At 60.8% G+C, this 57671-nt stretch carries 47 protein-coding genes (1 of these 47 running past the window's edge); 13 read left to right on the top strand and 34 right to left on the bottom strand.

What is annotated here, in order from left to right; all coding sequences use genetic code 11:
* The 4 genes from DKW72_RS09485 to DKW72_RS09470 all read right to left on the bottom strand — a co-directional run.
* Window positions 1-315, bottom strand: the start of a protein-coding gene (locus DKW72_RS09485; RefSeq protein ID WP_111642121.1) for an aspartate aminotransferase family protein. It extends 939 nt beyond the left edge of the window; only the first 315 of its 1254 coding nucleotides appear in the window; its start codon is at window positions 313-315; its stop codon lies off the left edge, out of view.
* Window positions 316-353: 38 nt separating this feature from the next.
* On the bottom strand, window positions 354-1490 hold the full coding sequence (locus tag DKW72_RS09480) for an isocitrate/isopropylmalate dehydrogenase family protein (RefSeq protein ID WP_111642120.1): 1137 nt from the start codon (window positions 1488-1490) through the stop codon (window positions 354-356).
* A gap of 3 nt (window positions 1491-1493) precedes the next feature.
* On the bottom strand, window positions 1494-2954 hold the full coding sequence (locus DKW72_RS09475) for an NAD-dependent succinate-semialdehyde dehydrogenase (RefSeq protein WP_111642119.1): 1461 nt from the start codon (window positions 2952-2954) through the stop codon (window positions 1494-1496).
* A gap of 88 nt (window positions 2955-3042) precedes the next feature.
* Window positions 3043-3864 carry a hypothetical protein gene (locus DKW72_RS09470; RefSeq protein ID WP_111642118.1) on the bottom strand — a complete coding sequence of 274 codons (822 nt, stop codon included), beginning with the start codon at window positions 3862-3864 and terminating at the stop codon, window positions 3043-3045.
* 175 nt (window positions 3865-4039) lie between these two features.
* On the opposite strand from DKW72_RS09470, the gene DKW72_RS09465 reads away from it, so the two are divergent.
* Window positions 4040-5308, top strand: a complete 1269-nt coding sequence (locus DKW72_RS09465) for a DUF418 domain-containing protein (RefSeq protein WP_111642117.1) — start codon at window positions 4040-4042, stop codon at window positions 5306-5308.
* Here DKW72_RS09465 and DKW72_RS09460 read toward each other — a convergent pair.
* Together DKW72_RS09460 and DKW72_RS09455 are read right to left on the bottom strand one after the other, a co-directional pair.
* Entirely contained in the window at window positions 5271-7130 is a 1860-nt protein-coding gene (locus DKW72_RS09460; RefSeq protein WP_157960449.1) for an Lnb N-terminal periplasmic domain-containing protein, read from the bottom strand. The genes DKW72_RS09465 and DKW72_RS09460 overlap by 38 nt on opposite strands.
* 70 nt (window positions 7131-7200) lie before the next feature.
* Window positions 7201-7665: a DUF3015 family protein gene (locus DKW72_RS09455; RefSeq protein WP_198411294.1), complete on the bottom strand. Its 465-nt coding sequence runs from the start codon at window positions 7663-7665 to the stop codon at window positions 7201-7203.
* A 227-nt stretch (window positions 7666-7892) separates the two neighbouring features.
* Between DKW72_RS09455 and DKW72_RS09450 the strand changes: the two genes are divergently transcribed.
* On the top strand, window positions 7893-8246 hold the full coding sequence (locus tag DKW72_RS09450; RefSeq protein ID WP_111642115.1) for a hypothetical protein: 354 nt from the start codon (window positions 7893-7895) through the stop codon (window positions 8244-8246).
* 12 nt (window positions 8247-8258) lie between these two features.
* On the opposite strand, the gene DKW72_RS09445 is transcribed toward DKW72_RS09450, so the two are convergent.
* The 23 genes from DKW72_RS09445 to DKW72_RS09335 form a co-directional block, all read right to left on the bottom strand.
* Window positions 8259-10142, bottom strand: coding sequence for a serine hydrolase domain-containing protein (locus tag DKW72_RS09445; RefSeq protein WP_111642114.1), 1884 nt, complete (start codon window positions 10140-10142; stop codon window positions 8259-8261).
* A gap of 3 nt (window positions 10143-10145) precedes the next feature.
* Complete coding sequence (locus tag DKW72_RS09440; RefSeq protein ID WP_157960448.1) at window positions 10146-13184, bottom strand: S8 family serine peptidase; 3039 nt, start codon at window positions 13182-13184, stop codon at window positions 10146-10148.
* Window positions 13185-13276: 92 nt separating this feature from the next.
* Window positions 13277-14743, bottom strand: coding sequence for a 4-hydroxy-3-polyprenylbenzoate decarboxylase (ubiD, locus tag DKW72_RS09435; protein WP_111642112.1), 1467 nt, complete (start codon window positions 14741-14743; stop codon window positions 13277-13279).
* Between the two features lie 49 nt (window positions 14744-14792).
* Window positions 14793-16052 (bottom strand): transcription termination factor Rho, encoded by a 1260-nt coding sequence (gene rho, locus DKW72_RS09430; RefSeq protein ID WP_111642111.1) that lies wholly within the window; start codon window positions 16050-16052, stop codon window positions 14793-14795.
* A 386-nt stretch (window positions 16053-16438) separates the two neighbouring features.
* Window positions 16439-16768: a thioredoxin TrxA gene (gene trxA / locus DKW72_RS09425; protein WP_111642110.1), complete on the bottom strand. Its 330-nt coding sequence runs from the start codon at window positions 16766-16768 to the stop codon at window positions 16439-16441.
* Window positions 16769-16926: 158 nt separating this feature from the next.
* Window positions 16927-19302, bottom strand: a complete 2376-nt coding sequence (locus DKW72_RS09420; protein WP_111642109.1) for an ATP-binding protein — start codon at window positions 19300-19302, stop codon at window positions 16927-16929.
* Between the two features lie 81 nt (window positions 19303-19383).
* On the bottom strand, window positions 19384-20562 hold the full coding sequence (hemW, locus tag DKW72_RS09415) for a radical SAM family heme chaperone HemW (RefSeq protein ID WP_111642108.1): 1179 nt from the start codon (window positions 20560-20562) through the stop codon (window positions 19384-19386).
* Complete coding sequence (rdgB, locus tag DKW72_RS09410) at window positions 20559-21140, bottom strand: RdgB/HAM1 family non-canonical purine NTP pyrophosphatase (protein ID WP_198411310.1); 582 nt, start codon at window positions 21138-21140, stop codon at window positions 20559-20561. Before rdgB ends, hemW begins: the two co-directional genes overlap by 4 nt.
* 53 nt (window positions 21141-21193) lie before the next feature.
* A complete protein-coding gene (locus tag DKW72_RS09405; protein WP_111642106.1) occupies window positions 21194-21652 on the bottom strand; it encodes a DUF4426 domain-containing protein in 459 nt (152 codons plus the stop codon).
* Window positions 21653-21801: 149 nt separating this feature from the next.
* Window positions 21802-22218, bottom strand: a complete 417-nt coding sequence (locus tag DKW72_RS09400; protein ID WP_111642105.1) for a DUF4168 domain-containing protein — start codon at window positions 22216-22218, stop codon at window positions 21802-21804.
* 203 nt (window positions 22219-22421) lie between these two features.
* Window positions 22422-23813 (bottom strand): sigma-54-dependent transcriptional regulator, encoded by a 1392-nt coding sequence (locus tag DKW72_RS09395; protein ID WP_111642104.1) that lies wholly within the window; start codon window positions 23811-23813, stop codon window positions 22422-22424.
* A gap of 2 nt (window positions 23814-23815) precedes the next feature.
* Window positions 23816-25297, bottom strand: coding sequence for a sensor histidine kinase (locus DKW72_RS09390; protein WP_111642103.1), 1482 nt, complete (start codon window positions 25295-25297; stop codon window positions 23816-23818).
* A 110-nt stretch (window positions 25298-25407) separates the two neighbouring features.
* The gene (locus DKW72_RS09385; RefSeq protein WP_111642102.1) at window positions 25408-26985 is read right to left on the bottom strand and encodes a chitobiase/beta-hexosaminidase C-terminal domain-containing protein; all 1578 of its coding nucleotides are present in this window, start codon (window positions 26983-26985) and stop codon (window positions 25408-25410) included.
* 10 nt (window positions 26986-26995) lie between these two features.
* Window positions 26996-28423 carry an OprO/OprP family phosphate-selective porin gene (locus DKW72_RS09380; RefSeq protein ID WP_198411293.1) on the bottom strand — a complete coding sequence of 476 codons (1428 nt, stop codon included), beginning with the start codon at window positions 28421-28423 and terminating at the stop codon, window positions 26996-26998.
* A gap of 202 nt (window positions 28424-28625) precedes the next feature.
* Window positions 28626-30281: an ABC transporter permease gene (locus tag DKW72_RS09375; RefSeq protein ID WP_111642100.1), complete on the bottom strand. Its 1656-nt coding sequence runs from the start codon at window positions 30279-30281 to the stop codon at window positions 28626-28628.
* Window positions 30278-31297 carry an extracellular solute-binding protein gene (locus tag DKW72_RS09370; RefSeq protein WP_111642099.1) on the bottom strand — a complete coding sequence of 340 codons (1020 nt, stop codon included), beginning with the start codon at window positions 31295-31297 and terminating at the stop codon, window positions 30278-30280. The genes DKW72_RS09375 and DKW72_RS09370 overlap by 4 nt, the downstream gene beginning before the upstream one ends.
* The gene (locus tag DKW72_RS09365; RefSeq protein ID WP_198411292.1) at window positions 31294-32367 is read right to left on the bottom strand and encodes an ABC transporter ATP-binding protein; all 1074 of its coding nucleotides are present in this window, start codon (window positions 32365-32367) and stop codon (window positions 31294-31296) included. Before DKW72_RS09365 ends, DKW72_RS09370 begins: the two co-directional genes overlap by 4 nt.
* Window positions 32368-32470: 103 nt before the next feature.
* Window positions 32471-33070 (bottom strand): methionine biosynthesis protein MetW, encoded by a 600-nt coding sequence (metW, locus tag DKW72_RS09360; RefSeq protein ID WP_111642097.1) that lies wholly within the window; start codon window positions 33068-33070, stop codon window positions 32471-32473.
* 3 nt (window positions 33071-33073) lie between these two features.
* Window positions 33074-34219, bottom strand: a complete 1146-nt coding sequence (gene metX / locus DKW72_RS09355) for a homoserine O-succinyltransferase MetX (protein ID WP_111642096.1) — start codon at window positions 34217-34219, stop codon at window positions 33074-33076.
* A 123-nt stretch (window positions 34220-34342) separates the two neighbouring features.
* Window positions 34343-36325, bottom strand: a complete 1983-nt coding sequence (locus DKW72_RS09350) for a dynamin family protein (RefSeq protein WP_111642095.1) — start codon at window positions 36323-36325, stop codon at window positions 34343-34345.
* A gap of 142 nt (window positions 36326-36467) precedes the next feature.
* Window positions 36468-37058: a YggT family protein gene (locus tag DKW72_RS09345; RefSeq protein WP_111642094.1), complete on the bottom strand. Its 591-nt coding sequence runs from the start codon at window positions 37056-37058 to the stop codon at window positions 36468-36470.
* A gap of 15 nt (window positions 37059-37073) precedes the next feature.
* Complete coding sequence (gene proC, locus DKW72_RS09340; RefSeq protein WP_111642093.1) at window positions 37074-37892, bottom strand: pyrroline-5-carboxylate reductase; 819 nt, start codon at window positions 37890-37892, stop codon at window positions 37074-37076.
* A 12-nt stretch (window positions 37893-37904) separates the two neighbouring features.
* Window positions 37905-38609 (bottom strand): YggS family pyridoxal phosphate-dependent enzyme, encoded by a 705-nt coding sequence (locus DKW72_RS09335; RefSeq protein WP_111642092.1) that lies wholly within the window; start codon window positions 38607-38609, stop codon window positions 37905-37907.
* 81 nt (window positions 38610-38690) lie between these two features.
* Between DKW72_RS09335 and DKW72_RS09330 the strand changes: the two genes are divergently transcribed.
* Entirely contained in the window at window positions 38691-39725 is a 1035-nt protein-coding gene (locus tag DKW72_RS09330) for a type IV pilus twitching motility protein PilT (RefSeq protein ID WP_111642091.1), read from the top strand.
* Between the two features lie 50 nt (window positions 39726-39775).
* Window positions 39776-40912, top strand: coding sequence for a PilT/PilU family type 4a pilus ATPase (locus DKW72_RS09325; protein WP_111642090.1), 1137 nt, complete (start codon window positions 39776-39778; stop codon window positions 40910-40912).
* A gap of 302 nt (window positions 40913-41214) precedes the next feature.
* On the opposite strand, the gene ruvX is transcribed toward DKW72_RS09325, so the two are convergent.
* The 4 genes from ruvX to gshB form a co-directional block, all read right to left on the bottom strand.
* Window positions 41215-41619 carry a Holliday junction resolvase RuvX gene (ruvX, locus tag DKW72_RS09320; protein ID WP_111642344.1) on the bottom strand — a complete coding sequence of 135 codons (405 nt, stop codon included), beginning with the start codon at window positions 41617-41619 and terminating at the stop codon, window positions 41215-41217.
* An 18-nt stretch (window positions 41620-41637) separates the two neighbouring features.
* On the bottom strand, window positions 41638-42237 hold the full coding sequence (locus DKW72_RS09315) for a YqgE/AlgH family protein (protein ID WP_111642089.1): 600 nt from the start codon (window positions 42235-42237) through the stop codon (window positions 41638-41640).
* Window positions 42238-42306: 69 nt separating this feature from the next.
* On the bottom strand, window positions 42307-43209 hold the full coding sequence (locus DKW72_RS09310) for a TonB family protein (protein ID WP_111642088.1): 903 nt from the start codon (window positions 43207-43209) through the stop codon (window positions 42307-42309).
* 8 nt (window positions 43210-43217) lie between these two features.
* The gene (gene gshB / locus DKW72_RS09305) at window positions 43218-44183 is read right to left on the bottom strand and encodes a glutathione synthase (RefSeq protein WP_111642343.1); all 966 of its coding nucleotides are present in this window, start codon (window positions 44181-44183) and stop codon (window positions 43218-43220) included.
* 340 nt (window positions 44184-44523) lie between these two features.
* Between gshB and pilG the strand changes: the two genes are divergently transcribed.
* The 9 genes from pilG (at window position 44524) to DKW72_RS09260 (ending at window position 57195) form a co-directional block, all read left to right on the top strand.
* Window positions 44524-44919: a twitching motility response regulator PilG gene (gene pilG / locus DKW72_RS09300; protein WP_111642087.1), complete on the top strand. Its 396-nt coding sequence runs from the start codon at window positions 44524-44526 to the stop codon at window positions 44917-44919.
* A gap of 144 nt (window positions 44920-45063) precedes the next feature.
* A complete protein-coding gene (gene pilH / locus DKW72_RS09295) occupies window positions 45064-45426 on the top strand; it encodes a twitching motility response regulator PilH (RefSeq protein WP_111642086.1) in 363 nt (120 codons plus the stop codon).
* A gap of 65 nt (window positions 45427-45491) precedes the next feature.
* On the top strand, window positions 45492-46034 hold the full coding sequence (locus DKW72_RS09290; protein ID WP_111642085.1) for a chemotaxis protein CheW: 543 nt from the start codon (window positions 45492-45494) through the stop codon (window positions 46032-46034).
* A gap of 98 nt (window positions 46035-46132) precedes the next feature.
* A complete protein-coding gene (locus tag DKW72_RS09285) occupies window positions 46133-48361 on the top strand; it encodes a methyl-accepting chemotaxis protein (RefSeq protein WP_111642084.1) in 2229 nt (742 codons plus the stop codon).
* Window positions 48362-48377: 16 nt separating this feature from the next.
* Entirely contained in the window at window positions 48378-49241 is an 864-nt protein-coding gene (locus DKW72_RS09280) for a CheR family methyltransferase (protein ID WP_111642083.1), read from the top strand.
* A 12-nt stretch (window positions 49242-49253) separates the two neighbouring features.
* The gene (locus tag DKW72_RS09275) at window positions 49254-55211 is read left to right on the top strand and encodes an Hpt domain-containing protein (protein WP_111642082.1); all 5958 of its coding nucleotides are present in this window, start codon (window positions 49254-49256) and stop codon (window positions 55209-55211) included.
* Between the two features lie 16 nt (window positions 55212-55227).
* Window positions 55228-56157 (top strand): chemotaxis protein CheB, encoded by a 930-nt coding sequence (locus DKW72_RS09270; protein ID WP_157960447.1) that lies wholly within the window; start codon window positions 55228-55230, stop codon window positions 56155-56157.
* Between the two features lie 3 nt (window positions 56158-56160).
* Complete coding sequence (locus tag DKW72_RS09265) at window positions 56161-56658, top strand: chemotaxis protein CheW (RefSeq protein WP_111642080.1); 498 nt, start codon at window positions 56161-56163, stop codon at window positions 56656-56658.
* 15 nt (window positions 56659-56673) lie between these two features.
* Complete coding sequence (locus tag DKW72_RS09260) at window positions 56674-57195, top strand: hypothetical protein (protein ID WP_111642079.1); 522 nt, start codon at window positions 56674-56676, stop codon at window positions 57193-57195.
* 68 nt (window positions 57196-57263) lie between these two features.
* Here DKW72_RS09260 and DKW72_RS09255 read toward each other — a convergent pair.
* Window positions 57264-57671: hypothetical protein (locus DKW72_RS09255; protein ID WP_157960446.1), on the bottom strand; the 408-nt coding region annotated here is incomplete at its 5' end.

The following is a 57671-nucleotide window of genomic DNA, read 5'->3' as shown; positions in this document are numbered from 1 at the left end:
CGTCTCCACCGCCTCGGAGCCGGAGTTGCTGAACGCCACCGAGTCGATCGACCCGGGCATGATTTCTGCCAGGCGGTCGGTGAGCGCGAGCATGTTCGGGTGAGTGACGGTGGTGTATTGGGCGTGAATGATTTTGCCGATCTGCTCGCGCGCGGCCTCTACCACCTTGGGGTGACAGTGGCCGGTACTGGTGACGCCAATGCCGGAGGTAAAATCCAGGTAGGCCTGGCCGTCGGTGTTGTACAGCCAGCAGCCTGCGCCGTGGTCGGCGCACACGCCGCTGGATTGTTTCAACAGTGGTGAGAGGTGGCTCATGGTCGTATTCCTCTAACAGTGTGACTGTCGGGAGAGGTCTAGAGCGCGCGCATAACCCCTTCCGCAATAGCCTGAGTGCCCGGGTTGTGTTCCTTTGACTCGGTCAGTTGCCGGGCGACCGCTTGACGCAAGCGCTCGGCCGACGCCGTGAATCCCAGCCATTGCAGCATCATGGCGCTGGTGAGCAACATGGCGCTGGGATTGGCCAGGCCTTTGCCGGCGATATCCGGTGCGCTGCCGTGGGTGGGCTCAAAGAGCGCCGGCAGCGCCTGACTGTCCGGATTGATGTTGCATGAGGGCGCCAGGCCCAGACCACCCGAGAGCACGGCGGCCAGGTCGGTCAGAATGTCGCCGTGTAAGTTGCTCGCCACCACCACATCAAAATCCCAGGGGCTTTGCACAAACTTCATGCAGGCGGCGTCCACCAGTTCGTGGCGCTGGCCGATGTTCGGAAAGTCCTTGGCAACTTCGGCAAAGACTTCGCTGTAGAGTTCACCCCAAGCCGGCTGGGCATTGCGTTTGGTGATCACGCACACCTGGGCTTTGGCCTGATCGCGTTGGGTGCAGGTGTAGTCGCGGGTGCGCTTTTCGTCAGCACGAGCACGTAAGCGTTCTTCGGCGCGCACAAAAGCGTGGCGAATCAGGCGTTCGGTGGCGGTACGGGTGAAGACTTCCAGTTGGGTGGCCACTTCCAGGGATGTGCCCCGGTGCAGGCGGCCGCCCTGATTGACGTACTCGCCCTCGCTGTTTTCACGGATGACGAGCATATCGACATCCTTGGCGCGCGCGTCGGCCAAGTAACAGGGTGCGCCGGGGAGGAGGCGCGCGGGGCGTTCGCAGGCCCACAGCTGCAGGCCTTTACGAAATTCCAGCAGTGGCGCGAGGGAGATGCTGTCGGGCAGGGTGTAACGTTTGGGGTCATTGAGCGGGCCGGGATCACCCAGCGCGCCCAATAACAGGGCATCATAGGCCTGTACCCGGGTCATAGCATCCTCGGGCATCATCTGCCCGTGGTCCCGGTGCCAGGCCGTGCTGGGCCAGTCGAGCCAGTCCCAGTCCAGGGGCAGGTTATCCTGCTCGCGCAGGGCGTCGAGCACCGCTTGCGTGGCGCTCATGACCTCGGTGCCGATGCCGTCGCCGGGCATCAGGGCGATGCGCTTGCGGGCTTCGGCCATGGGTTATTCCCCCCCCATGCACAGATACTTGAGTTCTGTGTACTCCTCCATACCGTGGCGTGACCCTTCGCGCCCCAGTCCCGATGCCTTGACGCCACCGAAGGGCGCGGCCGGGTTGGAAAAGGCGCCTTCGTTGATGCTGACGATGCCGGTTTCGAGCGCATCGGCCACACGCCAGATGCGGTGAATGTCCCGGGCGTAAAAGTAGGACGCCAGCCCGTAGGGGGTATCGTTCGCCAGGGCGATGGCTTCTTCTTCCGTGTCAAACGGAATGACTGCGGCGAGCGGGCCAAAGGTTTCTTCTTTGCATACGGTACTGTCGTGGCTGACGTCGGTGATCAGCACCGGCTGGACGTAATTGCCTTTGGCGTCGTTCGGGCTTTCGCCCCAGACATGGCGTGCGCCTTTGTCCAATGCATCCTTGTAGTGGGTCTGCACTTTTTCTACCGCCGCCTTATTGATCAGGCAGGATTGGTTGGCCTTTTCGTCAAAGCCGTCACCGACAACCAGCTCGCTCATGGCCTTGCTCAGGGCCTCGACGAAGGCGTCGTGAATGCCGCGTTGCACCAGAAAACGGTTGGCACAGACGCAGGTCTGGCCGGTGTTGCGAAACTTGGAGGCGATGGCGCCTTCCACGGCTTTGTCCACGTCGGCGTCGTCGAACACGATAAAGGGCGCATTGCCCCCCAGCTCGAGCGAGACCTTCTGGATATTCTGCGCGCACTGGGCCATCAGTTTGCGACCCACGGCGGTGGAGCCGGTAAAACTGAGCTTGCGCACCACCGGGCTGGCGGTGAGGGTTTCGCCAATCATGGGGGCATCGCCAGTGACCACATTGAGAACGCCGGCCGGAATGCCTGCCTCTTCGGCGAGCTGAGCCAGCGCCAGGGCGGTAAAGGGGGTGGCCTCGGCGGGCTTGATAATCATTGAGCAACCCGCGGCCAGGGCCGCGCCCGCCTTACGGGTGATCATGGCGGCGGGAAAATTCCACGGGGTAATCGCGACGGTGACGCCCACCGGATTACGGGTGACCACAATATGCTGGCCGCGCTTGGCGGCGGGAATGGTCTCACCGTAATTGCGCCGGGCTTCTTCGGCAAACCAGCGGATAAAGGCGCCGGCGTAATCGACCTCGCCCCGGGATTCCGCCAGCGGCTTACCCTGTTCGAGGGTCATCAGGGTGGCGATGTCCTCTTTGTGTTCCTGCATCAAATCCAGCCAGCGCAGCATCAGGTCGGCGCGCTCCTGGGCGGTCATTTGCCGCCATTCATTGAAGCCGGCTTGGGCGCTGTCGATGGCCTGTTGAATGTCAGCCTGGGACAACGACGGCACGCGGCCGATAATGTCGCCGGTGGCCGGGTTGTCGACGTCGATGGTGGCGCCATTGTCAGCGGTAATCCATTGACCGCCAACGTAGCAGGCCTCCCGGAACAGCCGGGGAGCCTTGAGTGTAACTGCGGGCATAGCCTCTCCTCGTAAAAAAACAGGTGTCTCAATCTGTATCGTCTTTATATGGTATTCAGAGTAGCCAGTATTGGTGCTCGACGCAATTTTAGTGTGCGGAATCTGCGTCGATTTTTACCGGCGTGAGCTGACCGTCCTGGGCGCGCCAAACGCCTGTGCGCGTACCGACGTAAAGGGTCACATCGTAGCTCAGGCTCAGGAAGCTGTGCAGGGCCGTGGGGGTGTCATCAACAATGTGGGTCACATAGAGTACCTCGTGGTTGTTATCCAGTGGTAACTCCAGGCAACTGCGGGTCAGGGGCTCGGCGGCCACCAGGTAGTCGTCGGCCTTGTCAATGACCACACGATGGAAGCCGCCCACCAACATAACGTTGTCTTCCAGGGTCGCGGGCATTGTGTACACCAACCAATGGCCTTCGTCTTCAAGCACGACGGTGTTGTAACGTTCGGCGCAGTAATAGGTGAGGCTGTTGAGCGCTTGGGTGCGCGCTGAGTACATGCCGGTGAGGCGCTCGGTGGATTGGTTCGAGGGCGTGTAGCGCGGTTCGCCATAGGGGAAACCCACGGCGTGATAGCTGCGTATACCGTCGGGGCCGGGGCCCAGGAAATAGACGATCGGGAAGTCGTACTCGCCCCGGGTTTCCACTACCCAGCCGTCCACCCGCTCGTCGAAAGGCAGCACGCGCTCCTCGAACAGGATTTGTGTGGCTATCGCCGCCATTTCGTCTTTTTCGAACAGCACCAGGCCAAGGTCAGCTTGCTCGCGCACATAGGCCCTGTGCGCGTCGGTGATGGCCACAGGCTCCGGCGGTGGTTCCGGCTGTGCCGCTGTATCCGTTGTCGGTGTCTGGGCGCAGCCGATCAGTGTCGCCGTCAGTATCCAGATGAGCAGGAGGTTTCCAGGGCGCATGGATTTATTGTCTCCCGAGCATGCGAGTTTCCAGATTGAGGGTTATTTGGAGCTCCGGCTCCATTAACTGTTGCTGGGGGCTTCTTGTCAAGGCGCAGTATCGTTGCATTAGCAAACCCGGACATTGCCTGTTAGCCTTGTCGGCAGGAGTTATCATCATCAGCAGGAGGCACCTATGAACCCCACCCCCCCGTTTCAACCGACGTCCCCCTCTCGGCGTATGCTGCATCTCGATGTGCTGCGCGGTTTTGCGCTGCTCGGCATTTTGCTGGTCAATTTCCAGTGGTTTGGGCGGCCGCTTCAGGCCATGTGGCTCGGGCCGGATTGGGATTTGAGCGGCGCTGACCAACTGGCGGAATTGGCCATCATGACGTTTGCCGAAGGCAAATTTTACCCGCTGTTTTCCCTGTTGTTCGGCGCCGGTTTTGCCCTTCTGCTCGGACGTGCCCATGACCACGGCGCCTCGGGTGCCGGCCTGTACCTGCGTCGCATGGCGGTACTGGCACTGTTTGGCGGGGCGCATATTCTGTTGCTTTGGCCCGGGGATATTCTGTTGCTCTACGCGGTGACCGGGGCGCTGATGCTTTGGCTTTTCCGGCGCACACCGGTGCAGCGCCAGTGGAAATGGGGCGTGGCCTTCCTGTCCGTGGGTCCACTGTTGATTCTGATTCTGCTATTGGGGGTGGCGGCGAGCCCGGACTTTGCCCAGGAACTCCATCAGGATATGACCGAAAATAACGCTGAGCTGCACGGCGTAATCGAGCGGGCAAATGCGGTCTTCAGTGATGGCACCTTTGCGGAGGCGGTGCGCGAACGTGTGGCCAGTTACTGGTTCCTGGTGGGCTCAGAATCCGTCTTTTGGCTGCTGCCGGTCCTGGGGTACTTTATGTTGGGGCGCTGGCTCTGGACCTCCGGGCGGCTTGAACGCCCGGAGGCGGCGACGGGTTTTCTGCGGGCCTGGGCCGGTCCGGGGTTGCTGCTCGGCCTGGCGTTGATGCTGGTGAGCCTTTGGCTGTTCCAGAGTGCGGGAGACGATCTGTTCGGAGTCCGGTCCCTGTTCGGTGCCGTACTTTTTACCATTGGTTCGCCGGTGCTGGCGCTGGGCTATTTGGCGTTGGTGACCCGCAAGGCCGGGCAGTTGACCTGGTTGGCACCGGTTGGGCGCATGGCGCTGACGCATTACTTACTCCAGTCGCTGTTCTGGACCAGTGTCTTTTACGGCTATGGCCTGGGCCTGTGGGGACAGATCCCCCGGGCCGTGCACCCGGTGTGCGTGCTGGTGTTTTTTGCTGGTCAGGTGTGGCTGAGTCACTGGTGGCTGCGCCGCTATCATTTCGGCCCGGCGGAGTGGTTGTGGCGCAGCCTGGCGTATGGTCAGCGCCCCGCGATGACAAAAGCGTTGGGCATCAATAAAAGTAGCGCCACGCGAGCTGACCGCCGCTGACCCAGTGACGACCGAAGCCCCGTTGGCCCCGGAGCTCCACGCTCAGACTGTGATCTGGCTGGGGCGACCAGGCGCTGGTCAAGGAGGCCTGCTGGCGCTCCTGCCCCACGTCCGGAAACCACAGGTGTTCTGCTTCCAGCACCAGCGTCAGTTGCGGCGAGTGCCAGGCCAGGCCGGATTGCACACCCGGGGCGAGTTGCCAGGGGCGCTCGTTCCCGCGTTGGTGCTCCAGGCTGGCGACGGGCAGAACAAAGGCCATCAGCCGATCACCCAGGGCGTAACTGTGGCCAAAGCCCGCTTGCAGGTGCGGCTGCAGGCGACGCTCGTCCGGGCCGTCGTAGACCCGTTCGAGTCCGGTGCGTACCTGCCATGACCAGGACTTGAGGTAGCGATCCCGGGGCGAGAGTGAACGCACATCGATTATGTCCAGGCGCTCCAGGCGTAACCCTTCGTCCTCCCAGTAACGCAATTCGGTATCGAGAAAGTTGATCTGCGCCCCGCGCCCATAACCGGGCATGGGGTCGCTCAAATGATGAAACGAGGGGCGCCAGCTCAGCCCCAGGTAGCCTTCGTCGTCAAAGTGCCCGGCGGCCAGTTGCAGGCGCCGGGAGCGGTGGCCGTGCTCGGCCCGGGTCGGTGGCTCAGGGTCGAACCGGGTACTGGCCTGGAGCTGGCTGCGAGCCAGCAGCAGTTGGTGGGAGCGGCGGCGCAGCTCGTCCGGGTTGCCCTGCTGTTGGGCGACCAGACGCGCCAGGCGGTGGGCGCCCAGATAGGTCATGGCTCGCTCAGACTCGGGCAGGCGTGCGGTCTCGGCCATGGCGGTTTCAAAGTCCTGGTCGCGCACCAGTCGCGCGACCAGAGACCGGTGCGCCTCGGGCAGTTGCTCCAGGGTTTGGCGGAATTCCGAGGTGCGCGACGGGCGGTAGTGCGCATCTTCAATCAGCCCGGCGCGTTGCGCCGCGCGCACCGTGTCCACCGGAATGGTGGTCAACCCAAACTGCCAAGCCAGAGGCTCGTCCGGGCGCAGCACGTCGAGCAGGGCCAGCAACTGGTAGGAGCAGTTTTCGCTGGTGAAGTAATAGTCGAAGCGGATTTGGCGCACTTCCCACACATGCTTGAGCAGGAAGTCGATCTCTTCCGGCGTGTACACCATGGGGTATTCCCAGATGTCCCGGTTCTCCAGGGCGCTGTATTCGCGCACCTTGCGGTGGTAGGGCATGATTGAAAAGTGCCCGGGGTAGCCGCCGGTCATGCCGCGCCAGGCGAACAGGATATCGTTGTCCTGGCTATCGACGATGGCCGCAAAATCGAGCGCGTGCGACAGCAGGGTGCTGCTGACGTCGGCGTCGGCCGGGTCCAGGCGTAAAAACGTATGGCCAAACATGGACGAGGGGCTGTTCAGATAGGCGGCCGGGAAAATCAGCACCAGACGCTCATCCGGGGTGCGTTCGCGCCAAGCCTGGTATTCGGGGCAGTCGCCTTGGGCGACCGCGAGGTCGGGCAGCTGGGTCTGTAACCAGGCCGTGCGTGCGGGAAAGCGACAGCGCGGATGCTGATCGTCCACCGGGCCGGGGCTTTGCAGTGCCGCCAGCGTGGCGCGCAACTCTTGCAGTGGTGTGGGGTTGTCCTGTTCGGCCAAGTAAAAGGCGCTGTCGTTGGCGCTGCCGTGCCAGCCTCGGCCCACGGATTTCGGGCGGTAGTGCGTCAGGGTCAGCCATTGGCGGTCTTCGGCCAGGGCCTGAAGGCGAGCCTCAGAGGGGAGTGGGGCAGCGGTGGCGTTAAGTGCCAGCAGCCACAGCCCAAAAAATAGGACAGCGGGCATGGTAGTCAATCGCAGGGGGAGGGGAAAACCCGGACGCCCCGGTGGGGGCATCCGGTCGGGAACCGCGGGCTCAGGAAACGTACTTGGCCAAGCGGGTATCGGTCGACATGGCGACAACCAGGTTGCCCATAGCGGCGCCGGCAGTCACGTCTTCAGCGGCGAAAATGCTGCCGAACTCGGACTGGGCCAGGCTCTGGAACGCGGCACGGTCGGTGGCTTCAATGCCCAGCAGACTGGCCAGAGCGTCGAGCGCTTCGCCTTCACCGCTGGCCATGTTTTCGGCCACTTGGTCAATATTATCGTTCATAAACAGAGCGGCAGCACTGATGGTCTCGGAGGTGTCGCAGCCGAGAGTCCCTGAGGTCATGCCGAAGGTCTGGTTGGCGGAGGTACCGTTAGTGGTGGCCGCCAGGATGTGTGCGATGGGGCCGTCTTGGCCGTCCCAGACCTGTGCGCCCAAACCACAGCCGGGGTCCGCGGACGCCAGCATGGGAGCAGAGATGAGTGCAGCGGTGATTGCGATACGCTTGATCATAAAAAAATCCTTCTTTGTCTTTTTGAGTTGAGCACATGCTCGGGAATTACTTTAGCCGCGCCGTTGGGGCTTGTCCATAGCCTGTTTGTACTACTTGGCGGGAGTCCGGCCGCAATGGATGACCTGCGTTGGGTCTCAATTCGGGCATCGTTGCGCGCAATTGGTGGCAAAATCGGCTATAACAGGGAGGCTTGAGTTTACTGATCATCACCCGGGAGTCAAAAACGATGAAAACCCGCACGCTTACTTGCACGCTATTACTGCTTCTGGCCGGTGCTGCCCAGGCCAGCGATGCCATTGTCTACCACTGTAGCCTGGGCGACGATGAGCGCATTGTCAGCGTCGTCTACTCTGAGCCAGGGCAGGCGCTGCCGTGCGATGTGACCTACGAGCGCGGTGGTGAGGTGGAGACCCTCTGGCAAGCGCGGAATCAGGCCGGCTACTGTGAGGAACAGGCACAAAACTTTGTGGCACAGCAGGTCGCCTGGGGCTGGGAGTGCGGGCGCCATAGTCCGGATGAGCCCCAAAGTGACGCGCCCGACGTTGAGGGAGCCGAGCCTGAGCCCGAGCCTGCCTACTAGGCCGGCTCGCGCCTACCAGGTCCAGACCCGAATCCCGATCAGGCCCCGGCTGGCGAGATAAACGACCATCACCAGGTGCAGCAGACTCAAACTCCAGGCCAGGCCTTGGCGTACGCCTATTCGGGTCGTACCTGGTTGGCGGGCAAGCCAGATCAGCGCCAGCGGTGCCGCCAGCCCGGCCAGCCCGTAGCCGAGGCTGAAACCGAAGACACTGAGGGTCGCTGGCGCGCGGCTTGCGAGTAACACGAAATCGGTGGTGGGCAGGCTTGTCAGGCACAGTAAAGCCGCGCCCAGGAACAGGCCCGGCACGGCGGCGGGCACCAGCCACATGTGCCTGGCACCGATGGCTTGTCGGCGAAAGCGCGCCACCGGTAACTCCGCGATCACCCACAGCGCCGCCAGGGCGCTACCGGCCAGTACCGTGATCCAGAGCCCCAACTCCCCCCAAATACGCCACCCGGCTACCCGTTGATAAACCCCATCGTTGAGGTGCAATACCTGACCCGCCAATGGGTCAACAACCGGGGCCACGGCCCCGAGGCCGGTGCCCGGATCGATGAGCGCGGGGTGGTTTCCATCGAAGTAAAAGCGCTGGCGGCGGTCACCGTTGCCCAACAGCGGCTGGGAATGGAGGAAGCGGTCGCTCGTCGTGACACGCTGGCTGCGCAGCGCCAGTGGCAGATAGGTGCCCCGTTGCTGGTGGCGCGGGTTTATCGGCTCATAGAGACCGTCGAGGGCGCGGTAGTGATCCGGCAGCGGCCTGGCAGCGATGGCGGTGCTTGTGCGGTGGCGCAATAAATAATCGCGCAAGGCGTGGTCCAGGGCGTTACGGGCGGAGTCCCCGCCAGTCAACGCAAACACGTACCCACTGTTGAGTTCAGGGCTGTAGAGCAGCCTTGAGTAAGCTCCTACCAGGCTGCCGCTGTGACCGTAAAAAGCAATGCCGGCGTCGTTGTGGCTGCTGAGGTAATTGGACAATCCGTAGCCGCTCTGTACCCCCGCAAGCCAGGCCAGGCTGGTCGCCGGCGTTTCCATCCGCGTGATTGCCGCTTCGCTCAGCAGGGTCTGGCCCTGATACTGGCCGCGCCCGAGCAGCAGCTTTACCAGTGCCGACAGCTCCCGGGGGGAGGCGTTGAGCGCGCCCACCGGGCGATAGAGCAGAGACCAGTAGGGTTCTACACCTTGCGGGCTGTGGGCGAGTGCCGCACTGCCGGGCTCGGGCTCAAAGAAGGTGGCTGTGTCCATACCCAGGGGCCTGAGCCAGGCCTGGGTAATGTACTCCTCGTAGGGCATGCCCGCGGCGCGCTCCACCATATAGGCCGCAACGGCCGAGCCACTGTTGCTGTAGGCCGAGCGGCTACCGGGCACCCAACGGGAACGGCGCTGGGGCGCGTAACGCGCCAGGGCGTCGCCCAGCGCCAGGGGTTCTGGCGGACGGCGTGCGTACTCCGCAAGATAGGCATCGTTCCAACCCGAGGTGTGCTCGAGCAAGTGGCTCAGGCGCACCGGATGCTCGGCCTCCCAGGGATTGTCGAAGTGGACCTCGGGTGCGAGTTCGCGCACGGGCACATCCAGGTTGAGCGCGCCTGCTTGCTCAAGCCCGAGTGCCGCCAGAGCGATAAACATTTTGGAGATGGACGCGGTTCGGAACAGCGTGTCGGGCGTGGCGGCGACCCCCAGCGTCGGGTCGGCGACCCCTAGCGCGTCGAGCCAGACCAGCTCGCCGTCCTCGATCAACGCGATGCCGAGTGCCTGTAGCTCTCGCTCATGGAAGAGGGCTTCGACCTCGGCTTGCAGCGTCTTCAGGGCCGCTCCGTCGGCACTGGCCGGCAGCGCCAGAGTCAGGCCCAGCCATGCGCTTAGAATGACGGCAATGCGGATAACCGGCGTGACCATCCGTCAGTCCATGGTCTGGCCGGGTTGTGGACGATCCAAACCCCTGGGCGCGGGTTCGGTTGATGGGCGCAAATCGAGCGTGGGCGTCTCGCCAAAAGGCCAAAGGTTACTGACGACATCAAGCGCAAAACTGATATCGTTGCGATCGTCGCTGCCGACGCTGATCAGTTCCCGATCGGCGAAATTGGGCCAGGCACCGCAGGTCTCCCCCGGTTCACAAATCAGCAGGTTGGCGTCTACATCCGAACCGGCGATAACCTGATACTGGCCCGGAGGTACCGGGCCGAGCGTGTATTTCAGTCGGCCGTCGCCATTCCATTCGGCCAGGGTTTCCCGTACGACGTCGCCAGACGCTGTATCAAGCAGCAGGACGTACACCGGCGCCGAATCCAGGGCTTCACCTTTTTGGGTGGTGACCTGCAGCACCAGTTCACTCTGACTGCCGCCGGATAATGCAAACCGGACGCGACCGCGATACAAACCGTCAACCGCCAGCGCTTCGGTATCAATCCCGATCCGGTAGCGGGCAACCATCGTCTCATCATCGGCTTCGGTGGACTCCTCATCCACGATAATCCAGGGTTGATCCGGATTCGCGCCGACGACCTCGGGTACGCTGCCGTCGCCCTGGCGGCGCAGTGACACCGTGCGGGTTTCATTCGCGTCGAGCGCCAGGTTGCTGGGGTCCAGGAACAGTCGTGCGGGTAAGGGCTCACCCGTCGCCAGCGCCTGAGCAGCGGCCACCGCCGATTCGGCATTGAGCAGGCCGTAACCAAAAAAATCATCCCGTCCGGGTTCGCCGATATCTGTGGTCAGGCGCTCCTCGATCAGCAGTTGGTCTACGTCCTCCGGGGTCAGCGCCGGGTAGGCGGCTTTCATCAGGGCCAGGACCCCGCTGACGTGAGGGGCAGCCATCGAGGTGCCCTGCAGGTAGGCGTAACAGTTGGCGGTGCAGGTGTCGGCCTGGCCGAAGGTGCTCAGCACCCCGTTGTTCCCGCCACTGCCGCCGGGCGCCGCCAGGCTTATGCTGCTGCCAAAGTTGGAATAGCTGGCTTTTTCGTCGTTGCGGGTCGTCGCCGATACTGACAGCACGCCATCGTAGGCGGCCGGGTAGATGGGGGTGTTGGCGTTGTTATTGCCGGCGGCGGCGACCACCAGTATGCCGCGCTCGCGCACCTGGTTGAACAGGTTCTGTTGCAGGGCCGAGTAGCCGGGTCCGCCCAGGCTGAGGTTGAGAATGTCAGCCGTGTGTTGGGGCAGGGTGCCGCTATCGTTGCTCAGACCCGCAGCGTAGCGCACGCCCTGGATCACTTCGTAACTACTGCCGGACTCGCCGCCGATCACCCGCAGGGGCATCAAACGTGTGCCCCAGCCGACCCCCGCCACGCCGACGCCATTGTCGGTGGCCGCGCCGATGGTGCCCGCCACATGGGTGCCGTGCCAGTTGGCGCTGGCGTCCGGGTCGCTCGGATCGTTGTTGCCATCGACAAAATCCCAGCCGTCCACCCACTGATCGCGCAAATCGTTGTGATCGAGAACGACACCGGAGTCGATGACCGCGACGATCACCTCCGGGCTGCCCCGGGTGAGCGCCCAGGCTTCGGGTAGCTGGATATTCTGGTAGTGCCATTGCTGATCAAACGCCGGGTCATTGGGCTCCAGCCGCTGCAGCTGCACCCGGTAGTTGGGCTCGGCGTGGCGCACTTCAGGCTGGCGGCGCAGGGCGTCGATGGCACGCAGGGTTTCGATACGGGCGTAGGCTTCGGGATTGTTGCGTGCCAGCTGCGCCAGTCCACGCGGCTGGTGCAGGGGAGAAACGTGTGCCGGATCGGCCGCCAGGCGCGCCAGGCCCGGCCGGTCCTGGGCGGGCTTGAGCCAGTGCAGCTGCAGACCATGGGCGCGCTGTAAGTTATCGCTCAGGCGTTGGTGAGGCGCGGCCACTTGCCGTCCGGACGGCCGGGGCGCGTTGCCGGGCTCCAGCTCGACGATGACTTCACCGGGGATCACATCCGGTAGTTGGGAGGACAGGGTCGCGAGGGCTTCGGCGCTCATCTCCCAGGCCGGTTGGATATGCACCAGGTACTTGGAGGTGCCCTCGGTGGCCCGTACCTCAAGCACGTAGTCGCCGCCCGCTTCGGTGACCAGCTGTTGTAACGGTTCGTCGGTGTCAGTAAAGCTGATCTCGGTGCTGCAGTCGCTACTGTGCAGGCGCAATTGCAGACGGCCGGGTGACGAGTCCCAGATGGGGTTTTGGAGATTGTTGAAGTCGGTCACCTCCAGTTGCAGGGGCTGACCGGCATCGAGGTTGATACGGTAAAAATCGCTGGGGTTGGGTGAGGCGGCAAAGTGCTCCAGCGCGGGTTCGCCACCGGTGGCCGTGGCGCTGACAAAACCGAGCAGGGTGCGTTCGCCGAAAACGTCCTGGGCCTCAAGGCACTGGCTATTGTCTTCAAGGGGCGCGCGGCGATCGTTCAAGGTGCGGTCGATGGCAACCCCTGGCGACGGGCTCAAGGTGCCGCTGACTGTGACGGGGTCGAATCCGGCAGTGATGCTGCAGTCGCCTTCGGTGGCGACGACGACGTACTGACCCTGCTCTGTGAGCGTGCCGCCGCAACCGGTGACACTGCCGAGCCGATAGCCGGTGTCCGGGTTCAGGGTAAAGAGTTGGGTGTCGCCGTGGGCGACCTCTGCACCCTCTGGGGTGATGCCGCCGCCGGTCCCGGCAAAAGCGCTCAGGGTGTAGATCAGCGGCTCGAAGCTGACCCGGACCGTGCAGTCCTCGGTGATGTAGCCGGTGGTGTAGGTGTTTCCGGAAAGGCTGCCGTCACAGCCACTGGCGGCATCCAGCGCATAGCCGGTATCGGGGATCAGCGTGAGCTGCGCCCGCTGGTTGTAGCCCAGGGTCTGAACTTCGGGCTCGACGCGCCCGCCATCGCCTTGGACAACGCCGGTCACGGTACTGCGGCGCATATCGCCGCAGGCGACCAGCGTGACCAGGGCGGCGCCGAGTAGCGTCCGCTGTACGACAGACCCAGAAAACATGAGCGGCTCCGTGAGCGAGAGTCGGGTACCGAGGCAGCGCGCCGACATAACACCAGTATAACCCCGACGGGTTATTCGGCGGCTACTACGTATTATTCGATGCCAAGGCTGTCCCAGATCTCATCGATTCTATTCTTTATTGTGACGTCCATCACAATCGGCTCGCCCCACTCGCGGGTTGTCTCGCCAGGCCACTTGTTGGTGGCGTCGAAGCCGATTTTGGAGCCGAGGCCGGAAACCGGGGAGGCGAAGTCCAGGTAGTCGATGGGGGTGTTCTCGATCATCACCGTGTCGCGCGCCGGGTCCATGCGCGTGGTCATGGCCCAGATCACGTCTTTCCAGTCCCGGGCGTTGATATCGTCGTCGGTGACAATCACGAATTTGGTGTACATAAACTGGCGCAGGAACGACCAGACCCCGAGCATCACCCGCTTGGCGTGGCCCGGGTACTGCTTTTTCATGGTCACCACCGCCATCCGGTAGGAGCAGCCTTCGGGGGGCAGGTAAAAGTCCACGATCTCCGGGAACTGTTTCTGCAGGATGGGCACGAACACCTCGTTCAGGGCCACGCCCAACACAGCGGGTTCATCCGGCGGGCGCCCGGTGTAGGTGCTGTGGTAAATCGGATCCTTGCGGTGGGTGATACGCTCGACCGTGAATACCGGGAAGCTGTCCACTTCGTTGTAGTAACCGGTGTGATCGCCAAAGGGCCCCTCATCGGCCATATCGCCCGGGTAAATGTGCCCTTCGAGGACAAATTCGGCGGAGGCGGGCACCTGCAAATCGTTACCTTTGCAGCGGGTCACTTCGGTTTTGTCGCCCCGGAGCAGGCCGGCAAAACCGTATTCGGAGAGGGTGTCGGGCACGGGGGTGACCGCCCCGAGGATGGTGGCCGGGTCCGCGCCCAGGGCGACCGCCACGGGGAAGGGCTCGCCCGGGTGGGCCTGTTGCCACTCACGAAAATCCAGGGCGCCGCCGCGGTGCGCGAGCCAGCGCATGATCAGCCGGTTCTTGCCAATTTTCTGCATCCGGTAGATGCCCAGGTTCTGGCGTTCCTTTTCCGGGCCACGGGTCACCACCAGGGGCCAGGTGACCAAGGGGCCGGCGTCCCCCGGCCAGCAGCTCTGGATGGGGATGCGATCCAGGTTGACGTCGTCACCCTCAAGTACCACATCCTGACAGGGCGCCTTGCGCACTTCCTTGGGACCCATATTGAGCACCTGCTTGAACATGGGCAGCTTTTCCCAGGCGTCCTTGAAGCCCTTGGGGGGCTCGGGCTCTTTCAGGAAGGCCAGCAATTTGCCCACGTCGCGCAGTGCCGAGACCGACTCCTGCCCCATCCCCAGGGCGACCCGTTCGGGCGTGCCAAAGAGGTTGCCGAGCACGGGGATGTCGTAACCTTTGGGGTTTTCGAACAAGAGTGCCGGGCCACCGGCGCGCAGGGTGCGGTCGCAGATCTCGGTCATTTCCAGGTTGGGATCGATTTCCTGGGTGATGCGTACCAGCTCGCCCCGCTTTTCGAGGAGGTCGATAAAGTCTCGTAGATCGCGGTATTTCATAGTGAGGGTATCGGTTTGAAAGCACCCCAGAGGAGTGCTTTTTATTGGCCTACTTGCGTTTCATCGACAGGAAGAATTCATCGTTGGACTTGAAGTCCTTGAGTTTGTCGACCAGAAACTCGGTCGCCGATACGTCTTCCATATCGTTGAGCAGGCGGCGCAGAATCCAGGCGCGTTGCAACTCTTCCTCGGTCATCAACAGCTCTTCGCGGCGGGTGCCGGAACGGCGCACGTTGATTGCCGGGTAGATGCGTTTCTCGGCAATTTTACGGTCCAGGTGCAGTTCCAGATTACCGGTGCCCTTAAACTCTTCGTAAATCACTTCGTCCATTTTCGAGCCGGTATCCACCAGCGCGGTCGCGATGATGGTCAGGCTGCCGCCTTCTTCAATGTTACGCGCGGCACCGAAAAAGCGCTTGGGACGTTCGAGCGCATGGGCGTCGACACCACCGGTAAGTACTTTACCGGACGAGGGGATCACGGTGTTGTAAGCGCGTGCCAGGCGAGTGATCGAGTCGAGCAGAATAATCACATCTTTCTTGTGTTCCACCAGACGCTTGGCCCGCTCGATCACCATTTCCGCCACTTGCACATGGCGCGCCGGCGGTTCGTCAAAGGTAGAAGCCACGACTTCGCCGCGCACCGAACGTTGCATCTCGGTCACTTCTTCCGGACGCTCGTCGATCAGCAGTACGATCAGGTGGCACTCGGGATTGTTGCGGGTGATGGCTTGGGCGATGCCCTGCATCATCAGGGTTTTACCGGCTTTGGGCGGGGCTACGATCAAGCCGCGCTGGCCCTTACCGATGGGCGATACCAGGTCGATAATGCGCGGGGTCAAATCTTCGGTAGAACCGTTGCCGATTTCGAGTCGCAACCGTTCGTCGGGGAACAGGGGTGTCAGGTTTTCAAACAGGATTTTGTGCTTGGAGCTTTCGGGCTTGTCAAAGTTGATCTCGTTGACTTTGAGCAGGGCAAAATAGCGTTCGCCTTCTTTGGGTGGGCGAATCTTGCCGGCGATGGTATCGCCCGTTCGCAGGTTAAAGCGGCGGATCTGGCTGGGCGAGACGTAGATGTCGTCGGGGCCTGCCAGGTATGAACTGTCGGCAGAGCGCAGAAAACCAAAGCCATCCATCAGAATTTCGAGGACGCCGTCGCCGTAAATATCCTCACCGCCTTTGGCGTGGCGTTTGAGAATATTGAAGATGATGTCCTGCTTGCGGGAGCGGGCGACATTTTCAAGGCCCATTTCACGGGCGATGTCGATTAGTTCTTCGATGGGTTTTGCTTTCAGGTCAGTTAGGTTCATAGGTAGGGCTTTGTTGTGTGTTGAGAAAGAGTGCAGGGTTTTGCTCAGCCAGTGAATATAAAACCGGGGTGAGCCGCTGATTACCGTCTGAAATAGTTCGGTATTGAAGAGTCCGGCCGGAGAGCCGCAAAATTCGTCCTGTGATTATTGGGTTTGTCCTGCCACTGAGCGAAAGTCTACTCACAGGGCCTGGCAACGGGTAGCCGGGGCGTGAGCGAATCAGGGTGGAGCACTCAGGGAGTGGTGTTTGCCTGACGATCTGCTACTGGGAGTATGCGCTGAATCGGGGCGGGACAAACATCAGATAGGCGGAGTATAACGGCAAATCTCCACCAGTGCAAAGGGGGGATGCGGACACCTCTCCCTTTGCACGGTGTGGGCTCCGTTTAGAGGACCCCATCAATAAAGTCGACCAACTGCGGACGGGACAGGGCGCCGACCTTGGTGGCCTCGATGTTGCCGTCCTTGAAGATGATCAGGGTCGGGATACCGCGGATGTTGAACTTTCCGGGGGTCTCCTTGTTGGCATCGACATCGACCTTGGCAATTTTGATCTTGCCTTGGTACTCGCCGGCCAGCTCGTCCAGTACTGGGGCGATCATTTTGCACGGGCCACACCAGGCGGCCCAGAAATCAACCAACACCGGTACATCGGACTGCAGAACTTCCTGCTCAAAACTGGCGTCTGTTACATGGACGATAGCGTCGCTACTCATAAAGGGTGATCTCCAAAATCCGGTCGCTTGGGTGGCTTGGGCCACACCGGGAATGTATCAATTTTGACCCAGCATCATAAGGACTGGGACGGGCGCAGGCAAGTGGCAAAAACCAATAGTCACTATATGCTTTGGCTATAAGCGCGCCCGCGCTTGCGCTACAGGCCATTCTTGCTCTTGGCCAATCCCGCCCGCTCAAGGGTCTGGCTGAGGTTTTTAAGGGTAACCGGCTTGGCCAGATAATAATTCATGCCGGCGCTGAAAACCTGCTCCCGGTGTTCCTGCATGGCATGGGCGGTAAGCGCAATAATGCTTGCCGGCGGGTGCAACTGGCGCCGCTCATAGTCGCGGATATGACGGGTGGCGGTAAAGCCGTCCATCTGAGGCATATCGCAATCCATCAGAATCAGATCGTATGGCTTGTGAGCCTGGCGCACGGCGCTGACCGCTTCAAGGCCATTCTCGGCCAGATCCGGGGTAATCGCCAGTTTGCTCAGTAGGCCTTTGATGACCATGCGGTTGACGCTGTTGTCTTCGGCGACCAATACCCGCAAATGACTGAAACGGCCCTCGTCGGATTCGCTTGAGCCCGTTTCCTGCGGTTGCTCGGTGATATAGCCAAGCAGTGTTTCCAGATGCTGGAACAGCGTGCCGGAGGTGAGGGGTTGATGCACCAGGGTGTGCGGCCCCAGGGACTTGCGGTTGTCGGGCAGGTTCAGAGCGTCGGACAGGTTATACAAAAACAGCGGGGTTGTGCTGAGCGCGGGCAAAGCGCGCAGTTGCTGGACGACTTGCAGGGCATTGCCATCAGGGAGTTGGTCGTCGATACCGATGAAATGGCAGCGCGCGTTGCTGTTGGTGCGCTCAGTCAGGTATTGCGTCAGCGCTTCAACGGATGACACACCGGTGAGCTCAAGCCCCCAATGCTGGCAGTGCGGGCGGATGAAACGAATAAATGCGTCGCTGCCGACAACCAGCAACTTGCGGTCGTGCAAATGACTGGCGGCAATCGGCGTGGTCGCGGTTCGGTCCGAGAGCTGAAAGCGGGCGCTGAACCAAAATGTCGCGCCTTCACCCTTGGCGCCTTCAGCGCCGATACGTCCATCCATCAACTCGACCAGGCTCTTGCAAATGGCCAACCCCAGACCGGTTCCCCCGTATTGCCGACTGGTGGCAATATCGGCCTGGCTGAAGGAGTCGAACAGCAGGTCTTTGTCTTCGGGATTGATGCCGATGCCGCTGTCGCTGACCATGAACCGCAGCAGGGGTTGTTCGCCGTCTTCGAGCAGCGTCACCGAGAGACTGATATGCCCCTGTTTGGTAAATTTGAAGGCATTGCCCAGCAGATTGAGAAGAATCTGGCGTAGCCGGGTCGAGTCGCCGACCAGTTTGAAGGGAATGCCGGGATCGACCCCGCCCATCAATTCGATATGTTTTTTGCTGGCGGTGGCGCCAAACAATTGCAGGCAATCTTCCACCAGGTTGTTGAGATCGAAGGTGGTCATTTCCAGTTGCAGTTTGCCCGCTTCGATCTTGGAGTAATCGAGAATGTCGTTGATGATGTCGAGCAGGCTTTCACCGCTGCGGTGAATCACGTCGATATAGTGTTTCTGGCTTTCGTTGAGGGGCGTGTCACGCAGCATTTCGAGCATACCGATGACACCGTTCATGGGCGTTCGGATCTCGTGGCTCATGGTCGCCAGAAATTGGGTTTTGGCGCGGCTGGCATCCTCGGCAATCACTTTCTGACGTCGGGTTTCCAGTTTTTCCTCTTTTTCGTGCAGGAGTGCGCGCTCGATCTGTCGACGTTGCTCGATATCTTCAAGCAGGCTTTCGCGCATCTGGTTGATGGCGTTGACGACATTGTCCAGCTCGTCGGGGTGACGGACATTGCTGGTGCGGCGCAGCTTCAGCGGTCGGGTCAGGTTATCCAGATTGAGCTGGCGGGCATACTGCGCGATGGTGTTCATATGTCGGGTCAGCAGGACGTACACCAGCCACAGGATCAGCCCGGCGATGATCAGTGTTTTGGCGCCCTGGACCCCGGCGATAAACAGGGCCCGCTGCCACAGGCGGCTATAGATATTGGCCAGACTGCTGGTGATGACCAGTGTACCCAGCGTCTGGGTATCACTGCCTGGATCCGCGTGTATGAGCGGAAATTCCCGGACCACAAAAGGGCCTGTGCGCGTCTCTTGAGGGTCTTCGATCCCGGCTCTCAGGGTGCGGACCTCATCATTCCAGTCACGCCAATAGACTTTGACCTGTACCACATCCTCGACCTCGAGCAGACTCTCTACCTGAATCTGTAGCTGATCCTGATCGAAGCCCCAGAGGCTTTTGGTCATGCTCGCCAGGGCACTGACGCGCACCTGGTCGATGCGCTGCTCCAGGGCATTCACGTCGTCGCGAAAGCTGGCGTAGAGTTGCAAGATGATGGCGATCAGGGTGATCAGTGAGCTGACCAGCAAAATCAGCCCGAGTAGGCGGGTGGCGATGGGATTATCGCGAAAATAATGGCGAATGGCCGACATGCTGTTTCCCCAGCGGCCCCACGCCGCCCAATTGATCCTGACGCTAGTGTAGCAGCTCGCGTGCCGAGGCGTGCACGGGGGTCAGTCGCTGAACGCCTCAAGCACGGTATTGAGAAAGCGGTGCCCGAGAGGCGTGGTGCGCAGCTGCTCGAGCGGGGGCAGTACCAGGCCCTGAGCGCGGAGCCGGGCCCACTGGGGTTCCAGGTCCGCTACTGCCAGCCCGGTGCGCGCCGTGAAATCGTGCACGGGTGCGCCCTCATTCAGGCGCAGGGCATTGAGCAGAAATTCCAGTACCCGATCTTTCTCGGAAAGGGTTTGGCCACCCGCAGCGAAGGGGTTGTTGTGGCCGGGTAAGTTGGCGCTTACTCTCTGTTCAGCCCCCAAATAATGGCGTGGCAAGCGGGTTTTCCAGAGGCGCAGAATGTCATAGTGGTGCGGGCGGGTGACTTTACCGTGGGCGCCCGCGCCGATGCCCAGGTAGTCGCCAAAGGTCCAGTAATTGAGGTTGTGGCGCGCCTGACGGCCATGACGGGCATAGGCCGATACTTCGTACTGGCGGTAGCCGGCATAACTGAGCAGGGCCTGACCGGCGTCCTGAATTTCCGCCAGGGTATCCTCTTCGGGTAACACCGGTGGCTGCCGGTAAAAGGCGGTATTCTGCTCGATGGTCAGCTGATACCAGGACAGGTGCTCGGGGGCCAGATCGAGGGCCTGGCGCAGGTCGGCGCAGGCGTCGCTGATACGCTGTTCGGGCAGCCCATGCATCAGGTCCAGATTGATATTGTCGAACCCGGCCTGGCGCGCCATGTCCACGGCCTTCAGAGCCTCGGCGCCGCTGTGAATGCGCCCCAGGTGTGCCAGTTGGGTCGAATTGAAGCTCTGGATGCCGATGGACAGGCGATTGACGCCGGCCCGGCGGTAGTCGGTAAAGCGGGCCTGTTCGAAGGTGCCGGGATTGGCTTCAAGGGTGATTTCGATGGCCGGCTCGAAGCCGATCAGGCGCTCGGCACCGTCCAGAATTCGCCCGATGGCCGGGGCCGAAAACAGGCTGGGGGTGCCGCCGCCGAAGAAAATACTGGTGAGCTTGCGCCCCTGGGCAAGGGACTGGTCGAGAGCCAGGTCGCGCAGCAGGGCATCGACGTAGGCGTCCTCCGGGAGTTCGCTCTCCGCCTCGTGGGAATTGAAGTCGCAGTAGGGGCATTTACGTACACACCAGGGAATGTGCACGTAAAGCGACAGCGGGGGGAGCGTCAGGGTCATGGGCGCGCTTGCAGGCGCGCCAGCAGCTCGGCCATGGCCTTGCCCCGGTGGCTGATGCGATTCTTGTGGTTCTTGTCCAGGCTGGCGGCGCTGCTGCCCAGCTCCGGCACATAAAACAGCGGGTCGTAGCCAAAGCCGCCGTCGCCTTGCGGCTCGGTCAGAATTCGGCCTTCCCAAGTGCCGTGGCACAGAATCGGGGTTGGGTCGTCGGCGTGGCGCATAAAGGCAAGCACGCAGTGGTAGCGCGCGCTGCGCTCTGCCTCGGGCACACCGTTAAGCTCGTCCAGTAGCAGGGCGTTGTTGTCGGTATCCTGAGCGTCGGGGCCGGCGTAGCGGGCCGAATAGATACCGGGGCGCCCGTTGAGGGCGTCCACTTCCAGGCCGGAGTCGTCAGCGAGGGCGGGCAGGCCAGTTTGTGCCGCGGCGTGGCGGGCTTTGAGAATGGCGTTTTCGACAAAGGTCAGGCCGGTCTCTTCGGCACTGGTGACATTGAAGTCGGATTGAGCGCGCACATCGAAGCCGCAGTCCACAAGCAGGTCGCGAAACTCCTTTAGCTTGCCGGGGTTACCGCTGGCCATAATCAGTTGTTGCACGGGTGGTCTCCTGTGGGCGCGGGCTTCAATACCGGGGCTCAGTGGCCCCGGTGCAAGGTACGGGTAAAGCGGAATTGAATGGCGTCGCTTTCGCCCTCGGGGGTAATCTCGATATCGAAGTGCATCACTTCCTGATCGGTGTGGCGTAGGGGGGCCAGGTAGTAGGTCGCCGTGCCTTCGTCGATCTCCTCGAAGCGCAAGCGGAATTGTTGCTGGGCGAGATTGGTGGCGGTGCCACTGATCTGCGCGGGCAGTCCGAGGCTCTCGCCGTCGTCCGTCCGTTGGGTGACGCTGATATTCACCAGCGCCCGATCCCGGGCACGGGTAAAGCCGTAGGCCTGCGCCGCTTCAAGGGGGATAAAGGTGCTGTTAAAAACCGTGTAGTGCACCTGATAGTCGCCGAAGCGCTGGCTGTTCTCGATATAGCGGGTCTGGTCTGTTTGGGCGTGAACGCTGCTGGCCAAGGCGAGCAGCATTAAACCGAGCCATCGAATCATGGTCGCTCCGCAGTTTGCACTGTGTGTGAGGGAAGGCATTGTACCCAATTTTACGCCGTCATTGGGTTGCTGGATGCGGTCCGGAAACGAAAAAGCCCCAGGGCAATGCCCCGGGGCCAAGTCGTTGAAGCTGACTGTCTGGCTAAGGGTTACCCTTCGATCTGGGCAGCCAGTGCTTCGGTGATGCGATCGCGAAGACCTTCGTCCTGGTTGGCGAGGTTAGCGATCTGCTGGTACTCCTCGATAGAGATACCACTGTCGGTGACCGCTTGCTGCATTTCACCTTGGGCTTGCTGTTGCAGCTCGGTGGCGTCTTCAGGGCTCTCGGCGGCCTGCAGCTTCTCGGTGTATTCCTGGTTGATGGTCTGTACGGCGATGTAGGCGGCAACAAAGGCATCAACTTCTTCATCGCTGACGTTCACTTCCTGTTGAGCGCCGGGGCCAGCAGGCGCCGGCGGCTCGTAGTTGCTACCTTCCGGTGCCGGACCTTGGGCCCAGGCGGCGGCGCCAAAAGTCAGACCGATGGCGGCGAACAGGCTCACTAGCGGGTTCTTGATGCTTTTCATAGTACGCTCCTCGTTTTGAGTCAGGTAAAAAATGGCTTGCGTACTTTAACTGTTACATATCCCGTGCCAGCTTTTAAAAAACTCCTTAAGTATTTGATATACATAATTATTTCTTAAAAGTTGCAGTGCCGGGTGACGCTGAAATCCCGTGCGTTATCGCCCATGTGCCAAACTGGCACAGCCGTTATGGCACAGAGGGCGGATTACTGTTCAGAATCCAACCAGCGGTACAGCGTGCGCCGGCCGATACCGAGCACTTCCGCTGCGCGGCGTTTGTTGCCTTCGACCTGTTCGAGCACATACTGGATGTAATCCTTCTCGATGCGCTCAAGCGGGAGGATGCGGCCGCTGTCTACTTGCGGCGGCTGCCAGTGGTCGCTGGCGGTGACCGGCGTTTCCACCGGTGCTTCACGCACCCGCTGGGGCAGGTCGTCCAGCCCGACCCGATTGCCGCTACAGAAGGTCCCCGCGCGCTCGATGATATTCGCCAGCTCGCGCACGTTGCCGGGAAAGCGGTAACCTTTGAGCTGGGCCAGGGCTTCGCTACTGAGCCCGTCGATGGGCTGTTGGCGGCGCTGGTTGAGTTGGCCAATCTGGTGGGCAATCAGGCGCTCCAGGTCTTCACCCCGCTGACGCAGGGGTGGCACCTCCAGGGTAAAGGTCTCCAGGCGGTAGTAGAGGTCTTCGCGGAAGTTGCCCTCGGCGACCTCATCGGGCAGATCGCGGTTGGTGGCGGCGATGATACGCACGTCCAGTATCTGTTCCTGATTGCTGCCCACGGGCCGCACCCGTCCATCCTGCAGGATACGCAGCAGCGCGGACTGCATTTCCAGCGGCATTTCGCCCATTTCGTCGAGCATCAGCGTGCCGCCATCGGCTTCCGCAAACAGGCCGCGTCGGGCCTTGGTGGCACCGGTGAAGGCCCCGGCGGCGTGGCCGAAGAGCTCGCTTTCGAGCAGATTGGCGGGCAGGCCGCCGCAATTGATGGCGACGAAAGGCCGGTCCCGGCGCTCGCTCTCCCGGTGAATGGCGCGCGCCACCAACTCCTTGCCGGTGCCGCTTTCACCGGTGACCAGCACCGGGCTGTCGGTGCCCGCGACCTGGCGAATTTGCGTGAACAGTTGGCGCATGGGGGGGCTGGCACCGATCATACCGTGAAAGCCATCGCTGTCGAGCAGTCGCCGGTAGGTGGCCAGCTCTTGCTGCAGTTGTTGCTGTTGCAGATTGCGTTCAACCGCAAGGCGCAAGTGCTCCAGATCCAGGGGCTTGGTCAGAAAATCGTCGGCACCGCGCTTGAGCGCGTCCACCGCCTGATCGATGGTGCCGAAGGCGGTGATCACAATGAAGGCCGGGGTCAGGGGGAGCTGGCGTAGCCCTGCGAGCAAATCCAGGCCGCTGCCGTCGGGCAGGCGTAAATCACTGACCACCAGGCGCGGCATCTGCTCCTGCAAAAACTGGTTGGCGCTGCGCAGGTCACCGGCGCCGGCACAGCGATAACCGGCGTCCTGAAGCTCCTCCAGGAGCAGCTCGCGCAGGTCCGGGTCGTCCTCGACCACCAGAATATCCACGGGCACGTGCTCGTCAGGGGTTGCCATGGTTACGCGTCTCCTTCTTGGGTGGTGGCGCCGTTCATCGGCAAATAAATATCAAAGCGGGCGCCGCCCAGATCGCTGTGACCGATCTCGATACGTCCGCCGTGCTCGTTAACCACGGCGTTAACCACCGCCAGGCCCAGGCCGGTGCCCTGACCCACAGGTTTGGTGGTGTAGAAGGGCTCCAGTAGATGACCGATGTCCTCGTCGGCGATGCCCGGGCCATTGTCTTCCACGCGCAGACACAGCTGCGTGTCGTCGACCGTATGCCAATTCAGATGGACCTCGCCGCCACTGGCCGCTTGCAGGCCGTTGCGCAGCAGGTTGATCAGCGCTTGCTCCAGGCGCAGCCGATCGGCGCGCAGGACGATTTCATAAGGTTGGGCGGGCAGCACCAGACGCGCCTGTTGGCGTTCGGCCTCTTCGCTGACCTGTTGCTGGGCGGACTGCACCAGGTCGGTCATGCGCACTTCGCGCTTCTCTGGCACCACCGGACGGGCGAAGTCCATAAGCTGTCGGATGATGCGCTCCACGCGCCGCAGCTGTTGGCGAATCTGCTCGAAGGATTCGGCGGTTTCCGGATCGGCTTTGCGCAGGGCGCGCTGAGCCTTGCCATCGGCGACACTCAAGGGTGTCCCCAGCTCGTGTGCTACCCCGGCGGCGAAGCGACCGATCGCGGCAAGCTTCTCGCTGTGGTGCAAGCGGGTCTTGAGGGCCAGTTCGCGTTCACGCTGAGCGCTCAACTGTTCCTCGGAGGCGACAATACTGTCGAGCATCCGATTGATACCCTGGGTCAGAAAGCGAATTTCGTCCGGTCCCCGGGGGGGAATCCGGTGCGCCATATCGCCTTGCCCGACCTGTTCCATGGCCTGCCCCAGGGTTTGCAGGTGACGCCCCACCGCGCGCTGGTAGCCAAACCAGATCACAGCGATCACCAATAGCGACGAGGCGATCAGCAGCCCCAGGGCGCGCCAGCGGAATTGATCCAGCTCGTGTGCAAAGTCCTGTCCCCGCCGCGTCACCTGCAGCAGGCCGATGATCCGGCCGCCGCTGTCCACCAACGGCATGAAATAGGAGAATACCTCCTCGTCACCGATCTGCTCAAAGGCGCCTTGCTCGTCCCCGACCGAGGCCAGATCCGCCGCTTCCTGGCCGGGCACCTGAGCGTCGCGAATGCCGATGGCGGAAATGCGCTGACCCTCGCGGTTGTATACGTAGACCCCGTACACCTGATCCATATCGAAAGCGGAAGTGATGGTGCGGCGCAGCGTGGCGGTGTGGCCGTATTGCAGGGCGTGACTGAGGGCCGGGCGAATGGCCCGGGCAATCAACTGAATGTCCTGCTCCATATTGGTCTGGGCAGTTTTCTCCAGTTGGTGCAGGCCGTACCAGCCACTGGCGATGATGATCGCCAGAAACGGCAGGAGCACAAATACCAACAGAGAGGTGCGGATATTGCGCAGGGATTTTTTTGACGGAGTCAGCATGGTTCTATGCTAACACAGGCGAGGGGGCGTGTTTCTTGGACAAAAAAAGCCCGCAAGCGTGAGCTTGCGGGCAAAGAGAGGAGAGCGTGTAGGGTGTCGTATAGGTACTATCAGTGTGCGCGACGTTTGGCCAGGCGTTCACGGATCAAGAAGATGAGCCCGAAGATCGCAAAGAACGAGCCGATGCCACCTGCGGAACGGTCCAGCGGCTCACTTGGCGGAACAAAGGGCGCATCCTCAGCGCTCGAGCGAGTATAGGTCGCGCTGCGGATTCCCGAGGACTCGCCGTCCATGACCGCGATAACGCTGATGGTCGTGGTTTCGGTGACCGACACCGTTTCACCGGGTAAGAGCGCCATGCTGCTCTGGGTCGGGTCGCTGCCGTCAGTCGTGACATACAGCGTGCTACCTTCGGGGCCGTCCAGCGTCACAACCAACTCATCAGCCGTAAATTCCTGCGAGGGCGGGTTGAAGGTCGGGGCAGGTACAGTTGATGCCAGAGTGACGTCGTCCACATACAGGGTGCGGGCAAAGGCCGGGCTGACGTCGTCTTCGCCTACGCTGCGGTCCCGAGCACGAATGCTGATGCGCGCCGAGGTGGCGTCTACCACCGCAGCGGCCTCACGGAACTCTTCGCTAACCAGCGTCAGCCATTCACCGCTTTCCCCATCAATGGCAAAGTCTTCACGCAGTGACAGAGCGCTATCGGCATCTTCGGTACAAAGGGCGTCGGTAAAGAAGGAGACATCCACACGAATGTTGAGTTCTTCGTCAGGGGTCAGACTCATGGCGCGCAGGGACGGCCGGATATTGTCTTCGCCGTTCAGCTCGACACATTGATCAAGGCGGCTGGTGCCGAAGTTGCCGGTCAGGCTTTCAAAGTAGAACAGGTTGCTGCCCGCCTGGGCAAAACTGAAGGCACCGGCAGCGGCGCGCAACCCTTCTTCCCGATCCAGATACCACCCCGAATCACCGGTGATAAAATCACCATCGGTCAGATCGGTATGAGAGAAATCGCCGTTGCGAACCAGGTTGACGTTGCTTTCGCCCTGGGTGACCCGAACATCGTCAAAGAAGACCTGGGCATTTTCCTCGCTCCGATCTCGGGCACGCAGAGAGATACGCAGAACGCGAGCCTCGTCAGGCAGATCGTCAGCACTGAACACGACCGGGGAGATTTCGAACCACTCGTTGGCATCAATGCCGGCCTGTCCCAGCTGTTGATTGAAATCATCATTGGAGCCGTCGAACGACAAACGGTTACTGTTGTCGTCCACTTGCAGGTTGGTTTCGCACGCCGCCATATCAGGGTAGAAATTCGGGTTCAGACGGGTGCGGACATCGTCGGAAGCCACAGTTGTCAGAATGGAATAGCTGAGCAGCAGTGATTGGCTTGGATCAATAGGGATACATTGCTCGATCTTGTTGGCACCGTAGCCGGTGTCCAGAATGTTGAATGCGAAGGCGCTGTGTCCGTTTGCACCGAAGCCTTCTTCGGTTCTGATAAAACCGCCATCGTCACTCAGTATCGTCCAGGACGGGAAAAAGCCCACGCCCTCCACGGAGGTATAGTTGAGATCGCCATCGGCGCGGGCATTCACGTTCTCGAAATTACCGTTTTCCAATGCCAGGGCGGTCAGTGGCGCTACGCCGAGGGCAAGGATTGTCGTTTTGCCAAAGTTTTTCATGCTGGATTCCTCAAAATTCGAATTGAAGGCGTGCGCTGATGACACGGCCGGTGGTGTCAACGCTGTCTCGTTCTGCGTCGAATTGCATGACGTTCAGTTTGAAGATCACGTCCGGATTCATATACCAGTTCAGACCCAGGGTGACGTGGTCCATGCTTTGGCCGCGGCCGATGCGGGTGTGCTCCCCGGAGTCGACGGTCGCATAGCGGGCGGCAACTTCGAAGGCGCCCCACGAACCGTTGGCGGGGTCGAGGTTCTTTGACGGTGTTACCCTGCCGAAGTCGCCGCTGGTCGGCCGGTAATTTCTGTGCTCACCGGTCAGGAAGAAACTGGTCTGAACGTAGAAGCCATCCTGCGTCAAGGCGTTGGAGGGAGTCGCATTGTTGCCCAGAGCGATCAGCTTGGCGACTTCATCCAGTTCGATATCGACCTGGGTGTACTCGGCCTGAACAGAGAAGGGACCATTTCCGTAAGCAAACTCGAGGCCGAGACGGGTAAACTCTTCGACGCCCTCCAGATCGTCTCGGCCCACAAGGCGCAAGTCGATGGCGCGGCTGCCTTCACGAGTACGTAAACGCAAGGGCACCCAAGCGTCGTTATCTTTATCGAACGCATTTTGTCGGTAGCTGGCGCTGCCGCCGAGGTGCAGATAGTGAGTGCCGGAATTGATTGGCGCAGCAGACAGCCGCCCCGAGAGCGCATAGCCCTCTTCGACCGAGCGGTCCCGGGCAGTTCCTTGCCCGCCAAACACACCCAGGGCGCCGTACCAGTCAGGTCGCAGGGTTTCGTACATAATGCCAATTTCCCGGCTCGGTCTCAGGGCATCGATAGGTGCGGCGCGCTCCATAAAGGTGAGTCGTCGAGAGCTGGTGCTGCTCTCCATAGAGAACGGCTCTTTGAAATGGCCCACTGCCAATCGACCTTTGGGCATCAGGTAAGCGACGTAGGCATTGGCGAAGCGGACTTCTTCATCGCGGTAGTCGATCTCCACCTGCCACTCAAAGTTCTCGTACATATAACCCAGTGCGCCGATGCGTGCGCGCCGGATGATGGTGCCGTAGGTCGGCGGCTCAAAGTTCTGTCGGGCAACAAAGGCGATATCGTCATCAAAGGAGCCGTGGGAGCCGTCGAGCTGCACGCGACCGCGAATACGGAAGCGATGCTGGCCATCTTCGCTGTCGACGGTAAAGCGACGCACGGATATGGTCGGGTTGTCATCCTGAACCGGTTCTGTGGGCTCATACTTGATGTCACTGCTTTGGCCTTGTGACCTATCGGTCTGGCCGCCTTGACGCAGTGCGTCAGCCTCTGCCTGGGTGAGAATATTCTTATCAAGCAGTGTATCGATAAGGTCTGAGGTTTCGGCTGAGGCAATCATCGGCACTGACGCGCCTGCGATCAGTGCCATCAATCCTACGCGGATCAGGTGTAATTTCAAAACGGGTACCCATCAAAGTCGTGGCAAGTGCGATCTCCGTCGCGCCCGTACATATTACCGCTAGGTCAGTGATGTGACATTTTCGGTGGTAGGGATTCGTCAATGAAACTCGCGTTAGAAGAAAGCGCTAAAGCACGGCTATTCTCGCCCGCAGAGATGACACTAATGTGAAGCGGCCGTGACGTTGATGTTGCAGAAACTGTTATCGGCGGTGCCATTGCACATACGCCATAACGGCCATGCTCAGCAGTATGGTGATGGTCGCCATGGCCATGGCCAGGCCGATATCCCCCTGTTCAAACTGGTTGAAAATGAAGGTCGCGGAGGTGTCGACGCCAGGGGGAAGCAGCAGGATGGATGCGACAAGCTCGCGCATGCAGACAATAAACGTGGTCAACCAGGCAGCGATCAGCGCCGGTTTCAGCTGCGGCAACACAATGCGGGTAAACACAGTAAAGCGCGATGCACCCATCATGGCGGCGGCCCGCTCCAGGTTGGCGCCAATGCCGGATAATTGCGCGTTGGCATAGTTGAGTGCATCGGTGATGTAGATTGCCACATAGGCCAACAGCAACATCCACACGGTGTTGTACACATCGATGGGAATCCAGGGCGCGTTCCAGGCCAGAATCAACGCCACGGCCATGACAATTTTGGGTATCACCCGAGGCAACATCGCCAAGCCATCCATAAACTGCTGGGGTCGGCCCTCGGTGCGGGCACTGACGTAGGCGATATAGGCGCCGGCGGCAACGCAGATGGTGGCCGCGGCCATGCTCAACCAGAGGCTGGTCAGCAGGGCCGATAGCCCCCGACTGCCCGGCGTCATCAGGGTGCTGTAGTGGTCCAGCGTCAGGCTCGGCAGACCGTCCTGCCAGCGGTCCGCGATACTGGTCAGCAGCATGGCGGCGTAGGGCAACAGGGTGCTGAGGAAAAACAGTCCGCCGAACCAGCTCCAGGCCAACCACTGGCGGCGGCGATTGAGTGGCTGCAGGGTCTGATGCCCCGGGCGACTGCCGCCGGCGGCAAATAGGGCGGCGATCCAGCGGCCGCCGTACAGGGCCACCAGGGCAAACAGGCACAGCAGGCTCGACAATGAGGTGGCAAGAGCCAGATCCACCGGCCAGCTGGTGACCAGATAAAAAATTTCCGCGGGCAATAGGGGCAAATTGGCACGCGTTCCCAGTACCGCCGGGACGCCGAAGTTGGACAGCGACTCGAGAAAGACCAGCAAACCCGAATTGATGATGGCCGGTAAGAGCAGCGGGAACATGATGCGCAGGGCGATCCGGGTGCGGCTGGCACCAAGCTGTACGGCGGCGTCCTCCAGGCGGCGGGGCAGCCCGCTCAGGGCCGCTTCTACCGCGAGGGCGACATAGCCGAACGACGACAGGGCCATGACCAGCGTAACGCCCCAAAAAGAGAAAAACAGGGCGCGCAATCCGTGCGGCATGGGGCCCAGCAGGCTGTCAGAAAAACCACCGTCCTGCATCACCAGAATGTAACTGAGCGCCGCGATGTAGGGCGGCGTCATGATGGGCATCAGCAGGGTCAGCCGCGCCCAGGCCTTTCCCCGCAACTGGGTACGCGCCAGCAGGTAACCGCAGGGAATGCCAAACACCCAACTGACCACGGTGACGGAACCGGCCCAACTCAATGAGTTCCACAAGAGCGTGCCCAGCTCCGGGGTATCCCCAATCGCCCGATAGGCCGACAGAAAACCCTCGAAGCTGCCGCCCAGAAGCTCCGGAAACAGGCTTTGGAGGAAGAGCAGTAGCAACGGGTAGCCCGCGGTGATGCCCAGAAAAAGCAGGCACAGGAACACCGGCATGGGCATGATGCGGCGGGGCAAATTCATGGCGCGCTGTTCCTGTCGCTGGCGGGGGTAACCTGTGCTCGCTCAATGCCATACTGGAAGCGTCGCAGAATCCTCCCCTGCTCGTTCAGGGCCAGGGCGACGTCTCTGCTTGTTATCTTCTCGGGGGGCGCGATGCTTTGACGGGTCTCGCTCTGGGCGATATCGGTACGGGCGGGCATCAGGTGTTGCCGGGCAACCTGTTGCTGGACCTCGGTGGTAAAAAGGAATTCGATAAAAAGTCTGGCGCTGTCCTGGCGCGGGCTGCTGGCCAGTATGCCCACCGGGCGGGTAATCAAAGGCACACCGCTGGCCGGATAGTGAAAAGTGATGGACGCGCCCTGGTCCATCTGCCGGAACACCAGATAGTCGACCGCGCCGAGCACGGCCTGATAATTGCCGATCATCAAGGAGGTCAGCGCCTGGCTGTTGGCGGCGGGAAACTCCATCCCGGCTGAACGCGCCCGGGTGAATTCCGTCCAGGCGTCGTCGCCATAAGTGAGCACACGGTTGACGACAAAGTCACCGGCGGTGCCGGAGCGGGAGGGTGAAGGCATAGCAATGCGACCGGGAAAGTCGCCGCTGAACAGGAGCGGCCAGTCGGGTTGCACAGCGTCGTGGGAGCTCGCCAGCGCGACGCCAACCAAAGCGGCACTGGTGGCGAGGTAGTAGCCGTTGGGGTCGTGCCAGTCGGTGTGGGTTTCGGGTAAGGGCAGGTCGGCCAGGGGCGCCAGTCGCTTGCCGTGGCGAAGGGCTTCGGCGGCGACATCGCTGGCAAAGATCACCACGTCGGCCTGGGGCCGGAAGCGTTCGGCTTCGAGCTTGGCCATCAGCTGGCCGGTGGTGGCCACAAAGAGCCGCACGGGAATGTCGTGGGCCGCACTAAAATCGGCGGCGATCTGTTCGATCAATGGCCGCGGGCCGGCGGAGTAAATCACCAGTGCGTTTTCGTCCTGACGGCTGCAGCCGGGCAGGGCGAGCAACACCAACCAGAGCGAGAGCCAGGCGGTTGTCTTCATCGTCCAACCGCGTGCAGTGCATCCGTGTTGATGCGCAGCGAAACTGGTGTTCCCGGCGCAAAGGTCTGATCGGCAAAACCCCGCAGCGTCAGCCCGGGATGAATCTCGGCGGTGACCTCCTGACGCTCGCCCAGAAAGTGGCGCTGGGTACAGATGCCCTCCAGATTCAAATCCGTTTGGCAAGGCGCGGTTTGAGCGGCCACGACTTTTACCGCTTCGCGGCGGATGACCAAGTGCCCGGTGTCGGGGAAGTGGTTGAGGGCACCGTCCCGATTGCTCAGGGTGAGGTGCTCGCCAAGCAGAAAATCGCCGCTCCGGCGCTGATAGGGAATCACGTTGGCGCTGCCGATAAAGGTGGCCGCGAAGCGGGTCAGCGGGCGGCGGTACATGTCTTCGGGGGCCCCCAACTGCTCAATTCTGCCCTCGTTCATCAGGGCAATCTGGTCACCGAGGGAAAACGCTTCTGATTGGTCGTGGGTCACATAAATCGATGTGAGACCGGTGTCCTTGAGCAGACCAGAAAGCTCGGCTTTGAGCTCTTCGCGCAGGCGCGCATCCAGTGCGGAGAGGGGTTCGTCGAGCAGCAGCACCCGGGGATCGACCGCAATGGCGCGGGCAATGGACACCCGTTGTTGCTGGCCGCCCGAAAGCTCGGAGGGTTTGCGCTCGGCCAGATGAGACATCTGAACGCGCTCCAGGGCACGGCGGGTGAGGCGCTCGACTTCGGTGCGGGAATGGCTTTTGAGCTTCAGGCCGAAGGCGACATTCTGGGCCACCGTCATGTGCGGCCAGAGGCTGAAATCCTGAAACACCATGGCGAACCGCCGCTCTCCCATGGGCATGCTGACACCGCGCTCCGGCGCTTCCAGCGTCTGGCCGTCGCACAGAAGCTCGCCACCGTCGGCCTGAATCAGGCCGGCAACAATATTGAGAAGTGTGGTTTTGCCGCAACCGGAAGGGCCCAGCAGTACCAAGCACTCACCTTTGTTCAGCTGAAAGTCGACGCCGTCCAGTACCCGGCTATCGCCAAATTGCTTGGCCAGTCCGTGGGCACTGAGAAAGCTGGTCATCGTGAATCTCCACCGCTTGTACATCAAAGGGTAACAATGGAGACCCTACGGGATTCATATGACACTCATGTGACAAAGCAGGAGTCCGGCCGGTGCAGGGCGATCAGCTCTCCGCGCCTTTCCTTAAATGGTAAATCGCCGTTTCCCCAAACAGGTTGGGAGACAACGCCGCCAGAGGTTTGATTGAGCGCTCGTAGACCACCTGCCGGTGAACCACGTCGATGCCCATGGCCTTACACAACAAATCAAAGTCCCGGAAGGTACAGAAGTGAATGTTGGGGGTGTCGTACCACTCGTAGGGGAGCAGGTCGGACACCGGCATGCGACCTTTGAAGGTCAGATGCAGACGCGCTTTCCAGTGGCCGAAGTTGGGGAAAGTGACGATGCATTCTTTGCCCACGCGCAACATCTCTTCCAGCACCCGGTGCGGAAAGTGCAAGGTTTGCAACGCTTGAGTCATCAGCACCATGTCAAAACTTTTATCAGCGAAGTTACCCAGACCCGAGTCCAGGTTCTGCTCGATGACGTTCAGGCTTTTGTCGACGCAGGCGTTGATCTGTTCGGGGTCGATTTCCAGGCCGTAGCCGGTAACCTGTTTGTGGTCGATCAGAAATTTGAGCAGGGTGCCGTCGCCACAACCGAGGTCGAGTACCCGGCTGCCTTGGGGAATCCACTGTTGAATCTGGTCCAGATCGAGGCGCATGGGTTACTCCGTGTCGATCCGGCGCATGTAGCGACCGAACAATTGCTGATAGCGGGCACTGGGCAGCAGAAACGCATCGTGCCCGAAGTGGGAGTCGATTTCGGCGTAGGTTACCGGTTTGTCAGCGCCGATCAGGGCGTCGACAATTTCCCGCGAACGCGCAGGCGCAAAGCGCCAGTCGGTGCTGAAGGAGACCACCAGAAACTTGCATTGAGCGTGTGCAAAGGCGGCCACCGGGTCGTCATCGTACTCGCGCGCCAGGTCAAAATAGTCCAGCGCTTTGGTGATCAACAGGTAGGTGTTGGCATCAAAGCTCTGGGCGAAATTATCGCCCTGGTAGCGCAGGTAGCTCTCTACCTGAAATTCCACCGGCTGGTCGGTGCCGCGCTCGAAGGTACCGCTGCGCAGTTCACGGCCAAATTTCTGTCCCATGACGTGATCGGACAGGTAGGTGATATGGCCGATCATGCGTGCGACCGCCAGGCCGTGTTTGGGCACATCCTGATGCTCCAGGTAGCGGCCGTCGTGAAAGCCCGGGTCAGAGATGATCGCCTGGCGCGCGGTTTCATTGAAGGCAATGTTCTGGGCACTTAACTTCATGGCGGCCGCAATCACCACGCAGTGGCGCAGTCGGTCCGGGTACTCGAGTGCCCAGCGCATGGCCTGCATGCCGCCCAGACTGCCGCCAATCACCGCGGCCCATTGGTCGATACCCAGCTTGTCCGCCAGGCGCGCCTGGCTGTGGACCCAGTCGCGCACCCGCAATTTGGGAAAGTCCGGGCCCCAGGGCTTGCCGGTATCGGGGTTGGTGCTGGTGGGGCCGGTGGAGCCGTGACAGCCGCCCAGATTGTTGACCGAGACCACGAAGAAGCGGTCGGTGTCGATGGGCTTGCCCGGACCAATATAGTGGTCCCACCAGCCGGGCTTGCGGTCCTCTTCACTGTGGTAACCGGCAGCGTGGTGATGGCCGGACAGGGCATGACAGATCAGGATGGCGTTGGAGCGACTCGCGTTGAGTTGGCCGTAGGTCTCGTACACCAGCTCGTAACGCTCAAGCGCGCGCCCGCAAGCCAGCATCAGGGGCTCGTCAAAGTGCATGACCTGGGGTGTTACCAGTCCCACTGAATCAGCAGGGAAGGAAGTTGGCATGGTGGCTGAGTGTCCTGCGTCGACTGCGTCCGGGGTCCGCCCGGCCGGTGCTGGGGCTTTGAGCCCAGAGTTTAGGCTGCAAGTCTAAGGTTGCGCTCCGGCCGCTGCAAGCCCGGAACGCAATCAGCTGCCGTGGGCTTCGCGCGCGTCGGCCAGGGACAGCACTTTGGCGCTCTGTGTGAGGGGTTCGGCCATAGGCTCGTTGAAGTGCTTGCACAGCGGTTCCAGCTCGGTGAGCGCCGCTTCCAGGGTGTGCAGGTTCTCCTGAAGAGCGGACAGTTGTTCGCGTTGGTTGTCCTGCGCACCCTGCAGGCGAGTCAGGCGCAGCATGTGGTGCTCGAGCAGCTGTTTTTGGTATTGGTTGCCTTGTACCAGGGGCATCAGGGCGTCGCTGAGCCACTGGCCGACCTGTTCGTTGAGCAGAAGATATTGATGGCGGACTTCCTGCACCAGGGTGGCGATAAAGCGGTTGATCAGTGTTTGCTTCGCGGTGAGCAGGGTGTTGAGTGAGGAGCGGAACTGTTCGGCACGCCCTTGCAGACGTCTTAATTGCTGGCGAGGCCGGTTGATATCCAGTTTTTGTTGGAGGAAAAACTGCTTGGCTTTGGGTTGGTCGCTGCGCAGATATATGGCTTGAAGCACCCGGTTGGCGCGTTCGACTTCCCGCTCCAGGTGCTGAAGATCGTTATCGATGCCTTCGAAGAAGTGCGCCATGGCGCGGCTCAAACCGACGGTGGTCCAACTGCCCACAAGTTTTTGCTGAACCCGGGTGATCTGCTGTTCGAGACGGGCATTGCCGATCGGGTCGAGCAGTGTCTGACGCTGATTGTCCAGCAGGCGCTGGCTGGTGCGCAGTGACAGGGCCTGTTTGTGGTAGCGGTGATGTTGCTGGCGAATGCTCTCACGTAGCTCCCGCAGTCGTTCGATATTCAGGTCGCCACCGTCGTTGCGCAAAAATTGAAGCTCCGCCGCACAACTGTTGAGGCGCACCTGCAGCTGTTCCTGTGTGGTGTGCATTGTGTCGCTAATGGTTTTGAGCAACGGATGACTGGCCAGTTGCGTCTGCCGCCGGGCAATGCACTCGGACAGTTGTGCCTCGAGCTGCGGGAAGTGGCTGCGGCGCAGCAGGTCAGTACGCCCCTGTACTCGCGCGATCAGTGCCTGCTTGGCGGAGACGGTCAGCACCTGATCTTCGGGCAGGCCCAGTTGCTGCGCGGTTTGGGTCCGTATGCGTTCAATGGCGGCTTTGACCTCGGACTCGGGTTGCAGGTCATCCCAGAGGGTATCGATCTTGTTCAGCAGTGCGATCACGGCCGTGCACCGGTTCTCACGTAGGCTCTGAATGTGATCGCGCCAGATAGCCATGTCGCTGGCGCTGACGCCGCTGTCGGCGGCGAGCAGAAACAGGATGGCCTGAGCTTCAGGCAGCGTTTTCAGGGTCAGCTCGGGTTCGTTGCCCAAGGCGTTGAGTCCGGGGGTGTCGACAATGCGCAGCCCCTGTCGCAGCAGCGGATGATCGAGGCTGATCAGGGCGTGGCGCCAGGTGGGTACCTGAACGCGACCTTCGTGGTTGGTGGCGCCCAGTTGCTCCAGGCTGAAACCCAGCGCTTCGGCATCCTGGACACTGACCCATTTTTGGGCCGATACCTGACTCATGGCCTGCTGCAGTTGCTGAGGGTTGTCGGGGTCGAAGCGCAGGGTAATCCACTTTTGTGGAATGCGCCGGAAACTCTCCAGGCTGGCGCGGGTGCGCCGGGTTTCGATGGGCAACAAACGCAGGCCGTTGGGTACTTCCGGGTCGGCGCAGATCTCCGTGGGGCACATGGTCGTGCGCCCGGGCTGGGAAGGCAGGATACGCCGGCCGCTATCGCTGAACAGGAGGGCGTTGAGCAGCTCGGTTTTGCCCCGGGAGAATTCGCCGACGCAGGCGATGGTGAAATGTTCCCCTTCCAGCAACTTGCGCGCCTGGCGCAAGGGGCTGAGCGCGTTGTCGTTGGCCAAGCCGTGCTCACGCAGCCAGCGGCCATAGGCGCACAGCTGCTCGTCGAGCCGGGTTTTCCAGCGGTTGTGGCGACTCAGCTGATGCTGAAGGGCCTTGATATCCATGGTCTCGTTCCCGGAGGGCTGGATCGGTTATGGGCCCGGCGTCACTGCCTGCTCGGGCGGCCTTAGACGCTGCCGGTGGTGACGGGCAAGCGTCCTAACATGACATTAAAGCCTATTTTATACGCCAAAAATGAGAACAGTGTCACATCCCGAGCACCAGGCCGCGGGGCATGCCGACGCTGCGGGCCAGCGCCGCCACCAGGTGAGTGTTGAGTATGTGCAGGATCATAAAGGCGAAAATGGGGGTGATGTCGATACCGCCCAAAGCCGGGATGACCTTCCGGATTGGACGCATAGCGGGCTCGATCACCTGGCGCACCAGCAGCAGAGCCGGGTTGTTGCTGAAGGGAGCGACCCAACTGGCGATAATGGTGATCAGCAAACCCCAGAAGTATATGCTCAAAATTAATGACAGGATGCCCACCGCCGACCAGAGAATGGCGTGCAAGGCGTAAGCAAAGCCAAAGCCATTGACCATGAGCACCAACTGGATGATGAGCCACTGGATCAGCAGCGCCAGCACCAAGGCGGCCAGGTCGAATCCGTAGACGCCCGGGATCGCACGGCGCAAAGGCATCAGCGGCGGATTCGTGGCTTTGGCGATAAATTGGGAAATGGGGTTATAAAAATCCGCGCGCACCGCCTGGAATAAAAACCGCAGCAGCACCAACAACAGGTACAGAGAGCCAAGGGTGGTGATGATATACACAAATATTTCTTTCAGGTCCGACATTCACTGTCTCCAGAGTTAATTACCCAGTTCTTTGGCCAGTTCGGCGGAGCGTTCGGCACAGAGGGTCATGGCGCGGGCAAAGGTTGCGCGCAGCTGATCCTGTTCAAACGACTGGATGGCACGTTCAGTGGTACCGCCCGGTGACATCACCCGGCGGCGCAGCTCGGCGACGTCGACATCGCTTGCCCTGGCCAGCTCGGCGGCACCCAGTGCCGTCTGCAGGGTCAGGCGCGTCGCACTGTCTCTGGGCAATCCCAGGGACTCGGCGGCGTCAATCATCGCTTCCATGACCAGGAAGTAGTAGGCCGGACCCGAGCCCGACACGGCGGTGACCGCATCCAGTTGCCGTTCATCGTCGAACCATTCTACCAAACCCACGGCGCTCATCACCTGCTCGGCGACAGCTTTCTGCGTATTGCTGGTGTGGGTATTGGCAAACAGGCCGCTCGCGCCCGCCTTGACCAGCGACGGCGTGTTGGGCATGCAGCGGACAATGGCCTGCTCCTGACCGAGCCACTGGGCCAGGCTCTCAGCGGTAATTCCGGCGGCGATGGAAATGATCAGGGGCCGGTGGGTGAGGCTGGGCTGCAGGCTTTGGGCGACCGCTTTCAGGCCCTGGGGTTTGACCGCGAGTACGATCACATCGGCGTTCGCGGCCAGCGTATCGCTGGCGCCGACGCCAATGCCAAAATCCCGAACCATGGCGTCCAGGGTGTCTTGGTGGAGATCACTGGCACTGATGGCGTCGGCGGGGTAGCCCTCGGCCACCAGACCGCCGATGATGCTCCGGGCCATATTGCCGGCGCCAATAAAGGCGAGCTTGGGGTGTGTCATAGCGGTTCCTTGTCAGGGTGTTGATTTGGGCATACGAGGCCCGAATATGTCGGTGCCGACACGCACCAGCGTGGCGCCCTCGGCGATGGCGGCCTCCAGGTCACCGGACATCCCCATGGACAGGGTGTCGAGCGCTGCGGGCGCCCCCGCATTAAGCAGATCAAGGGCTTCGCGCAAGCGCGCAAAGGCGGCGCGCTGGCGCTCGGGGTCGGCGCTGGGGGCGGGGATGGCCATCAGTCCACGCAATTGCAATCGGGGGAGACTCCAGACGCTTTGGGCGAGCGCAGGCAGCTCATCGAGGGCAACACCGGATTTGCTGTGCTCGTCATCTATGTTGACCTGGAGACAGACCTGCAGCGGTGGCAGGGCGTCGGGGCGCTGGTCGCTGAGACGCCGGGCGATCTTTTCCCGGTCGATAGTGTGAACCCAGTCAAAGTTTTCCGCAATCTGGCGGCTTTTGTTGGACTGGATCGGACCGATAAAATGCCACTGAAGGTTGTCGAGGTGGCTGAGGGCGGCGCGTTTGTCCAGCGCCTCCTGCAGGTAATTTTCGCCAAAGTGGCGTTGGCCCCAGTGGTAGGCGGTCTCGATGGCTTCGGCCGGGTGGGTTTTGCTGACCGCGATCAGCTGCACACTCTCGGGGGGGCGGCCCGCGGCCTGAGCAGCGGCGCTCATCCGGGCGGTGACTTTATCGAGCTTGTCGTTTATGGTGTGCATAACGCCTGATTTCCAACGTTGCCCGCAAGTCTGGGCGACGGTAATAACATTCAATTGACGTAACAATAAGGTAACTTGGCCGTGGATATTACCGAACTTCTCGCCTTCAGCGCCAAACAGGGCGCGTCGGACTTGCACCTGTCGGCGGGCCTGCCCCCCATGATTCGCGTGGACGGGGACGTGCGCCGGATCAATTTGCCGCCCATGGATCACAAGCAGGTGCACAGTCTGATCTACGAGATCATGAATGACAAGCAGCGCAAGGACTACGAAGAGTTTCTGGAAACGGACTTCTCCTTTGAGGTGCCGGGTGTGGCCCGCTTCCGGGTCAACGCCTTCAACCAGAACCGGGGTGCCGGTGCGGTGTTCCGGACCATTCCCTCGAAAGTACTGACCATGGAAGAGTTGGGCATGGGCCAGGTGTTTCGGGATATCTGTGCGGTGGCCCGCGGTCTGGTGCTGGTGACCGGGCCTACCGGCTCGGGTAAATCCACCACCCTGGCGGCGATGATGGATTATATCAATGACAACAAATACGAGCACGTCCTCACCATCGAGGACCCCATCGAATTTGTGCACGAATCCAAAAAGTGCCTGGTGAACCAGCGCGAGGTGCACCGCGATACCCACGGCTTTGCTGAAGCTCTGCGCTCGGCTCTGCGGGAAGACCCGGACATTATCCTCGTGGGTGAAATGCGTGACCTGGAAACCATTCGCCTGGCGCTGACCGCGGCGGAAACCGGTCACCTGGTGTTTGGTACTCTGCACACCACCTCGGCCGCCAAAACCATCGACCGGGTGGTGGACGTGTTCCCGGCGGAGGAGAAGCAGATGGTGCGCTCCATGCTTTCGGAATCCCTCGAAGCGGTCATCTCCCAGACGCTGTTGAAAAAGAGCGGCGGCGGCCGGGTGGCGGCGCACGAAATCATGCGCGGCACCCCGGCCATTCGCAACCTGATTCGCGAAGACAAGGTGGCGCAGATGTACTCGGCGATCCAGACCGGCGCTTCGGTGGGGATGCAGACCATGGACCAATGCCTGGCCGACCTGCTCGCGAAACGTATCATTACCCGGGACGTGGCCAAAGCCAAAGCCAAAATGCCGGACAATTTTTAACGCCGCCGGTGACGGGTCTGGCCAACAATTGACAACAAGGGTTTACAGCGATGGACTTTGATCGGTTATTGTCCCTGATGGTAGAGAAGGGCGCTTCGGATCTTTTTATTACCGCCGGCGTGCCGCCGTCGATGAAACTGAACGGGAAAATTGTTCCGGTCACTACGACATCGCTGGCACCGGAAAAGGTGCGCGAGATTGTTCTGGGGGTGATGAACGAGAAGCAGCGTACAGAGTTTCTCGAGGAAAAAGAACTCAACTTTGCGATCAGCGCCCGCGGCGTCGGTCGTTTTCGGGCCAGCGCTTTTTACCAGCGCAATCTGGCGGGCATGGTGCTGCGCCGTATCGAAACCCAGATCCCCCGGATCGACGACCTGGGCCTGCCGGACATTATCAAAGAGCTGGCCATGACCAAGCGCGGCCTGGTGATGTTTGTCGGCGCTACCGGTACCGGTAAGTCCACCTCGCTCGCGGCGATGATCGGGCATCGCAACCGGAATTCCAAAGGCCATATCATTTCCATTGAAGATCCGATCGAGTTTATCCACCAGCACGAAGGCTGCATCATCACCCAGCGCGAAGTGGGCATCGATACGGATTCCTTTGATATAGCCTTGAAAAATACCCTGCGTCAGGCCCCGGATGTGATCCTGATCGGTGAGGTGCGTACCCGTGAGACCATGGAACACGCTATCGCCTTTGCCGAAACCGGGCACCTGTGTTTGTGTACCCTGCACGCCAACAACGCCAACCAGGCGCTCGACCGGATCATTCACTTCTTCCCTGCCGACCGGCACCGGCAGCTATGGATGGACCTGTCGCTCAACCTGCGCGGCATCGTCGCCCAACAGCTGATTCCGACCCCGGATGGCAAGGGCCGTCGCGCCTGTATGGAGGTGCTGCTCAATACCCCTCTGGCCGCGGATCTGATTCGCAAAGGTGAGGTGAACGAGCTCAAGGAGTTGATGAAGAAGTCGACCGAGCTGGGGATGCAGACTTTCGATCAGGCGCTGTACGAGCTTTACAGCAGCGGCGAGATTACCTACGAGGATGCGCTGTCCTACGCCGATTCACCCAACGACCTGCGTCTGATGATCAAGCTCGGCTCCGAGTCCGACGCCGACTACCTCTCCAGCGCCGCCGACGAACTGTCCCTCCAGGACGGCCCGGATGCGGATCGCTACTAGCGACAGCCACGTTGGTAGTGCCGGGGTGGCGGATACCTTTCCGGGACCCGCCGTGAACCCGTCCCTGGGGGCTTGAGCGCAGCATCCCTGCTGCGCACAGTCCCGGAAAGGTATCCGCCACCCCGACGCCGGCTGAGGTCCTAATGCGATCTTCGCAGGTGGCACGAGTCGAGTCCGGGCACCCCCTCCCGGGACCGTCTGCCGCCTGGATGGCGGCAGTCGAGCCCCCAGGGATGGGTTCACGGCGTGTCCCGGGAGGGGGTGCCCGGACTCGACGCTCTCGTTCTGGCTCTGTCGTGAGTTTAGGGCCGAGATGCCAGCCAGCTCTCCAGAATTAGCCGGGCGGCGATGGAGTCTACGGGGTTGCGGCCAAAGTCGGCCGATCCTCCGGCGGCGAGGACTTCGCCTTTGGCCTCGAAGCTCGACAGCCGCTCATCCACCAACTCCACCGGCACACCAAAGCGCCCGTGTATGCGGTTGGCAAACTTGCGTGCGCGGGCGCACATCTCGCTGTCGCTACCGTCCATATTGAGCGGCAAGCCGACCAATACCTTTTCCGGGCGCCACTCGTCGAGCAGGGCTTTGATCTGGTCCCAATTGGGAATGCCGTCGCGGGCTTTAAGGGCGGGGAGTGCGTTGGCACCACCAGTGACCGTCTGGCCGCTGGCGACGCCGATGTTTTTCAGGCCGTAATCGAAGGCGAGCATAATCAACGCAGCGTACCGTCAGGCGTGACCGGCGGTGCTGGAAATGAGGTTGAGGTCGACGCCCAGTTGGCGCGACGCCAGTGCCCAGCGCTGTTCCATGGGCGTCTTGAACAGAATATCCGGATCGGCGGGCAGGGTCAGCCAGGCGTTGTTGGCGATTTCCTGCTCCAACTGTCCGGGTTCCCAGCCGGCATAGCCCAGGGCAATCAGGAAGTTGTCGGGCCCGACACCACCGGCCAGTGCCTCGATCACATCTTTGGAAGAGGTCACCTTGACCCGGGGTGAAACCGCCAGGGTCGACTGGAACTCGTGCTCACCGGTGTGCAACACAAAACCGCGCTCGGTTTGCACCGGGCCGCCCGCGAGTACCGGGTGGTGAGCGATGTTGGCCTGATCGGACAGTTCCATCTGTTCGAGGATTTCGCCGACGTCGATAGGCAGGGCGTTATTCACCACAACCCCCATGGCACCGTCGCTGCCGTGTTCACAGATGTAGGTGATGGTATGGGCAAACGCGGTGTCCTTCAGGCCGGGCATGGCAATCAGGAAGTGATTGCGCAGGCTGCCTTCAGTGAGTTCGCTCGAGGCGTTACGGGTGTCGCGATAATGAATGCTCATAGTCTCAGTATGGGGCCTCCGGGGATAAAAACAAGCGCGCCACCGAAATAAACCCGGGCTCGTGGGTCGCTAGCGACCGGTGGAAAGCCCGGTAATTTCGAACCGCCAGGTCCGGATAATCTCGAGCCTGTCATACTGATTACGCAGCTCCGGAGGAAAGGGTTCAAAGGGGGCTGCCATACGCACAATCCGCAGGGCGGCATCGTCGAGCAGGCGCTCGCCCGAAGACTGGGAGATCTCCACGCTGTGAATACTGCCGTCGGCATTGACGGCCACCATCAGGCGCAGATCGCCAGTGAGTCGGCGCACCAATGCCTCCTGGGGATAGTTGCGGTTGCCCACATCCTCAATCTTGCTGCTCCACTGATGCAGGTAGCGGGCGTCGGCTGACTCGCGCGTGGCCACCGACGTCAGCCGATGAATGCGCGGGCGTCGGGCCATTTCCTGGCGTTGCTGATCGAGTTTGGCCTGCAGGCTGGCAATTTCGGCGCTGAGCATGGGCCGATCCTGCAGCTCGCCCTCTTGGGCTTCTTGTGCGCGTTCGGGCTCCGGGTCTGGCGTCGGGAGTACCCGGGTGCTCTCCCCGCGGGTGCTGAGCAGCTCTTGCTCCTGCTGCTCCTGGGGGCGTACCGCCTGGACCTGCGGGGTGGGGTTCACTTCATTGATTCGGGTATCGGCAAATTCCGCATGATGGTCGGTGGTCAGCTGACGGGGGTCGACTTCAGTGCCGCTGGCCTCCTGGTTGTGTTGCGCCAGAAAGTCGGCTTCGTCCGGTGCCCGTTCGCTGCGATGGCTGGCCAGAGTGATTTCCAGCGTCGGCGGCGCGCTCTGGGATTCAGGCAGGTTGAAGCCCACCCCAAAAATGACCAGCGCATGCACGGCTAACGCCAAAAACACGGTAAAGCTGAGGCGATCGCCTGTATCGACCCGGGTCGCCGCCAGGGGCGTGTCAAAGGACGGGTTTTTTACCATAACGTCCTCTAGACCCCGGTGTGACGTGCGTTCAGGCGGCTCTCAATCGCGCCCATCAAACGGCTGCCAATGGCGGTGTCGTGGGCTTTGTCGATCTCGCGTACGCAGGTGGGGCTGGTGACGTTGATTTCGGTAAGGTAGTCGCCGATGACATCCAGCCCGACAAACAGCAGGCCGCGCTCAATCAACGCGGGCGCCACCTGGGCTACAATCCAGCGGTCCCGCTCGGTCAGGGGCTGGGCCACGCCCCGGCCACCGGCGGCCAGATTGCCCCGGGTTTCGCCCTCGGCGGGGATGCGCGCCAGGCTGTAGGGCACGGCCTTGCCGTCGACCACCAGGATGCGTTTGTCGCCGGCGCTGATTTCCGGAATAAAGCGCTGGGCCATGATGAATGACTGGCCGTGTTCGGTCAGGGTCTCCAGGATGACGCCCACGTTGGGGTCGTCGGCCCGACAGCGGAAGATGCTGCTGCCGCCCATACCGTCGAGGGGTTTGAAAATGACGTCCCGATGCTCCTGATGAAAGGCCCGCAATTGCGCCGGTGACTGGCTTACCAGCACAGGTGGACAGCACTGGGGAAAGCGGGTCGCAAAGACTTTCTCGTTGCAGTCGCGCAGGCTGCGGGGGTCGTTAACCACCAGTGCACCCTGAGTCTGGGCCGCTTCGAGAATGTAGGTGCAGTAGATGTAGCCACTATCGAAAGGTGGATCTTTACGCATCAGGATGACGTCCAGCTCGCCCAGATCGCGATCGTGCTCTGCACCCAGCTCGTACCAGGACGTGCTGTTGTCGGCCACACTCAGGGCCCGGGTTCGCGCCCGGGCCTGTCCCTGGGCCAAATACAGATCCTGAGGCTCCATATAGGCCAGCTGCCAGCCCTTTTCCTGAGCGGCAAGTAACAGCGCCAGGGTCGAGTCCTTGTAAAATGTGATCTGGTCGATGGGGTCCATTACAACCCCGAGGGTTATCGGCATAATAAACAATTCCACTGCTGATCCGACCCTGGATCGGTAAGTTGTGCAAACTCTAATCAGAGGTTGCTTGGCGCGCCATTGGGGCGTAAAGTTAAGGCTTCGGGGCTCGCGGCGCAAGCACCCGGCCTGGACAATAATACCGCGAATGAGGACCTTCCACACACGCTCGGTGACCGTGAAAAGCGTATAGATTAAGCCCAAAAACTGTGTTACAAGTTGAAGCAGTTACCAGCGAATGCCTCGCGTCACGAGTTATGTGAGCCAGTTATCATATAAGATGTGAACCAGTTCACAAATAAATGGCTGATGTCATAACAATTACAGTTAAAGGTCGGAAATTATGGATCTCAGTTTGGACAGTTTAAAGGTGATGGTCATTGATGACAGTAAGACCATCCGCCGTACGGCGGAAACCTTGCTGAAGAAAGTGGGTTGTACGGTCATTACCGCCACCGATGGCTTCGATGCGCTGGCGAAGATCGCGGACAACCGTCCGGATATCATCTTTGTCGACATTATGATGCCGCGCCTTGATGGCTACCAGACCTGCGCGCTTATCAAAAACAACAGCGAATTCAAGTCCACGCCCGTGATTATGCTCTCCAGTAAAGACGGTTTGTTCGACAAGGCCAAAGGCCGGATTGTCGGCTCCGATCAGTATCTGACCAAGCCGTTCAGCAAAAGCGAATTGCTCGGCGCTATTGAGACTCACGTGCAGACCGCGAAGGCCTCCTGATTTTGGCAAGTATTGTGCTTGGGTATCAGGCACTGGGAACACTGCGGGCGCGCAGAAGCTGTTACGCAGCGCACGGGCCAGGTTGCCCGCGCCTAGAATAAGACGTATCACATCAACAACTTTGGGTTATTAATTGGGGTATTTATGGCCAGAGTACTAATTGTCGACGACTCTCCGACCGAAACTTACAAATTGACCAGCATGCTCGAAAAAGCCGGGCATTCCGTGCTGGTGGCAGAAACCGGAGAGCAGGGCGTCGAAATCGCCAAGAGCGAACTGCCCGAAGTCATTCTCATGGATATTGTCATGCCGGGGTTGAATGGTTTTCAGGCCACGCGCCAGTTGACCAAAGATGCCAAGACCAGTCACATTCCGGTGATCATTGTCACCACCAAAGACCAGCAGACCGACCGGGTTTGGGGGATGCGTCAGGGCGCCAAAGCTTACCTGGCCAAGCCGATTACGGCAGAAACCCTGAATGCCACCATCGATGAGGTGATGGCGTAGGCGACCCAGGTTGGTGCGACTCTGCACCAGCGTTGTTCGCGCGCTCACCGAGGTAGGGATGTGATATGGCCGCACAAGAGTCCGCTTTTCAGGCACTGAAGTCGCTGGCAGATGCCAGCCGCGCGGTCGCACGTGGTTTGCCAGCACAGGCGGATATTCAGGCCATGTGGTCGGGTATCGGCTTTTCGCTCATGGGTTACCGTTTCGTGGCACCCATGGGCGAAATTACGGAAATGCTTGAGGTGCCCCATTATACCCATCTGCCGGGTGTGCAGTCCTGGGTCTGTGGCGTCGCCAACGTCCGCGGTCGGCTACTGCCGATTTTTGATATGGCCGCTTTCTATGGCGACCGACTCACCAGCAGCCGTAAACAGCGGCGGATCCTGGTGCTCGAAACCGAAAAGCTTTATAGCGGGTTGCTGGTGGACCAGGTTCACGGGTTGCAGCATTTCCCCGTCGATGAATTCCGGGAGGAGTCCGGTCCGGTCGCCTCCCATCTCAGTGCCTTTGTCGGTGGCAGCTACCGCATTAACGGCACTGAGTGGTTGTTGTTCAAACCCGGCCAACTGGCTCGGGATCCCCGTTTTCTCAACGCTGCCCGGTACTGAACCAGTGCCTGGGCAGGTGTGTCGTTGCGATACAGCCCGTCGGGATTGGCCCGGCTGGCTGAGAACAATAAGACGCAAAGTCGGTCAGGAGTGTCAACATGAAAACTGAATCCAGAAGCCTATTCGGCTCAGTGAAAGCCAACCCGGCGATTGCGCTGGGGGTTGTGCTGCTGCTCGGGTTCCTCATCGCCATGCCGTTCACCTATCTGGTGATTCAGCAGGGCGCCGAGGACGATCAGCGCCACCTTCAGCAAGCCGCCGACCTGCGCGCTCAGGCTTACCGCCTGACTGCACTGTCTCGCGACGCCACCGCCGGTGACGAAGCGGCGTTCGATGAGTTGAATTCGGTGGTGGCTGGCATGTCCAGCACCTGGGATGGTCTGCGCGGCAGTGATCCTTTCACCCGGAGCCAGCTAAGCCAGGAATTTGGCGCCTACGACGGCGTCTGGCGGCGCGTGCGCAACAACGCCCAGACGATCCTGACCAACCGCGAGACCATTGTCTTTCTGAACGAAGTGGGTCGCACACTGAACGAAGCACTGCCGGGCTTGCAGGCCCAGCACAACAATGTGGTTGAAATCCTGCTTGAGGCGGACGCCCCGGCGGACCAGGTGTCTCAAGCGCAGATGCAAAGCTGGCGGGCCGAGCGTATCGGGCGCAACGTTGACCGAATGCTGCGCGGTGATGAAGGTGCGGCGGCGGCTGCGGACCAGTTCAACCTCGATGCCAATATTTACGGGCGCGTGCTCAACGCCATGCTCAACGGCGATGTCACCATGCAGATTACCCGTGTGGCTGATGCCGAGGCGCGCGAGAGTCTGGCGGATATCGCCGAGACCTTTGCCTTCGTAAACAACTCGGTGCGCGACATCTTCCAGGGCTCCCCGGCGCTGCTCGACTCGCTGATTGCCAGTAACGCGTTGCTTGAGGATACCCCGGCGCTCTTGCAAGCCTTGGGTAGTATCAGTGACCGTATCGGCACTCTGGACAACGTGCGCCCGATCAACAACAACGTCATTCTCGGTCTGGCCGTCGGTGTGGTGATTGCACTGGGTCTGATCGGTATCAGCATTTACCGCGGTACGCGCCGTCGTCTGGTGACCACCGCGGAAACCAACGAGCGCAACCAGGAGGCGATTCTGCGCCTGCTGGACGAACTGGCTGACCTCGCCGACGGTGACCTGACCGCCACCGCTACGGTTACCGAGGACTTCACCGGGGCCATCGCTGACTCGATCAACTTCACCATCGACCAATTGCGGGTTCTGGTGGCACGGATTAACGAAACCGCCGTGAACGTATCCACGGCGGCGCAGGAAACCCAGCAGACCGCTCTGCACCTGGCCGAGGCTTCCGAGCATCAGGCCCAGGAAATCGCCGGCGCTTCGGCGGCCGTCAACGAGATGGCGGTGACCATTGACCAGGTATCGGCTAACGCCTCGGAGTCCGCGGCGGTAGCGGAACGTGCGGTATCTATCGCGGGCAAGGGTGCCAAGGTGGTACAGAACACCATCCACGGCATGGATACCATTCGCGAGCAGATTCAGGACACCTCCAAGCGGATTAAACGTCTGGGTGAGTCCTCACAGGAAATTGGTGACATCGTTAGCCTGATTAACGACATTGCTGACCAAACCAACATCCTCGCATTGAACGCGGCGATTCAGGCCTCTATGGCCGGTGACGCCGGCCGCGGCTTTGCGGTTGTAGCGGATGAGGTACAGCGCCTTGCAGAACGTTCCGCCGCGGCGACCAAGCAGATTGAAGCGCTGGTACGCACGATTCAGAACGACACCAACGAGGCGGTAATCTCCATGGAGAGCACCACCTCAGAGGTTGTTCGCGGTGCCCGCCTGGCACAGGATGCGGGTGTGGCTCTGGAAGAAATTGAGAACGTATCCGGCAACCTGGCGGAACTGATTCAGAACATCTCCAACGCTGCTCGTCAGCAGGCCTCCTCGGCCGGTCACATCTCCAACACGATGAACGTGATTCAGGAAATCACCACCCAGACCTCGGCGGGCACCAGTGCCACGGCCCAGTCTATTGGACGCCTGGCAGAAATGGCGCTCGACCTGCGTGAATCGGTCGCCGGCTTCAAACTGCCGGAAGGTCATATGCAAGACGAAGAGGGTGCGGAAGATATCGAGCTGGCACTGACCGACATGGTTGATTATGACAACGACGGCGAAGCCAACTGGGTCGATGACAGCGAAAGCGACGTGATCGACCTTGAAGATGAGCTGTTGCCGGAGGACGAAGGCTACTTCCCGGAAGAAGACGATGAGGACGACCGCGACGAAAAATCGCGCAGTGCCGTTGTCTAGTGGGAGTTAGCTGTTCATGGGGTGGTCACTGCAGAGTATAGCGTCGCTGACCGACAGTCAGTTTGTGCAATGGAGCAAACTGCTGGAGGAGCGCACGGGCATTCAGCTCGCCGATCAACACCGGGCGATGCTGCAGTCCCAGGTATCGATCCGAATGCGTGAGTTGGGTTGTACGGATTACAACCAGTACTTCCGCGCAGTCACTGACGGTGTGCAGGGGCGTCTGGAGTGGACTGTCCTGGTCGACCGCCTGGCGGTGAAGGAAACCAGTTTTTTCCGCCACCGCCCCTCTTTTGAGCTGGTGCGCCAGTACTTGGCGCGTCGGCTGGCCCAGGGCACAGTGGCCGATAATCTTGATTTGTGGAGTATGGGCTGTGCGACGGGTGAAGAGCCATACTCTCTGGCGATGATGGCCGATACCTGCTTTGAGCAGGCGCAGGCTGAACGCTACTACGGGATCACGGCGACTGATATCAGCATGAGCGCACTCAGCACGGGAAGGCGGGGGTGTTACAGCGCGCGCAAGATAGAATCGCTGAGTGATGCGGAGCGCGAACGTTACGTGCATGAAGTGGAACCGGGGGTTTATCAGGTCGATGTGAGTCTGCGTGAACGCATCTGTTTCACTCACGGAAATCTCATGGCGATTCAAACGATGCCGCCGGTCAAACAGGACGTTATTTTTTGTCAGAATTTGTTGATTTATTTTCGTCGCTGGCTGCGCCGCGACATCCTCAATGCCTGCGTCGAGCGGCTCAAGCCAGGCGGTCTGCTGGTGGTGGGTTTGGGGGAAGCACCGGGCTGGGAGCACCCGAAGGTGCGCCGGGTGAAAGCGGGCCAGGTTCAGGCCTACCTTCGCCACGACCAACAAGAACAATGAGGAAGGCTTCCGATGGCAGATAACCGCAACTTTGCCGCCCTGGACTGGGTTGTTGCCGAAATTAGTGAGACTCTGACCCAGGCGCGCCAAGCCCTGGAGGCGTACGTTGAGAATCCGCAGGACAGCGCGCAACTGCGGTTCTGCCTGACGTACATGCACCAGGTGCGCGGCAGTTTGCAGATGATCGAATTGCACGGCGCCGCCATGATGGCCGAGGAGATGGAAAAGCTCGCCCAACGCATGGCCGACGGTAAAATCCGCAATACCGGCGAAGCACAAGAAGTGTTGATGCGGGCGATCTTGCAGTTCCCTCCGTACCTCGATCGGGTCCAGCGCACCCAGCAGGACAACCCCCTTACGGTACTGCCCCTGCTTAACGACCTGCGCGCTGTGCGCGGCGAAAGTCTGATCAGCGAGACTCATCTGTTTGTGCCCAATATGGCTCCGGCGCGTCAAGTGTCGGGAGAGCGCATTCCCGCCGCCAAGGATGATATCCAGTTCCGGGCCATGGTGCAGAAACTGCGCCAGATGTATCAGTATGCCGCTGCCGGATATATCCGCGACGTCAATAAAGACGAAAGCCTTGGCTACCTGGTCAAAGTTTTCCAACGCATGCAAACCATTACTCAGGGCAGCGTGCGCCAACCCATTTGGGGCATCTGTCTGGCCCTGGCCGAAGCGCTGGAAATGGACGCGGTTGATTCGACCGTGTCCATTAAAAATGTATTGCGACAACTGGACGGCGAAATTAAAACCCTGCTCGCCGAAGGATTGCCTGCCCTCGACAAGCCCACGTCGGATGAATTGCTGCACAACCTGCTTTATTACGTTGCCCGCTCCGGGAAACACAGCCCGGGTTTTGCCAGCGACTCGCATCTGCAAAAAATCTATCAGCTGTACAACCTTGAGCACGCGCTGCCCGAGGGGCGCGAAGCTGGAGATGATCAGGGTGACTTCCTGTCTTCGCCCGATACGGCGGCCATGCAGTCGGTCGCGGACGCCCTGAAGGACGAGTTGAGTACCGTGAAGGATGTGCTCGACCATGTCCTTATGACCGGTGAGCGTGAGACGCTTGCCAGTGACGCGCTGCCAGTCATGAAGCGCGTGGCCGATACCATGGCGGTACTGGGCATGGCCGACTTGCGGACCAAAGTGGGCGCGCAGGCGGATGAACTTCAGCGTTTCACCAGCGCGGACAGTCTCGATGGCGAAGCGTTGATGACGGTGGCGCATCGTTTGTTGGAAATTGAGGATGGTCTCGACCAACTGGTGAATCAACATGGTCGCGAGTCCGGGGACAAGCGCAGCGAGGCCGATCTCAACCTTAACCTCGCGCAGGAATCGGTCGTGCGCGAGTCGCGCAACGGCCTCGAGCAGGCCAAAGACGCGATCGTTGAGTATATCGCGTCGCAGTGGAACCGCGAGCACTTGAGTGCTGTGCCCGCCACCCTGCGGGAAATTCGAGGCGGTTTGGAAATGGTTCCCATGCCCCGCCCGGCGCGCATCCTCGGCGCGTGTGCCCGCTACATTGATGAGCGTTTGATTGAGGCTCAGCATACCCCCGAGTGGTCCGAGTTGGACACGCTGGCGGATGCCATGACCGGGGTCGAATACTACCTTGAGCGCAGCACGGATACGCCCGATGAAGAGCGCGAACTGCTCCTGACCATGGCAGAGGAAAGTCTGGCCAGTCTGGGGTATGCGGTTGCGCCCAAAGGTCCAGAAAGTCAGGCAGCGGCACCAGAGGAAGAGCGTGAAAGTGAACCCGCCGCCGAGTATGCAATCGATGCTGACGCCGAGTTGGCGGGCGAAGACCTCGACGAAAGCGCCGAGGAAATCGAACTGTCGCTACCCGGCGACGACGAGGAAAGTGAAGACCCCGAGCGAGCGGCAGCCGAAACCGAGTTGACGCTGGATGATGAGGCCGAGGCTGAATTCGAGACCGACGGTGAAGCGGAATTGTCCTTGGAGTCTTTGACGTCCGGGGGTGAGGTCGAAGACGTCGAGTTGACCGTTCCCGAGGAAGCCGTTGAACCCCCCGGCCCGGTCGTCAGTGCCGAGCAGGACGAAGACGATGACGACGAAATCGATGAAGAAATCCTCGAAATCTTTATCGAAGAAGCGGGCGAAGTCACCGAGGCGATCAATGAACACTTTCCGCGTTGGGCGGCGGACTTTGACAACACAGATGCCCTGAACGAATTCCGCCGGGCGTTCCATACCCTCAAAGGCAGCGGCCGGATGGTGGGTGCCAATGTCATCGGCGAGCTGGCGTGGTCTGTTGAGAACATGCTCAACCGTATCCTCGATGGCACCGTGCCGTCGCACCAGGCCCAGGTCAATCTGATCGAGCAGGTCCGGGGCTTGTTGCCCGAGTTGATCAGCGCCTTCGAACACAAACAGCCCAACCCGGCGCCTGAGCAGGTCAGTACTCTTGAGGCCTATGCCAACCGGCTTGCCAAAGGCGACTTGCCTGACGAATTGCTCACGCTCCCTGAAGACAACGTGCCAGAACCTGAGCGAGAACCCGAGCAAGCGGTTGAAGAGCCCAGTGTTTCGATTGTTGAGCCCGAGGACGATAGTGACGCCCAGCTTTGGGATATTTTTGGTGGCGAAGCACTGGCCCACCTCGCCGTGGTGGAAGACTATATTGCGGAAATGGCCCAGCAGGCACCACTCTACACGCCGCCGAGCGACGCCACCCAGCGTGCCCTTCACACGCTCAAGGGCAGCGCCCATATGGCAGATATCGGGCCCATCGCCGAGCTGGTAACCCCACTGGAAAGGTTTGCCAAAGAGCTGCGTACCTATCAGGTGGCCATCAACGATGACATGCTCCAGTTACTGCGTGACGCGGTCAGCTATACCCGCTCGGCATTGGATGACATCAAGGCCGGCGAAGAGGTCTATATTCCGCGCCTGCAACAGTTTCTGGCCCGCGTAGCGGAACTGCGCGAGCTGGCCATCGGCCCGCTGGTGCGTCAGGAAGAAGCGAACAAAAAAGGTGAAGCCGCCATCGATCCGGAGTTGCTCGCCATCTTTATGGCCGAGGAGATGGACCTGCTCCTGGATGCGGATCAGATTATTGCCCAGTGGCAAAAGACGCCCGATGACCTGGCCCAGTTAGAGCCCTTGCAGACTGAGCTGGTGACGCTGACCAACGGCGCGCGCCACGCCAACCTGCCACCGATGATCGACCTTGGCGAGCAGTTGCAAGCGGTATACCGGGGCGTCAACAGCGGTACCTTGCCCTGTGATGACGCCTTGTGTGCGCTTTTGACCGATGCCCACAACGCAATGCTCGACCTGGTGGATGCGGTTGCCGTCGGTCAAAACCTGCAAGAGCCGCCTGAGGCGATTCGGACAGGCCTGGATGAACTGATTGCCCGGGCGCAAGCGCCGGTGGCGACTCCTGAGTCAGAAACCCCGACCGAGATGGCGACCGAGGAGCCAGCGTCGGTACCAGAGCCTGTGCACCACCATACCGGCCGGGAAGATGTGGAAGAGTATGTTTCCAGTGTGCTCGACGGCGACGACGAGCTGGATGAAGAAATCGTCGAGATTTTCCTCGAAGAGGCTAACGAACTGCTCGAAGATATTGAGCAGTCGGTGCAGGACTGGGACGACGATTGGGAAAATACCGAGCCGGTCGAAGAGCTCAAGCGTGCGCTCCACACCCTGAAAGGGGGCGCTCGTCTCGCGGGCATTACCGATGTGGGTGACCTGTCCCACGACTACGAAACGCTGCTGATCGGGATCAAACCCGAGCAGATCAATGGCGAGTTGTTCAAACAGTTGCACAGCTATCAGGATCAGTTGCATGCCGGTGTCGAGCGCGTGCGCGCGCGTCTGGATGGGCGTGAACCCGAGCCCATGCCCGAGCCGGCCGCGAGTGTCGCGGATGCGCCTGTCAGCGATGCCACTGCCAACCCAGAGGTAAGCGCGGATGCCGATGTAGCGTTTAGTCAGACGTCGGAAACGTCTGACGAACCGTTGCCCGCTGAACAGACCGCTCCCGGCAAGACCGAGCCAGCAGCTCCCGCCAGTGGCAATGTCGTGCCCTTCGGCAAGGACAAAAAGGCCAAGCCCCAGGGCGATCAGAGCGGCCAGTTGGCCGCGCGTCGCAGCGCCCCACAGGAAGTGATCAAAGTACCTTCGGACCTGCTCGAAGAGCTGGTCAACCTCGCCGGGGAAACGGCCATCAGTCGCGGCCGTATGGAAGAGCAGGTCAGCGACCTTGGCCTGGCACTGGGTGAAATGGATGCGACCATTGAGCGTTTGCAGGAACAGTTGCGCCGGCTGGATATTGAAACCGAAGCCCAGGTGTTGTTCCGCCAGGAACAGTTGGGGCAGGATGAAGATTTCGATCCGCTCGAAATGGACCGTTACACCCAGCTGCAGCAGCTGTCGCGCTCGCTCATGGAGTCAGCGTCGGATTTGATGGACTTGAAGTCCACCATCGCCGACAAAAACCGCGACACGGAAACCCTGTTGCTGCAACAATCGCGCATCAACTCGGAACTGCAGGAAGGTCTGATGCGCTCGCGCATGGTGCCTTTCTCACGCCTGGTACCGCGCTTGCGCCGGATCGTACGTCAGGCTGCGAGTGAGCTGGGCAAAGACGTCAACATCGAATTGGATAACGTTGAGGGCGAACTGGATCGTTCGGTCCTCGAGCGAATGGTGGCACCGTTGGAGCATATGCTGCGCAACGCTGTCGACCACGGCATTGAACCGGTTGAAGCGCGCCGCTCGGCGGGTAAGCCTGACACCGGACGCATTCGCCTGACGCTCAACCGCGAGGGTGGTGACGTGATTCTGCGCCTGGCCGACGACGGCAAGGGCATCAATCGCGAACGGGTGCGACAGATCGCGATTGAACGCGGTCTGATGAAACCGGACGCGGACTTGAATGACGACGAGATCCTGCAGTTTATTCTGAATGCGGGCTTCTCCACGGCAGACAAGGTCACTCAGATTTCCGGCCGCGGTGTCGGCATGGACGTGGTTCACTCCGAGATCAAACAGCTCGGCGGCGCCATGTTCATTCAATCGGAAGAAGGCCAGGGCACCGAGTTTATCGTCCGCCTGCCGTTTACCGTGTCGGTCAACCGGGCTCTGATGGTACAGATTGGCGAAGACAACTACGCCATTCCGCTCAACACCATCGAAGGTATTGTGCGCATCAGCCCGTTTGAGTTGGAGCACTACTATCAGGACGAAGACGCGCGCTTTGAGTACGCCGGTGAAAATTATCTGGTGCGTTACCTGGGCGGCCTGCTCGACAGCGAGTCGCGCCCCAAGCTGGACGGTCAGGGACTGCCGCTCCCGGTAGTACTTGTCCGCAGCGCCGAGCACACCGTGGCGCTACAGGTCGATCGCCTGCAGGGTAGCCGCGAGATTGTGGTAAAAACCCTGGGGCCGCAGTTTGGCGCGGTGCGCGGACTCTCCGGTGCTACCGTGACTGGTGACGGCAGCGTGGTGGTCATTCTCGACTTGCATGCCCTGATCCGCGAGCAGCTCGCGCTGGGACTCAAGGCGACACTGCTGGATCCGGAGATTGGCAGCCGTCGCGGCGACGAGACCGGCGAGCGCACCATCATGGTGGTGGATGACTCGGTGACTGTGCGCAAGGTGACCGGGCGCTTCCTGGAGCGTGAAGGCTTCCAGGTGCTCACCGCGAAAGACGGAGCGGAAGCGCTGCTGCAGTTGCAGGAGCGGGTACCGGATCTGATGTTGCTGGATATTGAAATGCCGCGTATGGACGGTTTTGAAGTGGCTCAGAATGTGCGTAGCAGCTCGCGCCTCAAGCACTTACCGATCATCATGATCACCTCTCGCACCGGGGAAAAACACCGGGAGCGGGCGTTGGCGTTGGGGGTCAACCGTTACATGGGTAAGCCCTATCAGGAGGACATCCTGCTGCGCAACATCAACGAGCTGTTGCAGCTGGAACAGACGGCGGGCTAGGGTGGTCACTCCGGGGTTGCGCATTGGTATTCTCACTGACAGCGCCGACAAGCTGCCGGCCCTGCGCGCCTGTGTCACCGGCGCTGGCCATAAAGTGGCGGTGACCGGCTGTGGTCTGTTGCAGCGTCCGTCGGCCCAGGTTGACGCCTGGGTGGTAGACGCCAGCCTCAATTTGTCGACAGCCGGTGATTTTGATGATTGGTTGCTCGACGCCGGGGTGCCGGTGTTTTTCAGTGACGATTGCAGCACACCTGGGTCGCCCGAGCACCAGGCCTGGCTGCGGCGTTTGACGGAAAAGCTGCGCCGGCTCGATGGCGCGCTGGAATTGCAGCGGGTGCGTCCGGCGCGTTACATCTGGTTGCTGGGTGCCTCGACCGGCGGCCCGAGTGCCGTGCGAGACTTTATGGCGCAGGTACCCATCGGGCTCGATGTCGCTTTCATCTACGCCCAGCACATCGACGTTGGGCAAAACCGGGTGTTGGCGAAGATGCTCGCCAGCGCTGGCGCTTATCGGGTATGCACCGCCGCCGAAGGGATGGTGGTGGAGCCGGACAGTCTGATTCTGCTGGATGCCGACCGGCAAGTGGAGTTGCAGGAAAACGGTACCCTGTCATTTACGGGCGGTACCTGGGCGGGCACCTACGCGCCCTCCATCGACCAGCTGGGCAACAACCTGGCCCACACCTGGGGCAGTCATGCCGGACTTCTGGTGTTCAGCGGCATGGGCGATGACGGGGCCAGTGCCAGCCGTCTGTTGCATCGACGTGGCGGTCAGGTGTGGGTGCAGGCTCCGGAGAGTTGTATTATTCCGTCCATGCCCGATTCGGTGCTGGCGGCAACCCAGGTGCATCGCTGCGCGCCGCCGATCGCGCTCGGCCAGGCATTTGCCGAGAGCCTGACGACACGGCAGATGCACAATGAAAGAACCCAACACCAAGGTAGCTAAATCATGACCACCACTCAGCAGCCCGTCCAGCAGACCCAGGAGCGCGCCGGTGAAGTGCCCAGCCTGCTTGTGCCTATGGTGCATCAGCCGTTGTTGCTGCCTAACGTGACCGTTGCCGAGATCGTGCCCCCGGCCGCCGCCGACCCCGTGCCGGGCGCCCCGGAGTGGTATCTGGGCGAATTACTTTGGCGCGAACAACGGTTACCTCTGTTATCCTTCGAACGACTGAACGGCGAGAGTCTGCCGGAGTCCAACCCCCGCGGACGGATTGCCGTTCTTAACAGCACCGGTGTCAGCCCTGACCTGCCGTTCCTGGCCATTGTCACCCAGGGTATTCCCTCGCTGGCGCGGGTGCACGAAGATGAAATTCACGAGCGTGACGTGCACTGTCACCCCTATGAACGGCTACAGGTGAGTTGGGCGGGGGAGGCGGCGATCATTCCTGATCTGGCGGCCATGGAACGGGCCTGTCTGGAAGTACGCGAACGCCTCGGATACTGATACGAGACTTTAACAATGATCAAGACTTGGTGGTCTAAGGCCCTGTTATTGGCCTTGGCGGCAGCGCTTATGAGTGCCTGTGGCGCGTCCCGGGATGAGCCTTTCAATCCGGCTGAGCCGGAGGAAGAAGACCCCGATCCCGTGGCGATGGAATTCTGGTTTGACGGTGCCTATCCCTTCGATACCCTCGATGGCGAAGCCCGACGTGTCTACGTCGTACGCGACCTTGAAGAGTACTGGGAGTGGTATGACACTTACTTCATCGATGACAACAGTGCCGTTGGCGACCCCAACTTCGAGACCGGCCAGATAGTCGTTGTCGACGGCGGTTTGATCGATGAGTGTAACGACCATGTGGCGCTGCAGTCGGGTTGGACCGCTGAACAGACCAGCGACGATGTGGTGACGGTTGAGCTGATCTATCAGTTCGTCGACGCTGTCAGCTGTGATGACAACGAAGAGAGCCTTTATCGTCCCTTCACCTTCCTCTACGTCAACACCCGCGACCCGGTGATCATCCGCGAGCGGCTCAACTGAGCCGCTAGGCCGCCACGCCTGCCCTGCGAGATAGAGCGGGCCAATCCATTGCGCGCGCCGGGCTCTGGCTACCGCGTTGGTGGTGTGGGAGCTTTTGTCGTAATACTGGTCAATTCCAAACCCATCACGAACGCATCACCTACGACCAATACGGGCGGGTCTTCCAGGTTTTCGACGCCGCCCGCAGCGGTGCGAACTTCAACGACAATGGTGTTCAGCATTACTATCAGAACGGCCATCTGCACCGGCTCACGGATGCGGTGCACGTTAATGGCACCCCCCGTACCACCTACTACCGGGCGCAGGCCATGGATGTTCGAGGCAATGTCACCCACGCTTTGTACGGCAACGGCGTGAGCCAATACAGCACCCACACGCCAAGCAATGGCCGGGTCAACCGTATTCGGGCAAGCCTGCCGGGCCTGGGGCTGATCCAGGATCAACGCCTCGACTGGGATGACGCGGGTAACTTGGAC

Origin of the sequence: Marinimicrobium alkaliphilum (genome assembly GCF_003259155.1) — a bacterium.
GTDB classification, from domain to species: Bacteria; Pseudomonadota; Gammaproteobacteria; order Pseudomonadales; family Cellvibrionaceae; genus Marinimicrobium_A; species Marinimicrobium_A alkaliphilum.
The sequence above is the reverse complement of the archived record's forward strand: the minus strand, read 5'-3'. Positions and strand labels throughout refer to the sequence as shown.

Excerpts from the sequence above, each read along its gene's own strand:
- DKW72_RS09400 (WP_111642105.1), bottom strand. The coding sequence starts at position 22,218 with ATGAAAAGCATCAAGAACCCGCTAGTGAGCCTGTTCGCCGCCATCGGT.
- ruvX (WP_111642344.1), bottom strand. The coding sequence starts at position 41,619 with ATGCTCGCCTTCGATTACGGCCTGAAAAACATCGGCGTCGCCAGCGGC.
- DKW72_RS09350 (WP_111642095.1), bottom strand. The coding sequence starts at position 36,325 with ATGGATATCAAGGCCCTTCAGCATCAGCTGAGTCGCCACAACCGCTGG.
- pilG (WP_111642087.1), top strand. The coding sequence starts at position 44,524 with ATGGATCTCAGTTTGGACAGTTTAAAGGTGATGGTCATTGATGACAGT.
- rdgB (WP_198411310.1), bottom strand. The coding sequence starts at position 21,140 with ATGGCCAGCGGTAACCCCGGCAAGCTAAAGGAGTTTCGCGACCTGCTT.
- trxA (WP_111642110.1), bottom strand. The coding sequence starts at position 16,768 with ATGAGTAGCGACGCTATCGTCCATGTAACAGACGCCAGTTTTGAGCAG.
- rho (WP_111642111.1), bottom strand. The coding sequence starts at position 16,052 with ATGAACCTAACTGACCTGAAAGCAAAACCCATCGAAGAACTAATCGAC.
- DKW72_RS09385 (WP_111642102.1), bottom strand. The coding sequence starts at position 26,985 with ATGAAAAACTTTGGCAAAACGACAATCCTTGCCCTCGGCGTAGCGCCA.
- DKW72_RS09280 (WP_111642083.1), top strand. The coding sequence starts at position 48,378 with ATGGGGTGGTCACTGCAGAGTATAGCGTCGCTGACCGACAGTCAGTTT.
- proC (WP_111642093.1), bottom strand. The coding sequence starts at position 37,892 with ATGACACACCCCAAGCTCGCCTTTATTGGCGCCGGCAATATGGCCCGG.
- DKW72_RS09345 (WP_111642094.1), bottom strand. The coding sequence starts at position 37,058 with ATGTCGGACCTGAAAGAAATATTTGTGTATATCATCACCACCCTTGGC.
- DKW72_RS09475 (WP_111642119.1), bottom strand. The coding sequence starts at position 2,954 with ATGCCCGCAGTTACACTCAAGGCTCCCCGGCTGTTCCGGGAGGCCTGC.
- DKW72_RS09310 (WP_111642088.1), bottom strand. The coding sequence starts at position 43,209 with ATGGTAAAAAACCCGTCCTTTGACACGCCCCTGGCGGCGACCCGGGTC.
- DKW72_RS09455 (WP_198411294.1), bottom strand. The coding sequence starts at position 7,665 with ATGATCAAGCGTATCGCAATCACCGCTGCACTCATCTCTGCTCCCATG.
- DKW72_RS09440 (WP_157960448.1), bottom strand. The coding sequence starts at position 13,184 with ATGTTTTCTGGGTCTGTCGTACAGCGGACGCTACTCGGCGCCGCCCTG.
- DKW72_RS09325 (WP_111642090.1), top strand. The coding sequence starts at position 39,776 with ATGGACTTTGATCGGTTATTGTCCCTGATGGTAGAGAAGGGCGCTTCG.
- DKW72_RS09405 (WP_111642106.1), bottom strand. The coding sequence starts at position 21,652 with ATGATTCGATGGCTCGGTTTAATGCTGCTCGCCTTGGCCAGCAGCGTT.
- DKW72_RS09450 (WP_111642115.1), top strand. The coding sequence starts at position 7,893 with ATGAAAACCCGCACGCTTACTTGCACGCTATTACTGCTTCTGGCCGGT.
- DKW72_RS09445 (WP_111642114.1), bottom strand. The coding sequence starts at position 10,142 with ATGGTCACGCCGGTTATCCGCATTGCCGTCATTCTAAGCGCATGGCTG.
- DKW72_RS09480 (WP_111642120.1), bottom strand. The coding sequence starts at position 1,490 with ATGGCCGAAGCCCGCAAGCGCATCGCCCTGATGCCCGGCGACGGCATC.
- DKW72_RS09260 (WP_111642079.1), top strand. The coding sequence starts at position 56,674 with ATGATCAAGACTTGGTGGTCTAAGGCCCTGTTATTGGCCTTGGCGGCA.
- DKW72_RS09465 (WP_111642117.1), top strand. The coding sequence starts at position 4,040 with ATGAACCCCACCCCCCCGTTTCAACCGACGTCCCCCTCTCGGCGTATG.
- metW (WP_111642097.1), bottom strand. The coding sequence starts at position 33,070 with ATGCGCCTCGATCTGGACCAGATTCAACAGTGGATTCCCCAAGGCAGC.
- DKW72_RS09390 (WP_111642103.1), bottom strand. The coding sequence starts at position 25,297 with ATGCTGACTCCGTCAAAAAAATCCCTGCGCAATATCCGCACCTCTCTG.
- ubiD (WP_111642112.1), bottom strand. The coding sequence starts at position 14,743 with ATGAAATACCGCGATCTACGAGACTTTATCGACCTCCTCGAAAAGCGG.
- DKW72_RS09315 (WP_111642089.1), bottom strand. The coding sequence starts at position 42,237 with ATGAGCATTCATTATCGCGACACCCGTAACGCCTCGAGCGAACTCACT.
- DKW72_RS09375 (WP_111642100.1), bottom strand. The coding sequence starts at position 30,281 with ATGAATTTGCCCCGCCGCATCATGCCCATGCCGGTGTTCCTGTGCCTG.
- DKW72_RS09275 (WP_111642082.1), top strand. The coding sequence starts at position 49,254 with ATGGCAGATAACCGCAACTTTGCCGCCCTGGACTGGGTTGTTGCCGAA.
- DKW72_RS09285 (WP_111642084.1), top strand. The coding sequence starts at position 46,133 with ATGAAAACTGAATCCAGAAGCCTATTCGGCTCAGTGAAAGCCAACCCG.
- metX (WP_111642096.1), bottom strand. The coding sequence starts at position 34,219 with ATGCCAACTTCCTTCCCTGCTGATTCAGTGGGACTGGTAACACCCCAG.
- DKW72_RS09365 (WP_198411292.1), bottom strand. The coding sequence starts at position 32,367 with ATGACCAGCTTTCTCAGTGCCCACGGACTGGCCAAGCAATTTGGCGAT.
- DKW72_RS09420 (WP_111642109.1), bottom strand. The coding sequence starts at position 19,302 with ATGTCGGCCATTCGCCATTATTTTCGCGATAATCCCATCGCCACCCGC.
- DKW72_RS09370 (WP_111642099.1), bottom strand. The coding sequence starts at position 31,297 with ATGAAGACAACCGCCTGGCTCTCGCTCTGGTTGGTGTTGCTCGCCCTG.
- DKW72_RS09395 (WP_111642104.1), bottom strand. The coding sequence starts at position 23,813 with ATGGCAACCCCTGACGAGCACGTGCCCGTGGATATTCTGGTGGTCGAG.
- pilH (WP_111642086.1), top strand. The coding sequence starts at position 45,064 with ATGGCCAGAGTACTAATTGTCGACGACTCTCCGACCGAAACTTACAAA.
- hemW (WP_111642108.1), bottom strand. The coding sequence starts at position 20,562 with ATGACCCTGACGCTCCCCCCGCTGTCGCTTTACGTGCACATTCCCTGG.
- DKW72_RS09290 (WP_111642085.1), top strand. The coding sequence starts at position 45,492 with ATGGCCGCACAAGAGTCCGCTTTTCAGGCACTGAAGTCGCTGGCAGAT.
- DKW72_RS09265 (WP_111642080.1), top strand. The coding sequence starts at position 56,161 with ATGACCACCACTCAGCAGCCCGTCCAGCAGACCCAGGAGCGCGCCGGT.
- DKW72_RS09460 (WP_157960449.1), bottom strand. The coding sequence starts at position 7,130 with ATGCCCGCTGTCCTATTTTTTGGGCTGTGGCTGCTGGCACTTAACGCC.
- DKW72_RS09470 (WP_111642118.1), bottom strand. The coding sequence starts at position 3,864 with ATGCGCCCTGGAAACCTCCTGCTCATCTGGATACTGACGGCGACACTG.
- gshB (WP_111642343.1), bottom strand. The coding sequence starts at position 44,183 with ATGCCGATAACCCTCGGGGTTGTAATGGACCCCATCGACCAGATCACA.
- DKW72_RS09335 (WP_111642092.1), bottom strand. The coding sequence starts at position 38,609 with ATGCACACCATAAACGACAAGCTCGATAAAGTCACCGCCCGGATGAGC.